Annotated in this window: 47 protein-coding genes and 2 tRNA genes (1 of these 49 running past the window's edge); 18 read left to right on the top strand and 31 right to left on the bottom strand. The window is 53.0% G+C overall.

Annotated features, from left to right (window positions below; all coding sequences use genetic code 11):
* On the top strand, positions 1-572 hold the 3' portion of the coding sequence (locus TALK_RS09955; RefSeq protein ID WP_085618384.1) for a D-glycero-alpha-D-manno-heptose-1,7-bisphosphate 7-phosphatase. It extends 73 nt beyond the left edge of the window; the window shows 572 of its 645 coding nt (coding positions 74-645); its start codon lies off the left edge, out of view; the stop codon is at positions 570-572.
* Between the two features lie 48 nt (positions 573-620).
* Here TALK_RS09955 and TALK_RS09950 read toward each other — a convergent pair whose 3' ends face one another.
* Entirely contained in the window at positions 621-2,684 is a 2,064-nt protein-coding gene (locus TALK_RS09950; RefSeq protein WP_085618382.1) for an O-linked N-acetylglucosamine transferase, SPINDLY family protein, read from the bottom strand.
* 498 nt (positions 2,685-3,182) lie between these two features.
* Between TALK_RS09950 and ilvD the strand changes: the two genes are divergently transcribed.
* Entirely contained in the window at positions 3,183-5,036 is a 1,854-nt protein-coding gene (gene ilvD / locus TALK_RS09945; protein ID WP_085618381.1) for a dihydroxy-acid dehydratase, read from the top strand.
* Positions 5,037-5,113: 77 nt separating this feature from the next.
* On the opposite strand, the gene TALK_RS09940 is transcribed toward ilvD, so the two are convergent.
* The 6 genes from TALK_RS09940 to TALK_RS09915 all read right to left on the bottom strand — a co-directional run bounded on the left by TALK_RS09940 (position 5,114) and on the right by TALK_RS09915 (position 10,891).
* Positions 5,114-5,779, bottom strand: coding sequence for a LysE family translocator (locus tag TALK_RS09940; protein WP_085618379.1), 666 nt, complete (start codon positions 5,777-5,779; stop codon positions 5,114-5,116).
* A gap of 206 nt (positions 5,780-5,985) precedes the next feature.
* The gene (locus tag TALK_RS09935) at positions 5,986-7,188 is read right to left on the bottom strand and encodes a M20 metallopeptidase family protein (protein ID WP_085618378.1); all 1,203 of its coding nucleotides are present in this window, start codon (positions 7,186-7,188) and stop codon (positions 5,986-5,988) included.
* Positions 7,189-7,245: 57 nt separating this feature from the next.
* Entirely contained in the window at positions 7,246-8,226 is a 981-nt protein-coding gene (locus TALK_RS09930) for a TRAP transporter substrate-binding protein (protein WP_085618376.1), read from the bottom strand.
* Positions 8,227-8,245: 19 nt separating this feature from the next.
* A complete protein-coding gene (locus tag TALK_RS09925; protein ID WP_085618374.1) occupies positions 8,246-9,061 on the bottom strand; it encodes a creatininase family protein in 816 nt (271 codons plus the stop codon).
* A gap of 21 nt (positions 9,062-9,082) precedes the next feature.
* A complete protein-coding gene (locus TALK_RS09920; RefSeq protein WP_085618372.1) occupies positions 9,083-10,360 on the bottom strand; it encodes a TRAP transporter large permease in 1,278 nt (425 codons plus the stop codon).
* Positions 10,361-10,369: 9 nt separating this feature from the next.
* Positions 10,370-10,891, bottom strand: a complete 522-nt coding sequence (locus tag TALK_RS09915; RefSeq protein ID WP_085618371.1) for a TRAP transporter small permease — start codon at positions 10,889-10,891, stop codon at positions 10,370-10,372.
* Positions 10,892-11,024: 133 nt separating this feature from the next.
* Between TALK_RS09915 and TALK_RS09910 the strand changes: the two genes are divergently transcribed.
* Complete coding sequence (locus TALK_RS09910; RefSeq protein ID WP_169714994.1) at positions 11,025-11,948, top strand: LysR family transcriptional regulator; 924 nt, start codon at positions 11,025-11,027, stop codon at positions 11,946-11,948.
* Positions 11,949-12,043: 95 nt separating this feature from the next.
* Here TALK_RS09910 and ald read toward each other — a convergent pair whose 3' ends face one another.
* The gene (gene ald, locus TALK_RS09905) at positions 12,044-13,159 is read right to left on the bottom strand and encodes an alanine dehydrogenase (RefSeq protein WP_085618367.1); all 1,116 of its coding nucleotides are present in this window, start codon (positions 13,157-13,159) and stop codon (positions 12,044-12,046) included.
* A gap of 170 nt (positions 13,160-13,329) precedes the next feature.
* On the opposite strand from ald, the gene TALK_RS09900 reads away from it, so the two are divergent.
* Positions 13,330-13,788: an Lrp/AsnC family transcriptional regulator gene (locus TALK_RS09900; RefSeq protein WP_085618365.1), complete on the top strand. Its 459-nt coding sequence runs from the start codon at positions 13,330-13,332 to the stop codon at positions 13,786-13,788.
* A gap of 23 nt (positions 13,789-13,811) precedes the next feature.
* Here the strand turns inward: TALK_RS09900 and TALK_RS09895 are convergent, their stop codons facing one another.
* Together TALK_RS09895 and TALK_RS09890 are read right to left on the bottom strand one after the other, a co-directional pair.
* Positions 13,812-14,915: a M48 family metallopeptidase gene (locus TALK_RS09895; protein WP_085618363.1), complete on the bottom strand. Its 1,104-nt coding sequence runs from the start codon at positions 14,913-14,915 to the stop codon at positions 13,812-13,814.
* 12 nt (positions 14,916-14,927) lie between these two features.
* On the bottom strand, positions 14,928-16,178 hold the full coding sequence (locus TALK_RS09890; protein WP_085618361.1) for a YjgN family protein: 1,251 nt from the start codon (positions 16,176-16,178) through the stop codon (positions 14,928-14,930).
* A 499-nt stretch (positions 16,179-16,677) separates the two neighbouring features.
* On the opposite strand from TALK_RS09890, the gene TALK_RS09885 reads away from it, so the two are divergent.
* Positions 16,678-17,391 carry a TetR/AcrR family transcriptional regulator gene (locus TALK_RS09885; RefSeq protein ID WP_085618359.1) on the top strand — a complete coding sequence of 238 codons (714 nt, stop codon included), beginning with the start codon at positions 16,678-16,680 and terminating at the stop codon, positions 17,389-17,391.
* A 137-nt stretch (positions 17,392-17,528) separates the two neighbouring features.
* On the opposite strand, the gene TALK_RS09880 is transcribed toward TALK_RS09885, so the two are convergent.
* From TALK_RS09880 to TALK_RS09855, 6 genes are all read right to left on the bottom strand, one after another.
* Entirely contained in the window at positions 17,529-18,368 is an 840-nt protein-coding gene (locus TALK_RS09880) for an ABC transporter permease subunit (protein WP_085618357.1), read from the bottom strand.
* Entirely contained in the window at positions 18,365-19,294 is a 930-nt protein-coding gene (locus tag TALK_RS09875; protein WP_085618355.1) for an ABC transporter permease subunit, read from the bottom strand. The genes TALK_RS09880 and TALK_RS09875 overlap by 4 nt, the downstream gene beginning before the upstream one ends.
* Entirely contained in the window at positions 19,291-20,451 is a 1,161-nt protein-coding gene (locus TALK_RS09870) for an ABC transporter ATP-binding protein (RefSeq protein ID WP_085618353.1), read from the bottom strand. Before TALK_RS09870 ends, TALK_RS09875 begins: the two co-directional genes overlap by 4 nt.
* 421 nt (positions 20,452-20,872) lie before the next feature.
* The gene (locus tag TALK_RS09865) at positions 20,873-21,976 is read right to left on the bottom strand and encodes a polyamine ABC transporter substrate-binding protein (protein ID WP_085618351.1); all 1,104 of its coding nucleotides are present in this window, start codon (positions 21,974-21,976) and stop codon (positions 20,873-20,875) included.
* Positions 21,977-22,295: 319 nt separating this feature from the next.
* Positions 22,296-23,369: an esterase-like activity of phytase family protein gene (locus TALK_RS09860; protein WP_085618349.1), complete on the bottom strand. Its 1,074-nt coding sequence runs from the start codon at positions 23,367-23,369 to the stop codon at positions 22,296-22,298.
* Between the two features lie 296 nt (positions 23,370-23,665).
* Positions 23,666-25,015 (bottom strand): glutamine synthetase family protein, encoded by a 1,350-nt coding sequence (locus TALK_RS09855; RefSeq protein ID WP_085618347.1) that lies wholly within the window; start codon positions 25,013-25,015, stop codon positions 23,666-23,668.
* 270 nt (positions 25,016-25,285) lie between these two features.
* Between TALK_RS09855 and dgcN the strand changes: the two genes are divergently transcribed.
* The 3 genes from dgcN (at position 25,286) to TALK_RS09840 (ending at position 29,119) form a co-directional block, all read left to right on the top strand.
* On the top strand, positions 25,286-26,290 hold the full coding sequence (gene dgcN, locus TALK_RS09850) for an N-acetyltransferase DgcN (RefSeq protein ID WP_085618345.1): 1,005 nt from the start codon (positions 25,286-25,288) through the stop codon (positions 26,288-26,290).
* 1 nt (position 26,291) lies between these two features.
* Positions 26,292-27,272, top strand: a complete 981-nt coding sequence (gene dgcA / locus TALK_RS09845) for an N-acetyl-D-Glu racemase DgcA (RefSeq protein WP_085618343.1) — start codon at positions 26,292-26,294, stop codon at positions 27,270-27,272.
* A 776-nt stretch (positions 27,273-28,048) separates the two neighbouring features.
* Positions 28,049-29,119 (top strand): GGDEF domain-containing protein, encoded by a 1,071-nt coding sequence (locus tag TALK_RS09840; RefSeq protein WP_245829824.1) that lies wholly within the window; start codon positions 28,049-28,051, stop codon positions 29,117-29,119.
* Positions 29,120-30,338: 1,219 nt separating this feature from the next.
* Here the strand turns inward: TALK_RS09840 and TALK_RS09835 are convergent.
* Together TALK_RS09835 and TALK_RS09830 are read right to left on the bottom strand one after the other, a co-directional pair.
* Positions 30,339-30,938: a GNAT family N-acetyltransferase gene (locus tag TALK_RS09835; protein ID WP_085618341.1), complete on the bottom strand. Its 600-nt coding sequence runs from the start codon at positions 30,936-30,938 to the stop codon at positions 30,339-30,341.
* Positions 30,938-31,804, bottom strand: coding sequence for an N-formylglutamate amidohydrolase (locus TALK_RS09830; protein ID WP_085618339.1), 867 nt, complete (start codon positions 31,802-31,804; stop codon positions 30,938-30,940). The genes TALK_RS09835 and TALK_RS09830 overlap by 1 nt, the downstream gene beginning before the upstream one ends.
* A 206-nt stretch (positions 31,805-32,010) precedes the next feature.
* Between TALK_RS09830 and TALK_RS09825 the strand changes: the two genes are divergently transcribed.
* Both TALK_RS09825 and TALK_RS09820 read left to right on the top strand, forming a co-directional pair.
* Positions 32,011-32,087, top strand: a tRNA-Val gene (locus TALK_RS09825).
* A 17-nt stretch (positions 32,088-32,104) separates the two neighbouring features.
* Positions 32,105-32,181: transfer RNA gene (locus TALK_RS09820), tRNA-Val, on the top strand.
* Positions 32,182-32,333: 152 nt separating this feature from the next.
* Here the strand turns inward: TALK_RS09820 and TALK_RS09815 are convergent.
* The 6 genes from TALK_RS09815 to TALK_RS09790 all read right to left on the bottom strand — a co-directional run bounded on the left by TALK_RS09815 (position 32,334) and on the right by TALK_RS09790 (position 38,797).
* Positions 32,334-33,719 (bottom strand): amidase, encoded by a 1,386-nt coding sequence (locus TALK_RS09815; RefSeq protein ID WP_085618337.1) that lies wholly within the window; start codon positions 33,717-33,719, stop codon positions 32,334-32,336.
* A gap of 70 nt (positions 33,720-33,789) precedes the next feature.
* The gene (locus tag TALK_RS09810) at positions 33,790-34,599 is read right to left on the bottom strand and encodes an ATP-binding cassette domain-containing protein (RefSeq protein ID WP_085618335.1); all 810 of its coding nucleotides are present in this window, start codon (positions 34,597-34,599) and stop codon (positions 33,790-33,792) included.
* Positions 34,592-35,428, bottom strand: a complete 837-nt coding sequence (locus TALK_RS09805; protein WP_085618333.1) for an ATP-binding cassette domain-containing protein — start codon at positions 35,426-35,428, stop codon at positions 34,592-34,594. The genes TALK_RS09810 and TALK_RS09805 overlap by 8 nt, the downstream gene beginning before the upstream one ends.
* Complete coding sequence (locus tag TALK_RS09800) at positions 35,425-36,243, bottom strand: ABC transporter permease (protein WP_085618331.1); 819 nt, start codon at positions 36,241-36,243, stop codon at positions 35,425-35,427. The genes TALK_RS09805 and TALK_RS09800 overlap by 4 nt, the downstream gene beginning before the upstream one ends.
* A complete protein-coding gene (locus TALK_RS09795) occupies positions 36,240-37,193 on the bottom strand; it encodes an ABC transporter permease (RefSeq protein WP_085618329.1) in 954 nt (317 codons plus the stop codon). Before TALK_RS09795 ends, TALK_RS09800 begins: the two co-directional genes overlap by 4 nt.
* A gap of 101 nt (positions 37,194-37,294) precedes the next feature.
* Positions 37,295-38,797 (bottom strand): ABC transporter substrate-binding protein, encoded by a 1,503-nt coding sequence (locus TALK_RS09790; RefSeq protein ID WP_085618327.1) that lies wholly within the window; start codon positions 38,795-38,797, stop codon positions 37,295-37,297.
* Between the two features lie 141 nt (positions 38,798-38,938).
* Between TALK_RS09790 and TALK_RS09785 the strand changes: the two genes are divergently transcribed.
* Positions 38,939-39,862: a LysR family transcriptional regulator gene (locus tag TALK_RS09785; protein WP_211274799.1), complete on the top strand. Its 924-nt coding sequence runs from the start codon at positions 38,939-38,941 to the stop codon at positions 39,860-39,862.
* A 169-nt stretch (positions 39,863-40,031) separates the two neighbouring features.
* Positions 40,032-40,295, top strand: a complete 264-nt coding sequence (locus tag TALK_RS09780; RefSeq protein WP_245829822.1) for a SemiSWEET transporter — start codon at positions 40,032-40,034, stop codon at positions 40,293-40,295.
* 32 nt (positions 40,296-40,327) lie between these two features.
* Here the strand turns inward: TALK_RS09780 and TALK_RS09775 are convergent, their stop codons facing one another.
* The gene (locus tag TALK_RS09775) at positions 40,328-41,017 is read right to left on the bottom strand and encodes a FadR/GntR family transcriptional regulator (protein ID WP_085618325.1); all 690 of its coding nucleotides are present in this window, start codon (positions 41,015-41,017) and stop codon (positions 40,328-40,330) included.
* Between the two features lie 186 nt (positions 41,018-41,203).
* Here TALK_RS09775 and TALK_RS09770 point away from each other — a divergent pair, with 186 nt between their 5' ends.
* The 5 genes from TALK_RS09770 to hydA all read left to right on the top strand — a co-directional run bounded on the left by TALK_RS09770 (position 41,204) and on the right by hydA (position 46,232).
* Positions 41,204-42,001 carry an ABC transporter substrate-binding protein gene (locus TALK_RS09770; RefSeq protein ID WP_085618323.1) on the top strand — a complete coding sequence of 266 codons (798 nt, stop codon included), beginning with the start codon at positions 41,204-41,206 and terminating at the stop codon, positions 41,999-42,001.
* Between the two features lie 68 nt (positions 42,002-42,069).
* On the top strand, positions 42,070-42,741 hold the full coding sequence (locus TALK_RS09765; protein WP_085618321.1) for an amino acid ABC transporter permease: 672 nt from the start codon (positions 42,070-42,072) through the stop codon (positions 42,739-42,741).
* Positions 42,741-43,478, top strand: a complete 738-nt coding sequence (locus TALK_RS09760; protein ID WP_139833780.1) for an amino acid ABC transporter ATP-binding protein — start codon at positions 42,741-42,743, stop codon at positions 43,476-43,478. The genes TALK_RS09765 and TALK_RS09760 overlap by 1 nt, the downstream gene beginning before the upstream one ends.
* A gap of 39 nt (positions 43,479-43,517) precedes the next feature.
* On the top strand, positions 43,518-44,783 hold the full coding sequence (locus TALK_RS09755; protein ID WP_085618320.1) for a cysteine desulfurase-like protein: 1,266 nt from the start codon (positions 43,518-43,520) through the stop codon (positions 44,781-44,783).
* Positions 44,784-44,810: 27 nt separating this feature from the next.
* The gene (gene hydA / locus TALK_RS09750) at positions 44,811-46,232 is read left to right on the top strand and encodes a dihydropyrimidinase (RefSeq protein ID WP_085618318.1); all 1,422 of its coding nucleotides are present in this window, start codon (positions 44,811-44,813) and stop codon (positions 46,230-46,232) included.
* A gap of 51 nt (positions 46,233-46,283) precedes the next feature.
* Here the strand turns inward: hydA and TALK_RS09745 are convergent, their stop codons facing one another.
* The 6 genes from TALK_RS09745 to TALK_RS09720 all read right to left on the bottom strand — a co-directional run bounded on the left by TALK_RS09745 (position 46,284) and on the right by TALK_RS09720 (position 56,595).
* Positions 46,284-47,414, bottom strand: a complete 1,131-nt coding sequence (locus TALK_RS09745; protein ID WP_085618316.1) for an ABC transporter permease — start codon at positions 47,412-47,414, stop codon at positions 46,284-46,286.
* A 1-nt stretch (position 47,415) separates the two neighbouring features.
* Positions 47,416-50,178, bottom strand: a complete 2,763-nt coding sequence (gene rbbA, locus TALK_RS09740; RefSeq protein WP_085618314.1) for a ribosome-associated ATPase/putative transporter RbbA — start codon at positions 50,176-50,178, stop codon at positions 47,416-47,418.
* A complete protein-coding gene (locus tag TALK_RS09735) occupies positions 50,175-51,170 on the bottom strand; it encodes an HlyD family secretion protein (RefSeq protein WP_085618312.1) in 996 nt (331 codons plus the stop codon). Before TALK_RS09735 ends, rbbA begins: the two co-directional genes overlap by 4 nt.
* A 292-nt stretch (positions 51,171-51,462) precedes the next feature.
* Positions 51,463-51,780 carry a Dabb family protein gene (locus TALK_RS09730; RefSeq protein ID WP_085618310.1) on the bottom strand — a complete coding sequence of 106 codons (318 nt, stop codon included), beginning with the start codon at positions 51,778-51,780 and terminating at the stop codon, positions 51,463-51,465.
* Positions 51,781-51,866: 86 nt separating this feature from the next.
* Positions 51,867-53,228, bottom strand: coding sequence for a mechanosensitive ion channel family protein (locus TALK_RS09725; RefSeq protein ID WP_085618308.1), 1,362 nt, complete (start codon positions 53,226-53,228; stop codon positions 51,867-51,869).
* Between the two features lie 265 nt (positions 53,229-53,493).
* A complete protein-coding gene (locus TALK_RS09720; protein WP_085618306.1) occupies positions 53,494-56,595 on the bottom strand; it encodes an FAD-binding and (Fe-S)-binding domain-containing protein in 3,102 nt (1,033 codons plus the stop codon).
* Between the two features lie 568 nt (positions 56,596-57,163).
* On the opposite strand from TALK_RS09720, the gene TALK_RS09715 reads away from it, so the two are divergent.
* A partial coding sequence (locus TALK_RS09715; protein ID WP_425444023.1) for a hypothetical protein occupies positions 57,164-57,671 on the top strand: 508 nt, incomplete at its 3' end.

Genomic DNA, 57,671 nt, shown 5'->3' with positions numbered 1-57,671 from the left:
ATCCGCGTGCGGCAGTCTTTTTGGATCGCGATGGGGTGGTGAATGAAGAAGTCCATTATTTGTCCAAGGTCGAAGATCTGGCATTGATCCCCGGGACGGCGGCGGCAATCAAACGGTTAAACAATGCCGGAGTTACCGTCATTGTCGTGACCAATCAATCGGCTGTGGCACGCGGGTACCTGTCCGAAGACGGTCTGCGTGACCTGCATGAAGCAATGATCAAAATGCTGGCGGATGATGGTGCATCGGTGCAGGGGATCTATTATTCGCCCTATCATCCAGAAGGTACTGGTGATTATCGCCGCGAAAGCCTGTGCCGCAAACCCGGACCGGCCATGATCTTTGCCGCGGCCGAAGATTTTGCAATTTCGCTGCCCAAAAGTGTTTTGATCGGGGACCGTATCAACGATATCCGAGCCGGGCGGGCGGGGGGAACCCATGCGGTGATGGTGCGTACCGGTCATGGCGCAAAGGAAACCACTTGGGCCGAAGCCGCAGAAGCCGATTTTATTGCTGATGACCTTTCCAAAGCCGTGGCCGAATTGTTTTCCAGAGGCATTCTGACGGATTAGGGCAGAATTCTTTGCGCGTTACTATGGCTTTGCGCATGGCGGTAAAGCTTAAAGCGCACACCAGGTTTTCCACATATCGCGACAGGCTTCTTCAATTTCGCGTGCGGCCGCCGGGGCGCTCATGGATTTGCTGTTTTTCATCCGCTCGCGCATACCGGCGCGAATTGTCGTCAGGGCACCGATATCCTGCGTTAACAGGATGGCCTTTTCGACATATCCCTTTTGTGTTTCTGCTGCCAGCGCATCCAGTCCGATATCGCCCAAAAGACAAAGCCCGGCGCGTGCCGCAGGCGTATCACCAGCCATGGTGACAAACGGTATTCCATGCCAGATCATATCAAAATATCGCGCAATATCGGTCATCGGGAATGGTGCGAGCCCAATATCGATCCGGGCATATAAATCCGCGCGATCTTCGTTGGCGACCAAACCAACCATCTTGACCCGGTCATTACGCAGTCCGGCCTGACGTAATCGGTCCAGCATGGTTTTCTTGGCAAACGGATCATCAAGAACATCATCCTGAAGAACAAGCCGACTGCCTTTGACCTTGTTTAAGATCCGCGCAAAACAATTCAGGCTGGCGTCACTGACATTTGAAAGTCGGTCAAAGCAGCCAAATGTGATGGCCTCGCCCAGTGCGGCTGGCAGCAATGTCAACGGGGCGGCGTCATCCCCTGCGTTAAAGGCGAAAGGCCCCGATCCCAGTTGTTGGACATTTTCGCAAAATAACTTGTTTTCGGCTGGTTTGGCCGGAATTGCCCGGTGATGGACAAGAATGTAATCCATCTGACTGATGCCCGTTGTCAGCGGCGAAATCGTTGCCTGTACCGGGGCGCCACGCAGGGCAAAAACTGTAATTGGCTGATCGGGAACCGGACCGGTTAGATCCATCAGAATATCGATGCGATCCTTGCGGATACGTTCGGTAATCTGAAGCGGACTTTGCCCGTAAACCTCGCGCCAGCCATCCGCCATAACCTGCCATGCGCGGGTTCTTTGATCCGGGCGCGGGGTGGCGGAATACAAAAACAGCTCGACCTCGTTGCGGTCCAGATGGCGGGCCACACCGGACAAAAGGGCAAAGGACGGATGATCACAGAAAAACGGTGACAGCCAGCCAATGCGAAGCCTTTTATCGAATTGCTTGCTGTTGGTGAATTTCGGTTCCGGGGTCGTAGGCATGTGGCCGCGCGCCCATTGGCGGGCCTGTTTCAAATATTCAGCCCCCCTCATTTCTGGCAATTTGGCAATCGCAGCCAAAAGGGCAGCATGGGCATCCGCCCGTGTTGGGTGTTTTTCGACCACTGCGGATAATTCCGCAACTGCGGTGGCAATATCACCGCATCGAAGCTCTATATCCGCGATTTCAAGGTCGATATCCACCGTATCGCTGGCAAGCCGATGTGCGGTTTTTTGAATGGCGATGGCTTTGGCGTAGTCGCCCTGCGATGCCAAGGCATGGCCCAGGCCACGCAGGGCCATGATATGGCGCGGATCAATGCTCAGCGCACGTTGATACAGGTTTTGCGCCATCCCCGGATAGCCTAGGCGCAACAAGACCTGACCGACCTTGCAAATCATATCGGGCGTAATTCCGGCCACATCCGCTGCTCGATCAAGCGATGTCAGCGCGGCTTCTTCCTGGCCCAGTGACAGCAGTGCCTCGCCAAATAAAAGCAAACCTTCGTAATGATCGGGTTTCAGGCCAAGCAACCGTCCCAAAAGGTCAACCGTCTGGCCAATATGGCCACGCGGCATTTCAAGGCGCGCCAGATGATAAAGGGCGGTGGGGAAATCCCCGTGATAGCTGATCGCCTGGCGGAATTCATCAATCGCTTTGTCGATTTCCCCGGCCCGTTCAAGCGCAATTGCGAAATTGCATCGCACTGCCGGGTTGGCCCCAAGGCGCGGCAGGCAGTTGTCAAACAGTTCAAGTGCCTCGCGGTGGCGATCAAGCCCGGTCAGAAGCGTTGCCAGCAGGTGTTCGGCTTCGGCGTTATTGGGTGAAAGCGACAATGCCCGCCGGTAAATCTTTTCGGCTTCGTCAGGACGGTTGCCTTCATGCGCGCTAAGTCCACGCCTGAGCAGAGTCTTGAGATCGGCCGACATCGATATGCATTACCTCGTATGATCGACAGTCCTGATCGCTGTCACGCCGATCAGCATGCCGAAAAAGGAACGTTCTGTCATTGCTTTAAAGCATTTTCGCAAAATACGCGGTATGATTGCCAGTTCGAAAAAAAAAAGCAAAAAAAACCCCGAGCCTGCAAGCAGGCCGGGGTGAGAATGGGAGTGGGAGAATCGCCTGGCGGCGATAATCAAACATAGAATATGTGTTATGGTCGAAGGGGTCACCTATCCAATGGAATAGTATTTTGGGTCTTATGGATAGGTCATTCGTAAAAAGGCGATGGAATTCCCGAAACTTAACCGTGGAATTGAAAGTTTCGTCTTGGGAAAAGCTGCTATCATTCGGGTAGTATTCGTTCTGTGCAGTGCAAAAATACGAAATTTTCAGGCAAAAAACTGTCATTAAGCGCCAAGACTGTGCTAGAACGCGTCAATATATGACAATAATAAATCCCTGCGAAGATAGAGAGGTTCACCATGCCGGAATATCGGTCCCGTACAACCACCCATGGCCGTAATATGGCCGGTGCGCGCGGCCTTTGGCGCGCCACGGGCATGACGGATGAAGACTTTGACAAGCCGATCATTGCGGTCGTCAACAGTTTCACCCAGTTCGTCCCGGGTCACGTTCACCTGAAAGACCTTGGTCAGATGGTGGCACGCGAAATCGAAGCCGCCGGTGGGGTTGCCAAGGAATTCAACACCATTGCGGTCGATGACGGCATCGCCATGGGCCATGACGGCATGCTCTATAGCTTGCCATCGCGTGAAATCATCGCCGATTCCGTTGAATATATGGTCAATGCCCATTGTGCCGATGCGATGGTGTGTATTTCCAACTGCGACAAAATCACGCCCGGTATGTTGATGGCTGCGATGCGCCTTAATGTCCCGGCGGTGTTCGTTTCCGGTGGCCCGATGGAGGCCGGTAAGGTCACGATTGATGGCAAGGAACGTCATCTTGACCTCGTTGATGCAATGGTAGAAGCCGCCGATCCGAAAATCTCGGACGAACAGGTCGCCATTGTTGAACGTTCGGCCTGTCCGACCTGTGGATCGTGTTCAGGCATGTTTACCGCCAATTCGATGAATTGCCTGGCCGAGGCGCTTGGTCTTGCGCTTCCGGGTAATGGTTCGGTTCTGGCCACACATGGTGCGCGCAAGGAATTGTTCCTTGAAGCCGCCCGGACGTCGGTCAAACTGGCACGCCGTTATTACGAAGAAGACGACGAAACCGCGACCCCGCGTGGTATTGCCACGTTTAAGGCCTTTGAAAATGCCATGGCGCTTGATATTGCCATGGGCGGTTCGACCAATACGGTTTTGCATTTGCTGGCCATCGCGCGTGAGGCCGAGGTTGATTTCACCATGGCCGACATGGATCGGCTGTCGCGTAAAGTCCCGCATCTGTCCAAGGTTGCCCCGTCGCATCCGCTTTATCACATGGAAGACGTCCATCGTGCTGGTGGCATTATGCGCATTTTGGGTGAACTTGAACGTGGCGGGTTGCTTCATACCGATGTGCCGACGGTTCATACCAAAACCATGGCCGATGCCCTTGAAAAATGGGACATCCGGCGCACGAAAGATGATGCGGTTCACAAATTCTTCCGTGCCATGCCGGGCGGGATCCCGACTCAGACAGCGTTCAGTCAGGAACGCTATTGGGACGACCTTGATAGCGACGAAAAGGGCGGCTGTATCCGCGACATTGAACATGCCTATAGCAAGGATGGCGGTCTGGCTGTTCTGTTTGGCAATATGGCGGTTAATGGCTGTATCGTGAAAACGGCCGGTGTGGATGCCAGCATCCTGAAATTCACCGGCCCGGCTGTGATTTGCGAAAGTCAGGACGAAGCCGTCGCCAAGGTTCTTGGTGGCGAGGTCAAGGAAGGCGACGTTGTCGTCATCCGCTACGAAGGGCCCAAAGGTGGTCCGGGTATGCAGGAAATGCTGTATCCGACCAGCTATCTGAAATCGATGGGGCTGGGCAAGGCCTGTGCGTTAATTACCGATGGTCGTTTCTCGGGCGGGACGTCGGGTCTTTCAATTGGTCACGTTTCACCCGAGGCTGCGGCTGGTGGTGATATCGCCCTTGTTGAACCGGGTGATAGCATCGAAATCGATATCCCGAATCGTACGATCAAAATAGCGGTCGATGATGCTGTTCTGGCTGCTCGTCGTACCGCGATGGACGCCAAGGGCAAGGATGGTTGGAAACCGGCTAAACCGCGCAAGCGTAAGGTGACAACCGCCCTTCGTGCCTATGCTGCCCTTGCGACCAGTGCCGATCAGGGCGCGATCCGCGATGTGACGCAGGTTGAATTCTAGGTCATTCGCAAGATAGACATTTAAAAAGCCGCCCGGTGGCAATACCGGGCGGCTTTTTGTTTGGGTGTTAACAACGATCAGAGTTTGCGCAAGGCACCAAAACTATGTGCAAGGCTGTGGCTCAGGCTTGGCAGGGCATTGGCTATCGCCTGAACGGCAAAGCCGATAAATAGAATCCCCGTGGCGCGCACGATCCATATTTCATGGCGGCGATACAATCGGCGCAGAACGCCCAAACCAACCAGCCAGATCAGGATCATATCGGCGATCAAAAAACCAATGGCCGATGCCAGCAACAGGCCGCTCATGCTGTTCCAGTCAAGCGACGCGGCATCCTGTGCCAAAAGGGCGGTAAACATCGCGACCGCCACCGGATAACCCTTTGGGTTGGTGATCCCGAAAATAAAGCCGCGCCGCAAGGGACGGCGGACCACGATATTTACCGCACCATCGGGTTTGCGTTTGGCCATCACCGCCCGAATACCCAGCCAGAACAGGTAAATCCCGCAAATCATCGCCAGAATATTAAACACCATCGGATCAAGCACACGCGATCCGATGATTGCGACCAATGCCAGACTGGCCCACATCATATCACCGGCAAAATGCCCAATCAGGAAATTGGCACTGGCACGTCGGCCTTGTGCGGCCCCAATGCCGAGCATCGCCAAAAAGGCAGGGCCCGGAGTCAGCGTGTAAATGGCGGCTGCGACCATTGCCCCGATCAGCATCGATATTTCCATAGTCGCCCTCATGTGAATCTATTGCGTGCGAAGCTAACGTGAAATTATGATTTTCGGCAAACCGATTTTACTGCGCGGTTTGGACAAAAAAAGACCGGCTCTTGCGAGCCGGTCGAGGAACAAGACGGTTGGTGCTTTGAAACCGTCTTTTATTGTCTGGGAAATAGGGAGATCGCCAGACGGGGAGGCAAAATAACAAGAGGCAATTAAACTTGTTTGGATAGATGAACAACCGCATTCGCGATGACGCGAACGGCTGTGGCGATACAGGTTTCATCCAGATCAAAATTACTGCGATGAAGCATGGTGTTGCGGTCCGTTGCTTTTGAACCGATCCGCAAATGTGCGCTTGGAATAAGAGACGAAAACTCTGCAAAATCCTCGCTGCCCATCGATCCCTGTGGCAGGCAGATAACCTTGTTTTCACCTAGCAAATCACGCGATAGATTGACGACCTCATTCAAGATCACGGGGTCGCTTTTGACAACGCCAACACCCTGAAGAAATTCCACGTTAATTTCGGTTTTGGTCGCTGTGCCGACGCCTTGTGCGATACGCAAAATGGCATCTTTTGTTGCTGTTCGGATATCTTCGGAATGGGTGCGGATCGCACCTTGCAGGGTCACGCGATCGGGGATTTGATTGCGGGCGGTGCCGCCTTCGATTTTGCCGATGGTTACGACTGCGGAACTTAAGGGGGCCACTTCACGCGATACGATGGCTTGGATCTGGCTGATGAAATTTGCGGCCGCCACGATCGGGTCAATCGCTAGATGCGGATGGGCACCATGTCCGGAAAGTCCTTTGATATGGACATCAAACGGATCTGACGATGCAAAAGAAACCTCGGGATGCCAACCGATTGATCCGCCCGGAATCAACGGCCAATTATGATACCCCAGCATCACATCGGGTTTGTTTTCATCAAAAACGCCATCAGAAATCATCGAACGCGCCCCGCCAAGACCTTCTTCTGCCGGTTGGAAGATAACCATGGCACGTCCGGTGAAGCCGTCGCCAAGCTTGGCCAGAACCGTCGCAACGCCAAGGGCAATGGCCGTATGGGCATCATGACCACACGCATGCATTACGCCCGGGGTTTCAGATGCAAATGGTAAACCTGATTCTTCAGTGATTGGCAACGCGTCAATATCGCCGCGAACACCAATAAGGCGGCCCGCCCCATCAGGGTTGATCATGGTCGACACGCCGGTCTTGCCGTATCCTGTACGATACGACAAACCAAGTTCGTCAAGGTGGTTCTGAATTTTTCCCGATGTTCGGGTTTCTTCGAAACCAAGTTCTGGATGACGGTGCAAATCACGTCGGATATCGATCAGTTTATCTGTGATTTCGTCAATGATGACATCGATTTTTGTTGCAATATCGCTGGTGGCGCGAGAGGGCATGATTGATCAATTCCTGTTATGGGGCGGGCCGAATAGGTCGGAGAAAAACAAGCGAGATTAGTCGAGGTCTTTCCGACCGATCTCGGCGATTTTTTTATAGGTTTCTTCGCCCCACATCTTGGTGCCGAGCGTGTCGCGAACCGACTGCGTTGCTTCCATGAACGGCTTGGTGTCGGGATGTGTGAATGCAATCCCGGCAGCCTTCATTTCCTCGATCATTTTGGAAGTTTGTTCTGGCAGCATTTTCCCGATGACGGCGTTTGATGCATCGTTGGCCTTCTTCATCAGGGCTTGATCCTCGGCTGAAAGCCCTTCCCAGAAGGTATTGCTGACCATTACATAGGCCGGTTTTTTGATGTAATCGACCATGGCAATCGATTTTTGGACTTCATAGAACTTGGCCGCATAGATGGTTTCGATTGGGTTTTCCTGACCGTCAACCACACCGGCTTGAAGGCCGGTATATACCTCGGCAAAGGCCATCGGGGTTGGGTTGGCACCCAGCGCGCTAAGGGACTCAACATAGTAATCGCGTTCCGGCGAACGCAGTTTAAGCCCCTTTAGATCGTCAATGCTGTTGATTTCGGAATTGGCACTGATCTGGCGGGGATTGCGCGGCATGAAACCCAAAAGGCGGATTTCGCGTTCTTCCACCAGTTTCCTGTTCCATTCCGCACCAAAATCGGTGTCGAGCACCGCACCATAGTTTTTAATGCCCTTCATCAAATACGGAATGGCAAGGTATTCGATTTCCTTGATGCCCGGATCGCCACTTGCATTCATCTGTGTGACACCAAGTGCCATTTGGGTAAACAGTTCCCGCGGGGTGCCAAGCTGATCACCGCCGTAAACGGTTACATTGAAACGGCCATTGGATTCTTCTTCCATGACGCGCTTGAATTCCATGGCACCTTCATATTGGGCTTCGCCCTGATTGGCCCAAAGACCATAGCGAATTTCCGTTGCCGCGTTGGCCTGATTAAAGGCCAGAACGGATAGGCAAGTGGCAAAGAGTGCCGTTTTGACTGTCTTACGCATGCTAAAGCTCCCTGATTGGTTAGGCTGCGATTTTTGGGTTTTGTTTCGAGAAATGAGAGACAAAGTCGGCGCAATAGCCGACGAGGTAATCAACGATTTTCTCGCCCTTTTCGGCGCTTGATTGCGCCGGTTCACCACCGGCAACGCCATTGGCGCACCGATCAGTAACATCAACCGCTAGGGCAACTTCGTTGCCCTGGAAGCGGATACCGGCAAGGCCTGCTGTCGGAAGGCCAAGCATCTCGCCTTTTTTGTCTTCGGATGACAGCAACTCCATGCGCATTAATTCCGGGAATAAATGCAGATAAACTGACGTCAAAGGATCGCCGCCGTGGCCGAATGCCTTCATGCCCAGTTCGGGATGAAGTTCCTGCCACATATCTGCGGGGATAAGACGCCAAAGGTTCAGGCAAGGGATCAATAGTCCCTTTTCACGTTTCATTTTGCGGATGACCTGATCGATCAGGGGGTAATTGCCGCTATGTCCGTTCAGCACGATGATTTTGCTGATGCCGTGATCGGTGAAGTTTTCGATCATGTCAGTCAGGATCGAGCAGAAGGTTTCTGGACGAAGTTGCATGCCACCCGGCACTGTGCGGAAATAATCAGCATAGCCGAACGGCATGATCGGGGCTGCTATTGCACCGGACTTTTCGGCAATACGCCCTGACAGAACATCGGTCAGCATATAGTCGCCCATGGGGGCCGCTGGGCCTTGCTCTTCCTGAGAGCCAAGCGAGATGATGATCACAGGGTCTTCCTCAAGACGATCTTTGAACTCAATGAAAGTCATGTCTTTGAGCAAGTGTTTACGTGCAGCATTTTCAGCCGTCATTTTGGTCTCCGGTAACAGGGATCAGGAGCCGAATATGAAATTCGGCAGGAATAAAGTGATTTGTGGAAAAACAGCAAGCAGGACCACGGCCGCAAAAAGCGGGATGTAAAACGGGATCATGGCCCGGACCATTTGTGCATGGGAAATTTTGGCGATGTCCTGGGCGATGAACATCAGGATGCCAACGGGGGGCGTTGCCCCACCGATGATCAGCGTGAACACCATCAGAACGCCAAAGTGAACGGGGTCGATGCCGAACTGCATCACGACCGGGACAAGGATCGGTGTCAGCACGATCTCGGCTGAGGACGCGACCATAAACAACCCAACCAAAATCAGGACAATCAGAATGATCCCAAGAACGATCAGAGGTTCACTTGATATGGTTGAAATGGCGTCGCCGATGCTTTGCGGCACGTTTTCGCGCACCATTACCCAGCTAAAAGCAGCGGATGCCGCGACGATCAAAAGAATACGACAACTTCCAAGGCCAACATCGACCAGAACCTTACCAAGCTGTTTAAGGTTCATATGTCGATACAACAAACCAAGAACCAGTCCGTAAAGGACGGCAACCGCAGCCGCTTCAGTTGGAGAAAACACGCCAAGAAGGATACCGCCGACAATGATGACCGGAAATAGCAGGGCCGGGCCGCCTTGCGAGATGGATTTTCCAACTTCGCGCAGGGAAGCTCGTTCATAGCGCGGATAGCCACGTTTGCGCGCGATGAAATAGGTGAAAATCATCTGGCTTGCGATGATGACGACACCGGGAATAACCCCTGCAATCAGCAAGCGCCCGATGGATACATTCGCCAGTGTGCCATAAATCACCAATGCCACGCTGGGTGGGATCATCGGGCCGACCAATGCGGATGCAACGGTCACGGCGGCTGAAAATGGTGCGGGATAGCCTTCCTTTTTCATCGCCGGGATCAGAACCGAGCCAAGAGCGGTCGTGTCGGCGGTTGCAGACCCGGACATGCCGGAAAAAATCATGCTGGCAAAAATGTTTACCTGTGCCAGACCACCATGGATGTGTCCGACAAGGGCACGGGACATATTGATGATCCTTTCCGTCAGGCGGCAGGCATTCATCAACTCACCTGCCAGATAGAAAAACGGAATGGCCAGGATCAGGAAGCTGTCAATTGATGCGGTCATGCGCTGTGCAAGCATACCGGCGTCAATACCCGTGACATAAAGATAGACTGTGGTGGTGACACCCATTGCAAAGGCAAGGGGCATCCCCGTTAAAAGCAATACAATCAATAGAAGCAGAATAATCGCGACGGTCATGGTGTGCCTCTACATCATCGAATGTTCGTTATTGTCGGGCTGTGTGTCACGAAACCGACGCGAAGCAAAAAGACGGGCAAGGATTGCGATAATCATCAGGATACCGCCTATTGTTGCCGCTAGGCGAACTGTGCCAGCCGGAAGGGGCAAGATGCTCATGTCCTGAAAGTTCTCGAATTTTACAACTCTGAAGCTTTTCCAAGTCATGACGCCAAGAAAACCAATGGCGAGCAATTGATTGAAAATTCGCAGGACTTTGCTGACTTTTTCGGGAAGTAGAACTGCAAATACATCGACCGAAAGGTGTTTGCCTTGCCAGCAGACCACGGCTGCCCCGATGAAAGTCATCCAGACGACCATCAAGCGGCTGAGTTCGTCACTCCACAAAAGCGGGCTGTCAAAGAAATAGCGAAAAACGACTTGTGCCAAGGTCAGGCTGACGATAATTGCCAGCGCTGCGGCAACTATGACCTTAAGCGGAAGCGCAAGGTCGAAGCCGCGTTTTGGCGGCATCGATTCTTTTGATTGCATTATCTGTCTCTCCATCATGATGGTCCGGCTGATTATTGTTTTTTTACCGCTGGACCGCCTCTGTGCATCATAAGACCAGCCGGACATTAATCTTGTCAAATATATAAATTTGATCTATTTATATCTGATGGGTATGAATAATCGCGTTGAATTGCGTCATTTGCGTTACTTTATTTCTGTCGCCGACGAGATGCATTTCGGGCGGGCGGCTGAACGTTTGGGGATTGCTCAGGCGCCGCTAAGCCAACAGATAAAGCAGTTGGAGGAACGTATTGGCGTACAGCTTCTGGAAAGGACAACACGCAGTGTCCGTCTGACCCAGGCCGGCGAAGTTTTTCGGGAAAAGGCTTTGGCTGCACTTGCTAATGTCGAAGCTGGGATTGAGGCCGCTCGCTTTGTCGTGGGGGAGGTCAACCGAAAATTGACCATCGGCTGTGTCTCGCCAGTGATCTATAGTTGCTTGCCGCAAATTCTTCGGGAATTTCGCAAAAGATGCCCCAATACCAGGATTGATATCAAAATATTGACGACCGATGAATTGTTGGATGCCATGGTTGATGACAGGGTTGATGTTGCTTTTATTCGGCCGCCGCGCGCCAAGGCTAACCTTAATATCGAGCATCTTTTCAGTGAGGCATTTGTCGGGCTCGTCCCGGCGGACCATGCTTTGGCGGCAAAGCCGACATTGTCATTGCGTGATTTTGCGGGGTTGCCTTATATCGCCTACGCGCCGACTTTGGGGATCAGTTATCAGAATGTCGTCATGCAACATGCTCGTAAACTGAATGTCTCAATCGATATTGTTGAAGAAGTAAGTCATACCTTTGGAATTGTGGCGCTTGTCGCTGCGGGCTTGGGAGTTGGTGTCGCGCCCAGTTGGGTTACCCATATGCCCCATCCTGGTGTGTCATATATCCCGATGCCCGAGCTTCCAGGTGATGCGGTTAATATGGCTCTTGCCTGGCCGGTTGACAGCATTTCGCCGGTTATCGGTGAATTTGTGCGTTGTGCGCGGCAGTTTGCATCCGAAATGCCAATTCAGGAATTTGGCGGATAGAATTTCGTCGGCAGAAACCGTTTTTATTGAAACAAAGGCAGGCCAATATCGTTGACCCGCCTTTGTTTATCTATTGTTACCTGATTTGCCAGATACTACGCCAGAATACGATCCAGCGGCATATGGTCATATCCAAGTGCGCTGGCGACCGCTTCATAGGTGACGCGACCTTTATGAATGTTAAGGCCTGCTGCCAGATGCGGGTCATCCTGACACGCCTTTTTCCAGCCCTTGTCCGCAAGGGCCAGGGTAAAGGGCAGGGTGGCATTGTTCAGCGCAAAGGTCGATGTGCGGGCAACGGCACCGGGCATATTGGCAACGCAGTAATGCACAACATCATCAACGATATAGGTCGGATCGGCGTGGGTGGTGGCCTTTGATGTTTCAAAACAACCACCCTGATCAATGGCAACGTCGACAAGAACCGAGCCCGGCTTCATCCGGGAAAGCTGGTTTTTGTGGATCAATTTTGGGGCCGCAGCCCCGGGGATCAGGACCGCCCCAACGACCATATCGGCGTCATAAACCAGGGCTTCTGTGTCATCAATTGTTGCATATTGTGTTTTAACGCGCGGGCCAAAGGCATCATCAATCCAGGTCAGGCGCTTTACATTTTTGTCCAAAATGATGACATCTGCCCCCATACCTGCGGCAATGCGCGCGGCATTGGTGCCGACAACACCCCCGCCAATCACAACAACCTTGGCCGGGGCGACGCCGGGCACACCGCCCAGTAACATCCCGCGTCCGCCATTGGCCTTTTGAAGGGCTGCGGCGCCAACTTGTGGGGCCATACGTCCGGCAACTTCCGACATCGGGGCCAGCAACGGCAGACCGCCATTTTTATCGGTGACGGTTTCATAGGCAATCGCCGTGACGCCTGATGTGATTAGGCCTGTGGTCTGATCCGGATCGGGGGCCAGATGCAAATAGGTAAATAAAAGCTGCCCTTCGCGAAGTTGCTCATATTCGACTTTTTGTGGTTCCTTGACCTTCACGATCATCTCGGCCTTGGCAAAGATTTCGGCGGCGGTATCAATAATTTTTGCGCCGGCTGCGATATAATCATCGTTGCTGCAACCAATACCCGCACCGGCATTGGTTTCAATGATTACATCATGGCCATGTGCGGTTGCTTCGCGAACCGAACTTGGCGTCATGCCGACGCGGTATTCATGGTTTTTGATTTCTTTCGGAATGCCAATAAGCATTATATCTCTCCCGGATAAACATGATGGCGAGAATGGGTTTTTCCCATCTTTAATTGTTTCTGCAGGATACTCGAAAAATGTGGCGATTTCTCTTCAATCATTGGTGAGTTTGGTGGTATTAACGCTATATAATTTTAATAAACCGGCTTTGGGCAGGGAGAATATTCGAAATGCAGATGGACGAACGTGATCGGATGATCCTGCGGCTGCTTCAGCGCGATGGCCGTATCAGCAATGCCGAACTGGCCGAAAAGGTCAATTTGTCAGCATCGGCCTGTTTGCGCCGGGTCCGGTTGCTTGAAGAAGCCGGTTTGATTGATCGTTATACCATGCTGCTTAATCCGGCGCGGATCGGTAAATCGGGCAATGCCTTTGTCAATATTTCAATCGCCCGCCAAACCCGCGAGGCCCTTGAAACCTTTGAAAAGGAAATCCAGTCGGTTCCCGAGGTGGTTGAATGTTATCTGTTGGCCGGGCAAAGCGACTATTTGGTACATGTGGTCTATAGCAACACCGCTGACTACGAACGTATTCACAGCGAAGTTCTAACCCAGCTTCCCGGTGTCGAACGCGTTCAGACCATCATCACACTGCGCGAAGTCAAACGGACAACCGAATTACCGGTATAGGGACAGGGGCTTAGTCCAGCCCCCTAGTCCGGGCCTTCGTCGTCACATGCATTGCGAAGGGCGCGCCAATTGGCGGCGGCAATGTCAAGATTTCCGGTGATGTTTGCATTTCCAAACTGGGCGATGCGGTGTTCCATTTCGGGATGAGAGCTAAAAATCTCGGGTAAAATCTTTGAGTATTTTGCGTATCTGCTTTCGCTGGACAGCCGTTTGAACAGGGCCGCGGTATCATTTGTATTGATCGAGGCCGCTCGCATCAGATTGATGGCAAACTGATCGGCTTCTGTTTCCATGCCACGTGAATAGCTTTGTTCCAGCAAGAATCCGACCGGTACTTGGGCCCCACCGGTAATCAGGCGCGCAAGCTGACTAAGGGCCGCCCCCGAGAACAGCTTGTTCAGGCTGTGATGTTTTTCATTGTGGCCGATTTCATGGGCCATAACCCCGGCCAATGCATCGGGGCTGTTCATGTTTTTCAAAAGCCCCGAAAACACAAGAACCTGCCCGCCGGGCAAGGAAAGCGCATTTTCAATGTCGCTGCGGATAATGGTTGTTTCATAGTGATATGAAAGTGCGCCTGTCGCCTTAAATCGGTCAAAAATTGCGTCAATGGCTTTTTGCCCTCTGTCACCTGGGGCGCAGGTTAGTTTGCCAGTATCGCCATCGTCTTCACCAAAAAGAGCAACAACCTGTTCCCTGACGGATCGTCCCAGTTCGATTTCCTGAGATTTCGGATAAATGGCAACAAGCATGTTCACAACGACGGGCAATCCTAACCAGATCAGTAGCACGACAAGGATACTAAACCCGGTAATGCCCAAGGTCAGACCGAACCGGGCATGGGTTGATCCCTCTGCGACGGAAAGTGAGGGCAGGGCATTGGTCACGGCTTGTTTGGCGGCGTTATCGTCAAAGACAAGCCTAAGCCCATTGTCGGTTTTGTTGCGCAGACGTAGCGGTTTGCCCGGATTTGGTTTTTCACATAATAATATTTCAGTCAGGGACAGGTTGGTTTCTTTGCCATCTGAATGATAAACCGCGATGTAACGGTCGAAAATTTCGACCGTTACATCGCGGGCAGCAGACGTTTTTCCGTCAAAAAGGCGTGCGTTCAACAAGTTGGTCATTTGATACCACTGTTAAATCCCGCCAAGATCAAATGCCTCGGCAAGACCCTCGCCGGTACGCGGAACCGTATTGGCATCGGGATTGGCGTGGAGTTCGGATACATCTCCGTCGTGACAAAGCGACGCGACCTGTACAGCCAGCATTGGATGGGTCATGGCGACAAAGGATGCAATCTTAAACACCGGTGATGCGATCAGAACCAGAATAATGAGCGGTATCGCAACGGTTGCAACCTGACCCGGCGCCATTTGACCAATCGATCCACTTTTCAACAGCGAGAAAAATGTCAGACCGCCGGTTAGGGCCAGCAAGGCAAAGAACACTGCCCCTATCACAACAGTCACCAGCAAAAAGCGCAGCAGGATTTTGACATATTGTGCGGTGGTTAATGTGCTGGCAAAACGAAGTCCGCCCATTTCGGTGTTTTCAGCCTGATAGCGGAAAAGCCAGACCCGGTAACGGATCATGATGGCAATGATTGCAAGATAGGGGAGGATGCCTAACAATATCATCCAACGGGACTGCGAAACAACGGCGATTGCCGTGGTAATGGCCAAGACCGCCAGACACAGGAACCAGGACAAAAGCCATTTCCGAAGAACAGGCCCTAAACGCCCTGTAAATCGGGCTTTGGTGTCGCCAATCCATGTGTTTTCCGTCTCGTAACGCGTTGTCACGACAAAGTTGTATGGTATCAATATGCCAAATGTCACAAGTCCAAGGACCGAACTGCCAAAGCCGATCAGGCCATATTTGAGCGCAGATCCGTCAAGGCGTGCGCGAATACCGCGCCAGAACGTCCGGCTATAGCGATACCGTGTCGCCCGGTAGATGGCGACAAATACCAAAAAGAAGATGGCCAGATAGAGCACCAGCTCTGGAATGAACATCAAATGCGGTGGCAGTTGTGTTGAAACAAAGGTTGCCGCCGCGATCACCGGAATGAATATCACTGATACGATGACAAAGCCCAAAAACAGTTCAAGCCCACGGCCGGTATATTCCAGAGCATCTCCGTCAACGACGATGTTGCTCCAGATATAACGGCGCATCCGGGTCTTGGCCCAGAAACGGAATATGCCCAAAGTCAGTATCGTCCACAGGGCGTTCCAGCAACTAAGCTTCAGCACATCTTGCCAGCGACCATGATATTGAATCTGGTCATTTTCTGGCCCTGTGGTTTCCAGATTCTCGGAAATATCGGTGTTCGCCTGATCGCCTTGCTCGGCGTCAGGAAGTTCATGCTCGTTATGTGTTGTCATATGCCCCTCGGCTCAAAGACCACATTGTGGTCATTGATCAGAAAACGACACCTGTTTGTTGATCACAGGTTGTCGATCTCCCCCATAATGGATTTAGCCTGCTTTGTGATCGAGATCACTCACTCAAAAGGTTAGGCGAGGGAACTCATAAGAGGGGGAGGGATTGCAACCGGTCTTATTTGGGGCTTGTCACGAATGGTGTGGCTGTTTTGGGCGGTGCTATTTTTTTGCCGGACAAGGATCGTTTGCGGCGATCTAATTCTTAATTGCAACGAATCAAATCTGTACAAATTTACCGGATATGTTCGGAAATACGTTTTTAGATTGATACTAGTTGACTATTGTTCACCTAGCGCGCGCGTAAAAATAACAGGCGAACTGCCTGTTTCATCGAAGTTTCTTTGGTTTTATCTATTAAAAGCGGCCGCACGGTTTGACTTTGGAATGAATTAAGATGCATTAATATAGTTCAGGGAGAATGTTGGGGGAATATTTCTCTATGGAAAACGAATGTCTTGTTCGTGCGCGTAGCCACGAGCAAAAACTGAAACGTAGAAACGATATACTTGTCGCAGCCGAGGCTCTCTACCTTGAGGGGGACGGTCGTTTGCCGTCTGCAGCCGAAGTTGCGAAAAAGGCCAGCCTCGCCAAAGGCACGCTTTACCTGTATTTTTCAAGCAAGGAAGCGTTGTTCTTGGAAGTCCTGCGTGGCTTCCTTAAGGGCTGGTTTGAAAATAATCTTGAGGTGATAGAACAGGAAGCACTGTTGCGTCCCGAAGAACGGGACTCAGCGCGTGTGGCACAGAAATTTGTGCAATATCTCGTCAAGAACAAGCAATTCCTGTATCTTGCCTCCCTGTCACAAGGGGTGCTTGAGCAAGGAACGGATGACGAAGCCGTCCTGAGCCATCGAAGGTTTGTATCTTCAATGGTCAAACGTACGGCTGATGCATTGTCTGAGCTTTATGCAATTACACCTGAAGACGCCAACAAGCTGATGCGGACATCCTATGCATTGGTGATCGGTATGTGGCAAATGTCACAGATCCCCGATCGCGTGGTGGAACTGATGCGTCAGAATGCGCTCGATAATCTGATTGTCGACTTTGGTGCCTCGGCAGAAGAAGCGGTGGTATCTTATTGGCGTGTTCTTGCACCGGGGATGAAATGCCGTGAATTCCTGCGTCAATTGGCGGAACAGAACTGTTCTTGATCAAGGATTTGATGTGGGTTGATACGGCTCGGGTCATGAAAAAAGCAGCCTCTTTTGGGGGCTGCTTTTTTGTGGGATCAGGCGTTTGGGATTGGCAGGGCGTTGGTCGTCGCCGCCCGCGGTTTTGATGTTAATGGTTAATCGTCAATTGTTGCCGGATCGATAGTCCGGCTGCGCATCTTTTCAGATCGCAGGATCAATAAGCTGGAAATCAGGATCAGGATCGTGACAGCCAGAATGATCAGGGTCGCAAGGGCGTTGATTTCCGGCGAAACCCCAAGCCGCACCGACGAGAACACCTTCATCGGAAGGGTCGTCGAACCAGGACCCGCGACAAAGCTTGCAATCACCAGATCGTCCAATGACAGGGTAAACGATAACAGCCACCCGGCCATCAGAGCCGGCAGGATCATCGGCAATGTAATGACAAAGAATATCTTTGCCGGTTTGGCACCAAGGTCCATGGCGGCTTCTTCGACCGAGGTATCCATGCCAGTCAGGCGCGATTGGACCACAACCGCAACATAGGCGGCACAGAAGGTCGTATGGGCAATCACAATCGTGGTCACGCCACGTCCCGCGGGCCAGCCAACCAGTTGTTCAAGTGTCACAAACAGCAACAATAACGACAGGCCGGTAATGACTTCGGGCATGACCAGTGGTGCCGCGACCATGCCGGAAAAAAGTGTGCGGCTTTTGAACCGGCCAAAGCGCGACATGACAAGCCCGGCCGGTGTCCCAATGGCAAGTGCCAGTGTCGCCGACATCACCCCGATACGCAGGCTGTTCCATGCGGCATCAATCATACCGTCATTGGAAAACAGCGACACATACCATTTGAACGAAAAGCCCGACCACACCGTGACCAGTTTGCCTTCGTTAAACGAGTAAATGATCACCAAAAGGATCGGCACGTAAAGAAACGCAAAGCCGAAAACCAGCATGGTTAACAGGAAAGTGGACCGTTTGCCGCTCATTGTCCATTCTCCGCCTGTTTGGCTTGGATATGCTGGAACCACATGATCGGCACCACAAGGAACACCAGCATCGCAATCGCGACCGAGGATGCAATCGGCCAGTCACGATTGGCAAAGAATTCGTTCCAAAGCGTGCGACCGATCATCAATGTATTTGGTCCTCCCAAAAGTTCCGGGATGACGAATTCACCGACGGACGGGATGAACACCAGCAACGATCCGGCAAGAATACCGGGCATCGACAGCGGCAAGGTCACCCGGACAAAGGCTTTCCAAGGTTTGCAGCCAAGGTCGAGTGCGGCCTCGATCAGGCTGACATCCATCTTTTCCAGTGTCGAATAAAGCGGCAGGATCATGAAGGGCAGATAGGTGTAAACAATGCCGATATAGACCGCGAATTCGGTCTGGCGCATGATCAGTGGTTCGGAAATTATGCCAAGATTAAGCAACAAGGCGTTGATCAATCCCTCGCGGTCAAGAATGCCGATCCAGGCATAAACACGGATCAGGAAACTGGTCCAGAATGGCAGGATCACCAGCATCAGCAAAACACTGCGCAGCGACCCTTGCGCACGCGCAATGCCATAGGCCATCGGATACCCGATCAAAAGCGTGATCACGGTTGAAATCGCCGCAATCCGGATCGAGTTGATATAGGCCGAGATGTAAAGGCTGTCGCTGAGCAGGAACAGGTAATTGCCAAAGTTGATCGTGATATTGACGCCTTCGTCAATCCACGTGAACAGCGAGCTATAGGGCGGTTGAGCATATTCAGCGGTGGCAAAGCTGATTTTTAAAACGATCAGGAACGGGATCAGAAAGAACAGCATCAGCCAAAGATAAGGAATGCCGATCACAAGAACCCGGCCATGCTTGATCATCCAGCGATCATAACGTTGCTTGAGGGTTAACTTGTCACTGCTCATTGGCTTAATACCGAAGCTGCGCCGGACTCCCAAGTGGCCCAGACGCGATCATCCCACGTATAGCGTGGTTCAATCTGGCGGGTGGAGTTGGGTTCGGTTACCTTGATGCGGATACCGCTATCAAGGCGGACGTGATAGGTTGAAAGTCCGCCAAGATAGCCGATTTCTTCGACCTTTCCCGACAGGCAGTTATATTTCGTGTCTTCGGGTTTTTCCGTGATCAGGCGGACACGTTCCGGGCGGATTGCAATCCAAAAGGTCATGCCTTGGTGGCCCTGAACCGCGTGATCAATATAGATATCGCAATCTGCATCGTCGCTGCGGATGATCGCATATTTTTCATCATCATCAACCAGAACGCCTTCGATCAGATTGACCTGACCGACAAAGTTGGCGGTAAAGCGGCTGTTGGGATATTCGTAAAGTTCAAACGGTGTGCCGGTTTGCTTGATCACACCATCATTCATGACTGAAATCCGCGATGCCATGGTCATGGCTTCTTCCTGATCATGAGTGACCATGACAAAGGTCGTGCCGACTTTTTCCTGAATGTTGACCAGTTCGAACTGGGTCTGTTCGCGCAGTTTCTTGTCAAGCGCGCCCAGCGGTTCGTCAAGCAACAGCACCTTGGGGTTTTTAACCAGCGACCGGGCTAGTGCGACGCGCTGGCGCTGTCCGCCTGAAAGCTGATGGGGTTTGCGGGTGGCAAATTTGCTCATTTGAACAAGGGCCAGCATGTCGGAAACCAGAGTACGGATTTCCGATTTTGGCAATCCGTCCTGATGCAGGCCAAAGGCCACATTCTGTTCGACCGACATGTGCGGGAACAGGGCATAGGACTGGAACATCATGTTGGTCGGGCGTTCATAAGGCGGAACCCCCGCCATATCGACACCATCAATAAAGATTTTGCCTGATGTCGGTTCCTCGAACCCGGCCAGCATGCGCAAAAGCGTTGTTTTGCCGCAACCCGATCCACCCAAAAGGGCAAATAATTCATGCCGGTAAATATCAAGCGAAACATCGTCAACGGCATAAAAGTCGCCAAATTTCTTGGTCACATTCTCGAAACGGATAAAAGGGACCGTGTCAGGATTGTTCCAAGGTTGCGTCTTGTGCACATCCTCGTGTGCTTGCTGCAAAGCCCCCTGCGACACCAAGATTCTCCCCTTGTTTGTTGTCGAGATATTTCCAAAACATCGGGCGACAAGTCCGGTTGTGCTTTTGCACTTGGTCGTGGTGACTTGCGGGCCGATATTTTGAATTTGTCTGATTAACAGGATGACGCAATTCCACAATCTGTAAAGAGGGGTGTGCGATATTTCGAACATTTTGTGGGTCGCGATGGAAAAAATGGCGGAAAAGTTAGCAGGGGTGTTCAGAAAATAAGCATTGCCGAGCGTTTTCTTTAACCGGTTTTGATGATGTCGATCACTGCTTATTGATACGTCGCACTGCGAGTCCAGACCCTGGGTCTTCGCTCGTTTTGTTCTGCTGGACGTAAACCGAATACGCGAAAGGGGCGCGCCATAATGGCGCGCCCCTTGTCTTGTTCCGGTTGCCTTTTGGCGGTGCCGATTATTGACCGGTTTTAAGTTTGGTCCACAGACGGGTACGGGTGCGCAGCTCGCGTGATCCCGGTTCGATCTTGGAGCGAAGACGTTCTTTTACTTCCTGGGTCGGATAGACGCCCGGATCGGATTTCAGGCCCTCGTCGATGAATTCCATGGCCGCTTCGTTCGGGCTGGCATATTCGACATAGTTTGCCAGATCCGCACCGACATCAGCGCGCAGGATGTAATCGATGAATTTATGCGCCAGATCCGGGTTTGGGGCATCCGCCGGGATCATCATCACATCAAACCAGATCAGGGTGCCTTCTTTCGGGATCACATATTTGATCTCATTGCCGTTGCCGGCTTCATCCGCACGAAGGGCTGCCTGACCGACATCACCCGACCAGCCGATAGAAACGCAGACATTCCCATTGGCAAGATCGTTGATGTACTGCGAGCTGTGGAAATAGGTGATGTAGGGGCGGATTTTGTCGAGTTCGGCCATCGCGGCTTCGATGTCTTCGCTCGATTGTTTGGAATCCGGTTTGCCAAGATAGAAGTTCACCAGTGGCACGATCTCGCCCGGATCATCAAGCATGGTCATTCCGCATTTCGACAGTTTTTCGGCATATTGCGGATCAAAGACCAGCGCCCAGCTATCAACCGGTGCATCGTCACCAAGCACTTCCTTGACCTTGGCCACGTTATAGCCAATCCCGTTGGTGCCCCAAAGATAGGGAACGGCAAATTCGTTGTTCGGATCGTATTTTGCTGTCTGGTTCAGGATGACCTTGTCAAGGTTGCCAAAGTTTTCCAGTTTCGATTTGTCGATTTTCTGGAAAATACCGGCCTGAACAAGTCGCTGGGCATCGGCCAGGGTCGGAACGACAAGATCGTAACCGGAATTGCCCGCCAAAAGCTTGGCTTCAACCACCTGATTGCTGTCATAGACATCGTAATTGACCTTGACGCCATATTCCTTTTCGAAATTGGCAACGGTTTCTTCGCCGATATAATCCGACCAGTTATAGACGTTCAGAACGTCTTCAGCAGATGCGCTTACGGCAACACCGGAAAGGGCTGCGGCAAGCACAACTAGGCTGGAAGATTTAAGAAGATATTTCATTTCGCTGAGCCTCCCATGTGGCAGCGTTTGAAAATTCAAAGGTCCTGTTTTTAAATTTCAGGCCCTTTGATATATCCTTCGAATGCCTTGGGCTTTGTCAAACACAAGATGGATTATTATGCATTTTTCGCATCAAGTGAAAAATTAGGCACCCGTCGTGCAACAATCTTGCGTTTAAGACCGTAGAAGTCGAAAGGCAACGAAATGCGGTGGCGCTATAAAGCAGCAAAGCCGACCGGCTTTCATCGCATTTATGGCGACCAAAGCGGATCGACTTTGCAAAACGACGTTTGCTTGGCAGGGTAATATCCGCAATATGCTATTTGAAATCTATCGGCAGTGAAAACGCATAAAACTGCGTTTCTTCTTTGATGTTGAAATTGTTGTCCGTTGCAAGGATCAGGGTCTGATACCCGTCGATTTCCGGTCCAAAGCTGATGGCTTCGATATTGTCTGTGTGACTGAAACCGAAATCACCATCCTTGATGGTCAGGATTTCTTCTTTGGAAACCGGCTGGACATCCATGCCTTTGATGCTTTTTGCACCGGCGATGTTGGTCGCCTGTTTCAGGCTGACGCGGTAAAGGCGGATATTAAAGCCAATCCCCTCGGCATAAGAGCGTTCCGTCACCAGAAAATCACCGCTCGCAAGGGCGCGGATCTCGCTAAGCCCATTGTCATTCCAGCCGTTATTCACGGCCTTGACCGGGATCTTGTCGGTTTCATAGATATATTCGGCGATGGTTTCACCGGTTACGGCATCAAGTTGCAGTATCCGTGACGGGCTGACAGCATCAAGGGATGCTTTGGGGCCATCCTGGATCAGGGCATTTTCGGTGGCGACGTAAATATGCTTGCCATCATTTGACACTGTCAGGCCTTCAAATGCCTGATTGTTATAGATGCCCCTGGTGCCATCGGAATTGGGTATATAGGCGTCCGGCAGTACAAATTCCTGCAAAAGCTTGCCATTCAAATCCGCCTTGTACAGGGCAGGGCCAACTTCGCTGGACCAGAAAATCGATTGGTAGGCATGATCAAAGGCAATGCCTTCGGGGTCGGTTGTTTTTTCGGCCCATGCCTGTCCCTGTGCGTTTTCCAGGCTGTGCATGGCGGCGATATTGATACCGGTAATGCCGTCTTTCGACAGATTGATATCGATATCATAGAATCGGGCCGGGGCTTTTTGCGAACGGTCATCGGAAATCGCGATGAATTTTCCTGTTTCCGGCTGGTAATCCAGTCCTGATATGCCACCGAACTCGACGTCGTCTATTTGCAAACCACTTGGAATCACATAGGTGCCCAGTATCGTCAGGTTATGGTCATTATCGGCAAAAGCAGGTGCCGAAAGGAAAATGAAAACCGATGTAAGGGCAAGGGCGCGCTGCATTCGAAAACCTTTTGGGCCGTTGAACGGAATTGCATCTGAAAGGATTGCGTTATGTTCAACGTTGTATGGTTGCCGAAAACTGTTTCACGGTGATGATTGTTTGGTGACGTTGGGGTGAATTGTGAGCCGCAGCCAAAAGGCATATGCCCAAATCCAGCAGGTTCGACTCGTATGTTTTTGCGTGCGCTTGGCATAAAAAGACAACAACCGGGCGCAAGGGATTACCTCGCGCCCGGTTGAATGGTTTTGTGTAATTGTCACGTTGGTTTTGCAACAATTAGCCGTAAGGCACGTTCCTAGACATTCAGAAGCAGATGTTCACGCTCCCACGCGCTGATCACGGTCTGATAGGCATCCCACTCGGCTTCTTTAACGGCCAGAACGGCTGCCGAAAATTCTTCGCCCAGCAGGTCTTTCAGCGGTTTGCACCGCTGGAATTTGGCCAGTGCTTCGTGAATATGACGCGGCAGGGAATGTGCCCGGTCATAACCTGAGCCTACGATTGGGGCCGTCGGTTCGATTTCTTCGATAATGCCAAGCAGACCACACGCAAGCGATGCGGCAATCGACAGATACGGATTGGCATCGGCACCCGGAATGCGGTTTTCGATACGACGTGCACTGGGTGGGCCGTTCGGCTGGCGCAGGCCAACTGTCCGGTTATCAAGCGACCAATGCATGTTGATCGGTGCATCCGACCAAGGCTGTAAACGGCGATAGCTGTTCATGTTTGGTGCCAAAAGCGGCATCGCAGCCGGAAGATAACGCTGCAAACCACCAATATAGTTCAGAAACATCTTGGAGTTTTCGCCATCAGGATCGGCAAACAGGTTCTCACCTGTTTTGATGTCGATGATGCTTTGATGGATATGCATGGCACTGCCCGGATGATTGCCCATCGGTTTGGCCATGAAGGTGCCGTATACGCCGTGCTTAAGCGCGGTTTCACGCAATGTCCGTTTGAACAGGAATGCCTGATCGGCCAGTTCCAGGGGATAGCCGTGATTAAAGTTCATTTCAAGCTGGGCGGGACCCGATTCGTGACTCATGGTATCAGCATCGATATCCATGGCCTCGCAATAATCATACAGGTCTTCAATCAGCGGATCGAACTCGTTGATTGCATCAATACCAAAGGCATTCGATGCCCGTTCAGGGCGTCCCGAACGGCCAATCGGCGGCTCAAGCGGGTTGTCCGGATCGGTGTTTTTGGCCACCAGATAAAATTCAAGTTCCGGAGCAATAATTGGTTTCATGCCACGTTCTTCAAACGCTTTAAGCACACGCTTAAGAACATAGCGCGGCGAGATCGAAACCTCGTCGCCATAGAAATGATAACAGTCGCAAATAATCTGTGCGGTGGGTTCTTCGTACCACGGCACGACGCGGATGGTTTCCGGATCAGGAACCATCACCACATCCTTTTCCGCCGGGTCAAGAAACGCGTCGGTTTCTTCGGGGTATCCCCCGGTGACCGTCATGGAAAAAATTGCTTCGGGGATGGCAAGGCTTTTGGCTTCAAGCCCGCGCAGAAACTTCTGCGTTGGCAAAACTTTGCCGCGCGCCACCCCGGACATGTCAGGGACAATACATTCGACTTCGTCAATTTTGCGGTCAGAAAGCCACTTTTTGAGATCGGTGCTCATGTGTAGTCGGGCGCTTTCACGCCAGTCCTTCAAAATTGCATTTTCTTGCGTTTTCCGGGCGTTTCCCGGTCAAATTCACAAGAAACAAGGGTTGTCTGATACGAGTTTAGAATATTTTTTTGTTGTTTCTTCAGTTAATAGAATTTTATGCGAACATTTTGGTGGATAGTCGAAGATATCGGTTCATATATCTGGATGGCTCCCACCAAGTTGCGCTATAGTCGATCCAGATTATAAGGGCAGCGGCTGGACGCTGGTCAAGGAGGTAAAATGAAAATCGAACATCCGTATCTTATGTTTCTTGGTGACGCGCCGGACGAACTGGCGGCAAAAACCGCAATTGGCATCAAGCAATGGCGCCCGGAATGGTGTGTTGCCCAGCTAAGCCTTCCGGGGTGCCAGGCCGATCTTGGCCTGCCGGAAAAATCAATCGCCGAAGCCCGTGCTGCTGGCGTTAAAACCCTTGTGCTTGGCGTTGCCAACCGTGGTGGTGTTATTGGACCGGCATGGATGGAAACCCTGTTGGCGGCGATTGATGCCGGCATGGATATCGCCAATGGTTTGCACACCCGTCTGTCGACGATTCCCGAACTGGTCGATGCGGCCAAGGCAAAGGGCGTAAAACTTTTCGACGTCCGTCATTTCGATGGCAAATTGCCGATCGGGAATGGTGAAAAACGTCCAGGCAAACGTGTTTTGGCCGTCGGTACCGATTGTTCGGTCGGTAAAATGTACACCGCCCTGGCCCTTGATGCCGAAATGAAAAAACGCGGTATGAAATCGACCTTCCGTGCGACCGGTCAGACCGGCATCTTTATCGCAGGCGAAGGCATTTCGGTTGATGCGGTGATTTCCGATTTTATTTCCGGTGCGGTTGAAACTATTGCACCTGCCAATGAACCCGATCACTGGGACGTTGTCGAAGGGCAGGGCAGCCTGTTCCATGCGTCCTTTGCCGGTGTGTCCATGGGCCTGATCCATGGTTCGCAACCTGATGCGATCATTGTGTGTCACGAACCGACTCGTACTCATATGCGCGGTCTGCCGGGCTATAAGCTTCCCGATCTTAAAACGACGCTGGAAGTTAACCTGATGCATGCGCGTCTGACCAACCCGGCGTGTGTGGTGGCCGGGTTTGCTATTAATACCAAGTCGCTTGATGATGCTGCCGCCAGCAAATTGTTTGCCGAAGTCGAAGCCGAATTTGGCCTGCCATGTGTTGATCCGGTCCGTACCGGCGTTGCAGCCCTCGTCGACAAATTACAGGAGATCTGATGTGCCGCACGTAAGTGTCACATCCGAAGTCTTTCCCCTGCGCGGGGCGTTCAAAATCTCGCGCGGGGCCAAGACCGAGGCCCATGTCGTCAAGGTCACCCTGACCGATGGTGATCATACGGGTTACGGGGAATGCGTTCCCTATGCCCGATATGGGGAAACTGTCGAACAGGTGATTGCCGATATCGAGGCCCAGAAAGATGCCCTTGCGCGTGGCATGACGCGCAAGGAACTGCAAAGCGCGATGAAGGCCGGTGCGGCGCGGAATGCCGTCGACTGTGCCTATTGGGATCTCGAAGCCAAACGGTTTGGCCGCCGCGCCTGGGAACTTGCCGAACGCAAGGCCCCCGAAGGTTTGGTAACGGCTGAAACGCTAAGCCTTGATACCCCCGATGCGATGCGCGAAGCCGCCCGCAAGGCGGCATCCGCACCGTTGCTCAAGCTTAAGCTGAACGGTGAAAACGTGCTGGAATCGGTGCGTGCCGTACGCGAAGGCGCGCCGACCGCGCGCCTGATTGTCGATGCGAACGAGGCATGGACGATTGCCTTGCTCGAAGATATCGGTGCGGAGCTTGATGCACTTGGCGTTGAAATGATCGAACAGCCGCTGCCCGCCGGGCAGGATGACGGTTTGATCGATATTGATTGTCCGGTGTTGCTGTGTGCCGATGAATCGGTTCATACCGTTGCGGATATTCCGCGCCTTGCCCAGCTTTACGACATGATCAATATCAAGCTCGACAAGGCCGGTGGCCTGACCGGGGCGCTTGAACTTGCCGATGCTGCGTCAAAAGTCGGCATGCAGGTTATGGTTGGCTGCATGGTTGGAACCTCGCTTGCGATGGCGCCAGCGATGATTGTCGCGGCCGGGGCCCGGATCGTTGATCTTGACGGACCGCTTTGGATGGCAAAAGACCGTGAAAACGGTCTGGTGTTTGACAAAGGTGTGATGGGGCTTCCTGATCCGGCGCTTTGGGGCTGATATCGGTTCTGTCGGTCCGGCGGATCATCTGAGCTTCAGAGCTGCTTTGTGGCATCACGTAAAATTTCCGCCACATCGGTTTCCGGTGTGGCGGTTTTATTTTTGTCATTCGCAATGGGGTTGCGAATCGTACGCAATTTTGGGTGCGCGCTATGGTTTTACTGGCATCGGGGGTGCGAAAAACAACCTAAAGAGGTTGGTTTTCGGGATCGTCTTGTGAAAACAGGCACTTATTTCTGCTATTTCGCCTCGATTTAGTTAAAAATTAACCCAAAACCACCTAGCCACCTCTTCTGGATAGTTGAATTAGCGGTTAAATCAGGGAACGATCATTCACGGGTCGGAACTTGATCGTTAAATGTGTTCTGCATTCGTCAGTTTATTTGCAGGTAGAATTTTTCCGCCGGAAGCCGAAACTTTTCCGGGGGTTCGTAATGTCTTCTATGCATAAACAAGCGAATGTTCGGTGGTTTGGAACGATAAAACCACCAAATCCGGTAGCAGTTTGAAATGGCTTTTGTCTTTCTGCGTTGCTATCGAACCTGTTTGAGCGATTTTATTCAATCAGAACACATTGAATGAACAGGTTCCGGGATTTGTTTTCGGGGCTGCTGTGGCTCCTTCGTATCGATGAGTTGGAGCTGTTCCGCGTGCTGTCTGGTTCTGAAAAAGATAGTGGGCGCTTCGCAGGCATACTGCGTTGCCGCTATCGAGACTTTCTTTATACACCACGACATGCGGAACTTTTGCATCTGCGGCGCAAGGAGTCGGTCCAGTTGACCGCACGCTTTGCTGCTCTGTTTACCATTGTATTGCTGCTGGTGGTTCCGCTTTGGGACGGGGCCTATGGGACTGGTCTTTGGCAATCGCAAACCGTGATTATGCGGTTTCTTGTGATGGCAGTTGCCACCGCGGTTTTGCTAAACCGTGCGGTCAGTTCAAAATGGCGTCGGCGCTTGCCGTATTTGCCGATGCTGCTTGTGGTTATTGCCGCGACGCTGCTTTGCGGTTTTTCCGGTAGCGACCTTAACGCCAATACCAGGATGTTAACGGCGCATAGTTTCCTGTTGATGGGGATTGTTGTGCTGGTGGCGATCATGCCGCTGACCCTGGTCGAGGCCGGGGTGATGGTGTCCCCCATTCTTATGCTGTTGGTTCTTGGCGCACGGGGGCCGGTGGCAAGTGGCTATGTGCCCCTTGAAATGGTTCTGTTTGTGTTGCTGCCGCTTTCGGTGATGGCTGCTTTGGTGCAACTTTACCGAACAATTGTTGCGGCTCAGGAAATTGCCATTGATCCGCTGACCGGGGTTTATACCCGCGCCTTTGGCATGGAAATGCTCAGTCTGAATTTCGAAACGGCCTATCGCAAACGCAGTCCGTTGACGGTGGCTTTTATCGATCTGGATGACTTCAAAAAGATCAATGACAAGTTCGGTCATGATTACGGTGATCGGATTTTGCGCGAAGTCGGTATCAATCTTTCGCAACGGTTCCGTCGCTCTGATTTGGTGATCCGCTGGGGTGGCGAGGAATTCCTTGTTATCTTGCCGGACCTGACACTTGAACGGGCCGATGAAGTCATACAGCGCGTTATGTCCCCCGGTCTTGCTGAACTGGCAAACGGTCGCGGACAGCAGGCCAGCTGTGGTCTGGCGGAACGGGTCGAAGATGCCATTTCTCAGCCCCATAACCTGATTGATCTGGCGGATCAGCGTATGTATGACGCCAAAAAACGCCGTGACCGCGAACAGATCGTCGCCGAAGGCCTGTCGGGCCGCAGAACATCCTCGGCCTCCAAGGCAAAGGCACGTCCCGACAGTGCGGCGCTTAATCAGTCGCTTAATTAGGCCCTGACCATAGGTTTCGGCCAGCCTCGTGCGCAAGATTGTCGTAAATGGCGGTCAGCACAGTGTCGCAATTTTGGTCAAACCCTGTCGTTTATGACGATCCCGATCATGGACCCGCACGCGTAAGATGGATGCTTAATCTGATTGTCTTTTCGTGTCGGTGTTGCGTGGAATGATTGATCGTTGAAACTTGCGAATAACATCATTCTCCGGCGCGGTGGCTTTGTATATCTATGCAAGCCATGAAGCCGTTCCCTGATTATCCGATCTATTATTCTCTCGTCCGGTTCTCTTTCGGTTCTCCTCCTTGTTCGCCCAGACCACCATAACGGCCATCGCCGTCATCAGCTTCCGTGAATGATCGACGTTCCTTGATCCAGTTGGGGGTATCCTTTGGATAGTCCTCTGGGGCTGTTTTGTGGCGATTCCATTGCTTCGGGCAATGGTTGTTCCGTCATGTATTCGTTGTGAAATCCATATTCATAATGGTGTCGTCCGGCGCAGACCTGTGCGGTTGGGGGATGGCAAAGTGATTTCTCATGATGGGAATCGAAGTATAAATTTTCGAATCTTGCATTGGAATCGCAGTGTTTCCGCCAATATTTTGCTGGAGTCTGTGTTGCTATTTGCCAATAGTTCATAAGTGAACCTGGGGCGGGGATGGGAAGAGTGATGAAAAAGTGACCTTAGGTGGGCGGGATTCAGTTCGAAAAAGTGTCAGTTCGATGAAATTTTGATCAAAAAAGGAGCATTTATTTTTTTGATAAAAAAACAGTCAAAAACGTGTTGCGTCCGCCTGAACTTATGGGTAATCTCCATTTGTGCGCTGCGGTAGGACGTAGCGCATTCCGGCGAGCGACTTGTCGCTCGTTTCTTGGACGTTTCCTCCCTAGACTTGGGCCGCTGTCATAGGCGGCCTTTTTTTTGTCTAAAATCAGGGATTTATGGCGTTTTGGGGTGGTGGGTGTGTTTTTCGGATCATGCTTTTCTGCTGTCCGCGCGATATTGTGCAGTGCAAATCGCCTTTCGGTTAAGTCGGTTCTGATCGCTGCTTTCCCTTTCAGGAATGAAACCTCTTAACTGTTCTTTTTGTGATGTGGTTTTCAACGGCATTGTTCTTGCCAGAGCATCCGGTGGTCTTGGCATCGATCCGGCACAATAGAAAAAGGCGCCATCATGAAAATGGCGCCTTTGAGGGATGCGATGCAGGGGGGGGGGGCTATTTTTCCCGCTTCGGATCGGTTTCCGGGAAATTGCCATCCCCGTCACCCAGCCCGCGCTGCATGATTACGCTATCGACCCAGCGGCCCAGTTTAAAGCCCGCTGATTGCAATGTCCCGGCCACCCGGAAGCCAAGCCGGGCATGCAGCCCGATAGAGGCGACATTCGCACTGTCGCCAATCACGGCCACCATCTGGCGATAGCCAAGTGCCGTGCAGCGTTTGATCAGTTCCGATAGCAATGCCCGCCCGGCACCCTTGCCGACCACATCAGGCGCGATATAGATCGTATCCTCGACCGTAAAGCGATAGGCAGGTCGCGTGCGATAGGCCCCGGCATAGGCAAAGCCTTCGACCCGGTCATTGATCTCGGCGACAAGATAGGGCAGGCCGCGTTCGCGGACATGTTGCCAACGCGATGTCAGTTCGGCGATTTCAGGCGCACGTTCTTCAAACGATGCCAGCCCATGCAAAACATGGTGGCCATAAATTTCAGTAATGCGGCCGAAATCCTCGGGCTCTGCATCGCGGATGACAAGATTGCCAAGCGCATCGTCATTGTTGCGGGGCGCAGCGCCGGAAACGGGGTGGCTGGTCATCAAAAAGAATTCCCGTCAAGATCATGGAAGCACGAAATCAGATGCGTCATCTGGTCGCGCAGGGTGTCAAAGCCGCGATGGGGAGTGATCGTGTTTTCGTCCATATACAGGGCTCGTGAAAGCTCTATCTGCAGGCTGTGCACATGGTCTTGCGGTTGCCCGTAATGACGTGTGCAGAACCCGCCAGCATATGGATCATTATGCGCCGGAGTGAAACCCAGATCGCGGACACGATCTTCGACAAAGCGCGTCAAAGACGGATGGCAGGAACTTCCATAGCAATCCCCCAGAACCAGATCAACGCGGTTTTTATTACTGTCAACAGAATCGCCGGGCATTGAATGGCAATCAATCAGGATGCAGTAACCAAATTCCTCGCGTGTTGCATCAATCAGTTTGCGCAAGGCGGCGTGATAGGGCTGATAATAAACCTCGATCCGGCGCAATGCCTCGGCCACGGGCAGGCGGGATTTATAAATCTCGATCCCGCCACTGACAACACGCGGGATCGATCCCAATCCCGATAACGCGCGCATCGAATGCACATCGGCATCCGAGGGCAGGGGGCCATCAAACATGCGCGGGTCAAGTTCAAGTGCGCCGCGATTGACATCAACAAAGGCGCGCGGAAAAGTCGCGCATAGCATCGGCGCGCCAAGCTTGGGCGCGCTGGCAAACAGTTGATCGACAAAGGCATCTTCGGAGGCACGCAACGCAAAAGAGTCAATGCGCGCGCTTTCAACAAGATCCTGCGGGTACTGGCGCCCGGAATGGGGTGATGCAAAGACCACAGGCAAGGTTTGCCTGAGTGGCAGGATCACGGTTGCCGGTCCACTGCCGGTAAGGTCCGATGGCAACTGGTTCATTGTCGTTTGTTACGTCTTCCCTAAACTGGACGGTGATCATAGCAACAGCGATCCTTCCCGTCCCCCATAGATGAAGATTTTTTGTCAAAAATCCAATTGAGGGGTTGCACCTTTTACGGCCTTGGGCTAAATACCGCCTCGCCGTTACAAACGGTGCTGGCCAAGCTTTCTGTCACGAAAGCCGGTCAGATGAAAGATGGATAAGAGGGCCTATAGCTCAGTTGGTTAGAGCGTTCGCTTGACATGCGAGAGGTCACAAGTTCGAGTCTTGTTAGGCCCACCATCTTTCCGCACATTTAGGGGCCTATAGCTCAGTTGGTTAGAGCGTTCGCTTGACATGCGAGAGGTCACAAGTTCGAGTCTTGTTAGGCCCACCATTCCCGCCCCGCCGGTTTGCCGCGCGGGGTTTTGTGTGTCTTCACGTCATTAAATTCATCTGAAACAAAAAACACGGCGCCATGTGGCAACCGTGTTGTTGTGGTGTGTTGTGCTGTTGTTATACGGCGAATGATGCGCCCTGATCGGGAATTCAGATGTCCGGCCAGTTGGTGATTGGCCCGCGCCATGCCTCATAGGCACGGGCGATCTGAAACAGTTTCAAATCTTCAAACCGCGGTGCGACGATTTGAAGCCCGATGGGAATGCCGGTTTGTGAATAGCCACAATTAATCGAACAGGCCGGTTGTTCACCCATATTCCACGGTACGGTAAAACAGATATGCTCAAACGGTTTTGCCGGGTCATTGGTCGGCGATGCCCAATCGGCCGGATAGCTGACATTGGGGTTCACCGGCGACAGGATGAAATCAACCTTGTCAAAGGCATCCGCACAAGTTTTGCGCATGGCAAAGGTCTGATCGAACCCGCTTGCGATTTCGGTCGGGTTGGCGGATGCACCGGCTTCGGCCCATTCATGGATATAGGGCAGGATTTTTGAACGGTTGGCTGGGCTTAGTTTGCGCATCATACCCCAGAACCGTGCCCGCCATGCGATATCAAGTCCATCTAACATCTCGCGGGTCAGGACCGGTTCGATCTCGATAATTTCGGCCCCGTGCACTTCGAATTCTTTGGCGGCGGCCAGGATAGCGGCCTTAACGTCCGGCTCGGCGTCAATGCCGCATCCAGCATCCATCATCAAACCGATCTTAACACCCCTTACATCCATCGCGGGCGCGTCCCAGTCGATATCCTGATAGGGAAGCGACGTCGCATCGCGCGTATCGGGGCGCGTCACACAGGCCATTAAAAGGGCGGCATCATCAACACGTGGTGTCATCGGCCCGGCACAGCGGCCAGTGTAATACGGATCAATCGGAATGCGGCCCAGCGATGGTTTAAAGCCAAACAGGCCCGTCCACCCTGCTGGAAGCCGGACAGAGCCGCCAATATCGGTTCCGATATGCAACGGCCCATATCCGGCGGCCCCGGCGGCGGCGGCCCCCGCGCTGGACCCGCCGGGGTTCTGGCTTAAATCCCATGGATTGCGGCTAAGCGGGTGAAAGGTCGAAAGACCGGAGCTAAGCATGCCGTAATCCGGGCAGGTGGTCTTGGCAAAGATAATCGCCCCGTCTTCGTTAAGGCGGGCGGCTGTTGGGGCATCTTCGGCGGCGGGGACCAAATCAATTGCCGCCGTTCCCATCGGGACCGGTTCGTCCTTGGTTGCAATCAGTTCCTTGACCGTGACCGGCATGCCATCAAGTGGTCCAACCGGTTCGCCCTTTACCCAACGGCTTTCCGATGCGCGGGCCTTGGCCATCGCGTCGTCGGGCTTATAGGCATAAAGTGCACAGACTTTTGGTTCACAGGTTTCCACCCGGTCACAAAGGGCCGCCATATAATCGACCGGCGAAATGGTTTTATCCTGAAATCCTTTCAGGACGTCACGGGCAGAAAGATCAAGCAATTCAGACATTGGTGGCACCTTTGGGCAGGATTTGAACAGGCGGGGTAAGGGGCGGTTTTCTGTCGGTATTCATTTGGTTTTATGGCGCACGCGCCGCACGCCATGCCTTGCGCCCGATATGTTCAAGGGTCGGTTCGGCATTCATCAAGCGCCGGGTATAGGCTTCTTGTGGGGCATTCAATACCGCATCGGTCGGGCCGGTTTCGACCAGCTTGCCATGTTCCAGAACGACAACATCGTCACATATTTCTTCGACCACACTGATATTGTGGGTGATGAACAGAACCGAAATGCCGTGTTCGGCGCGCAGTTTAAGGATCAGCTCAAGGATTTGTTTTTGCACTGTCAGGTCAAGGGCCGATGTCGCCTCGTCGGCGACCACCAGCTTGGGCTTGGTGATCAGGGCGCGGGCAATGGCAATGCGCTGGCGCTGGCCACCGGAAAATTCATGCGGGAAACGGTTCATGTCATCGGCGCGAAGCCCGACATCTTCAAGCAATGCGGCAATGCGATCGCGCTTTGCCGTGCCACTTGGTGCGTTTTGTTCAAGATAAAGCGGTTCGGCAATCAGCCGTCCGACATTATGGCGCGGGTCCAGTGATCCATACGGGTCCTGAAAGATCATCTGAAAATCCCGCCGTGCGGTGCGAAGGGCCGCAGGCGATAAATCAAAAAGGCTTTGCCCATTGATATGGACCGTGCCCGATGTCGGGTGATCAAGCGCCATGACAATACGCGCCAGTGTCGATTTCCCCGATCCGCTTTCCCCGACAACGCCAAGGATTTTTCCCGCGTCAAGCGACAGGGATACATTGTCCAATGCGGTAAGTTCCCCATCACACAGATCAAATTTCCGGGTCAGGTTGCTGATGTCCAGAAGTTTAGTCATGATTTGCCTCCGATCCGGTCATGGCCCCGGTTTGATCAAGGCTTTTACGCGCCCGGCTTGGCATCGCATTCAGGAGTTTGCGGGTATAATCATGTGTCGGGGATCGCAGGACGCGTTCTGTGTCGCCCTGTTCCATTTCATCGCCGCGATACATCACCAATGTGCGATCAGCAATCCGGGCAATCACGCCCAAATCATGCGAAATCAGGATCAGTGAAATCCCCAAATCCGTGACAAGGTCATCAAGGATATCAAGGATTTCGGCCTGTACCGTGACATCAAGCGCGGTGGTCGGTTCATCCGCAATCAACAAATCGGGTTTGAGCGCAATCGCAATTGCAATGCCGACGCGCTGGCGCTGCCCGCCCGACATTTCATGCGGATAGCTGTCAATGCGCGTTGCGGCCTGCGGGATTTGCACCATTTCAAGCAACCGAAGCGCCTCGTTGCGGGCATCGTGTTTGGACATGCCTTTGTGCAGGCGAAGCCCCTCGGCGATTTGGTTGCCAACAGTCATTGCCGGGTTAAGGGCCGACATCGGTTCCTGAAAAATCATGCCGATCTTGCGGCCGCGCAAGTCACACAGGCGGCGTTCCGGCACGGCAAGAAGGTCTTCGCCTTCAAACCGGATCTGCCCGCTGGTGTGTGCGCTGCCGGGCAATAATCCCATGATCGCCAGCGACAGGACTGATTTCCCCGATCCGCTTTCCCCGACAATGCCAAGGGTTTCGCCGCGATCAAGGTCAAGATTGATGCCGTGCACGACTTCGGTGCGCGCACCGGTGCTGTGGTCAAATGATACCCGAAGGTCTTTGATCGAAAGCATCATGATGCCTGTTTCCTTCGTGGGTCGGTAAGATCACGCAGGCCATCGCCCAAAAGGTTCAATCCAAGCACGGCAAGCGCAATCGCAATGCCGGGCGCCATCACCAGATGCGGTGCGCTGCTGATATAGGTCTGCGCATCGGCAAGCATGCGGCCCCAGCTTGGCGTTGGCGGGGCGATGCCCATGCCAAGGAAGCTAAGCCCCGCCTCGGCAAGGATGCCAAGACCTGTCTGGATGGCAAACTGCACCAAAAGCTGGGCGGAAATATTTGGCAAAACATGTTCGATGGTGATCAGGGCTTGGCCTTTGCCGGCCATCCGGGCGGCTTTGATATAATCACGCGACCAGATTTGCAGTGCCGCCCCGCGTGATACCCGGGCAAAGACCGGGATCATGAAAACGCCAATCGCAATGATCGATGTCATGCCGCCGGGGCCCAGCAACGCGCCCAAAAGAATGGCGGATAAAATCGGTGGAAAGGCAAACAGCACGCTGTTGATCCAGCCCGTTGCCTTTTCAAAAAGGCCGCGCCGTGCGGCCGCACTGACCCCGATCAGGGTGCCGATGGATCCGCCAATTACGGTGGCCGTCACCGCAATGCCAAGCGACGTCCATCCTCCGGCCATGATCAGTGAAAATACATCGCGCCCAATCTGATCCGCGCCCAAAATCCCGGCATCCCCCGGACCTTTAAGACGGTTCAGAATATTCATTTTTACCGGGTCGTGCGGTGTCCAGAAACGGCTGAGAATTGCCGAACCGACCAGCAGCAATGAAATGGCACCACCCAGCCAAAGATTAAGGGGAATCCGTTTCATTTGTGCGTCCGTAATCTGGGATCAAGGACGGCGTAAAGGCCATCCACAATCAGGTTCACAATGATCACGATGATCGCAAACATCAGGACCACGTTTTGAATGACAATCAGGTCGCGCTGCGACAAGGCCTGATAGGCAAGGGTGCCGATCCCGGGCAGGGTAAAGACGTTTTCAACCAGAACCGCGCCGGAAATCAGAAACGGAATTTGAAGCCCCAGCATGGTGACCACCGGCAACATCGCATTGGGCACGGTATGAAGCCAAAGTGCCCGATTGCGGCCAAGCCCCTTGGCGCGTGCGGTGCGGACGAAATCTTCGTGGGTGACTTCAATCACGGCGGCACGGGTCACACGGGTCAGGACGGCGGCCTGTGGGATGGCAAGTGAAATAGCGGGCAGGATCAGGGCCGAAAACGCCTTGCCAAAATCATCACCCCATCCGGGGAACCCCCCGGCCGGAAACCAACCCAGCCCCAGCGAGACAAACAGGATTAATAACAACCCGATCCAGAAATTCGGCACCGCAATCCCGAATTGCGAAAAGATTGTCGCAACCCCGTCGGTCACCGCTCCGGGGCGGGCAGCCGCCCAAACGCCAAGCGGCAATGAAATGCCAATCGCCAGCAAGGTCGCCAGCAGGGTCAATGGCACGGTCACCGCCAGCCGATCACCGATCAATTCGGCAACCGGGGTGCCATAGGTATATGAATTGCCAAGATCACCCGTGATCACACCGCCAAGCCAACTGGCATAGCGAACCATCATTGGCCGATCCAGGCCAAGCTCGGCCCGAAGGGCGGCCACGGTATCGGGCTGGGCCGATGTACCCAACATGATTTCGGCGGGGTCACCCGGGGCCGCTTCGATCAACACAAAGATCAGAAACGAGGTGACAAGAAGGACAAAAAGATATCCTGCTGCCCGGCGCATATATTTGCTTGCTGCGTTCATGGGCTTTCACGACTTGCAGAAAAAATGAAAAGCGCGGGCGACCGGGCTGGCAATTATGGTCATGTCAAACCGGCCGTGGGTGGTGGCGCGCGGGGTGGCTTTTATTCTGACCAGCTTACATCGGTCATATCATTGGATGGCACCGGCCCATTTTCCCAGATACCGGTCAGCTTGGCATCCCAAACACCCAGTTTTGGTGCGGAATACAGGAATAGTGCCGGAACATCATGACCGATGATTTCCTGTGCCTTTTTAAATCCGGCAGCGCGTGCATCGGGCGTGGTTGCAGCGGCGATATCATCCATCACCGCGTCAAATGCCGGATTGTTGTAATTAAAATAATACGGGTGGCGCGCATAAATCCCGATATCAAGCGGTTCGGCATGGCCGATGATGGTCATGTCGTAATTGGTGTCTTTGAACACATCCTTAATCCAGCCTGCCGGGAAATCGGAACTTTCGATCTTGGCCATCACCCCGATCTGGGTAAACAGGGCTTGCAGGATTTCAGCCGACCGCGTCGCATAGCTGCGCGTCGGGACTTTCATGGTGAATTCGAACCCGTTTGGATATCCGGCCTCGGCCAAAAGGGCCTTGGCGGCATCAATGTCAAAGCCGTACTCGCCGGTCAGATCAACATAATACGGGCTGGCCGGGGAAAAATGGCTGCCAATCGGGTTGCCAAATCCGCTTTCGACACCCTGGATCAGGATGTTGCGATCCACCGCCATCATTAATGCCTGCCGCACGCGAATGTCATCAAACGGCGGGCGGGTGTTATTCATCCCGGCGACGATTTCCATCTCGCCGACACCGACATGGGTTGAAAGGCTGTCATCGCCCTTGAACTGGCTGAAAAGTTCCGGGGCTTCGAATTTACCAAATACATCAACATCATGCGACAGGATGGCGGCGGCCTGTGCCTGTGGATCGGAAATGAACCGGGCGGTAATCGCATCAAGCGACGGCTTTTCGCCCCAATACCCATCATAGGCCGACATCAAAACCCGGTCGCCCTTGCGCCATTCATCAAATTTGAACGGGCCGGTACCGGTTGGCGTGGTTTTATTGCTGTCTGCGGTGGATGGTTCAACCATGACAGCTGATGGGAAACCAAGCCAGTAAATCAGGTTCGATGACGGCTTTGACAAATGCAGAACAAGGGTTGCGGTATCCGGGGCATCGACACTGTCGATCACGCTATAAAGCGCCTTTTGCCCATTGGTGCTGTCTTTGGACAGGATGCGATCAAGGGTGAATTTCGCCGTCGTACTGTCAAACGTCACGCCGTTATGGAATGTCACATCGGGGCGTAGCGTAAAGGTATATGTCAGACCATCATCGGAAAGCGTCCATGCGCTTGCCAGTTGCGGCGTGATATTGCCATCGCGATCAACGGCCACCAGACCTTCGAAAACGTTTTGCCATGTGACTTCACCCGATGCGACCGGGGCGCCAACGGTCGGGTCAAGTCCTGCCGGTTCAACGGGCTGGCCAAATGTGACATTGCCCGCCGCAAGGGACAGCGACGGTGCAAGCGCAATCAGTGCTGCTGTTGATACGGCGCAGGCCATGTTTCGGATCGATTTGTAACGGTACGGCATGGTGGTCCCCCTGATGTGACCTGTTTTGTTTTTTTGAAAATGTCGCTGTTGCTGTAACAGAGACTATTTTTCAGTGAATTTGAAGTCGATAATTTGATGTCGGGGTGCTACGGTTTTCGTTGCACTAAATGGTTCTGATCGATGGCGGTGGTTATGGTCGAAATTCAATCCCTGACGGTTTTTAACGAATTAATGCGCTGTGGCTCGATCCGTCAAACGGCTGATGCGCTTAATGTCTCTCCAACCGCTATTGCCCGTCAACTCGACAAACTGGAACATCTGTTTGGAACCGCGTTGGTAGAACGCAACCCCCGCGGGATCAGGTTAACTGCTGCGGGTGAAGTTCTGGCGGAACGGTCGCTTCATATTGCCCGTGAATTATCCGAAGTCGAACAGATCATTGACGATTTGCGGGGTCTGCAACGCGGTTCGGTATCGCTTTACGTCAATGGTGCGGCATCCAGTGCCATTCTGGCCCCGGCACTGGCGGAATTTTCCGAACGTTACCCCGCAATTACCATCGAAGTTACCGTTACCTCGGCGCAGGCCGCCCTTGATGCGGTGGCAACCGGATTGACTGATTTGTCGGTGACGATGTTTTCGACTGCCGACAGCCGGATTGAAACCCGGTTTCGCGCCCCGATCCGTCACGAAGCCATCCTGTCGCCGGATCATCCGCTGGCACGGCTTGATGAAATTCCGTTGTCGGAACTTGTTCATTATGCGCTGGCCTTGCCGGATCGTACATTCGGGGTGCGGCGTGCCTTTGACGCGCGTCTGCGTGATGCGGGAATTGTCCTTGGTGAAAGCACCTTCACAACATCGTCGCTGGAACTGCAAAAGGAACTTGCCCGGCGCGGCACGGCGGTGCTGATCCTGCCGGAAATGACGGTAAAGCGCGAAATCGGATCGGGCAGCCTTGTCATGCGGCCATTGGCCAAATCATCGCGGATTGAAACCCATCTGGAAATGAACCGCATTGCCACCGGTCAGCGCAGTTATGCTGTGCGCCGGATGTCCGATTTCCTTGAAGGATTCCTGCGCGCCGAATTCGAAAATCGTTAAGCGAAGACACCGTAAACATGACTTCGGTATTTGTACTTATGTGCGCATAAATATCTGATTTATATCGATATTTTATGCCTGAAAAAGCGCGGTTCTTTTTCCCACTTGCAGTTGTGCATAATGTGTGTTGAATGCATTCAATCGGTGTGATCGCAACAGGGCGAGGGTTATGATGGTTCTGACATTTGAAACCGTTCTTGGGCTTGTTGCCGGATCGCTGACCACGCTTGCCTTTTTGCCCCAAGTCGTCCGCACATGGCGGACCCGATCCACGGCTGATATCTCGCTTGTGATGTTTTTGGTGTTGTGTTCGGGGATCGCGCTTTGGCTGGTTTATGGCTTGGTCCGGGGCGATTGGCCGGTGATCATCGCCAATGGCCTGACCCTTGTTCTGGCCTCGACCATCCTGTTCTTTAAAATCCGCCACGGTTAGCCCGATAAAATCGGATCTTTATCGGGCGCAGGTCACGGGGTAAGCCCCGCGCAACGCGCCGTGTTACGGATGTGAGTTTCCATTTCAAGACGGGATGTTGCGCTGTCATTTGCGCGCAGGGCGGCAATGATGCGGCGGTGTTCGGCAATGGATGCGCGCATGCGTTCAGGATCGGTAATCGGGATCGGTTGACGCTGGGTTTCGGTCAGTTGATCGCGCACAATTTGATAAAGCGACCGCATCATTGCATTGCTGCATGCTTCAACAATGATCCCATGAAACGTTAAGTCTGCCTCGACATTGGCGATCAAATCCTGCCGTGCCCAGCATTCTTCCATCTGGCTGGTGGCCTGTTCCATTTGATCAAGCTGGTTTGCTGTCAGGCGTCCGGCGGCAAGGCCCGCTATTTGACCTTCCAGCATCACGCGGGTTTGAAACACATCAAATACCGAATAGCTGTCGGAATATCGCCAGGGGGCCATATCGCCCGGAGAACTGCTTGCGGGATCAACGACAAAGGTACCGCGACCGGCTTCTGTTTTCAAAAGACCCAATGTTTCAAGTGTTAGCAGGGCTTCGCGCAAAGATGCACGGCTAATGCCGAGTTTTTGTGAAAAATCGCGCTGCGACGGGATTTTGTCACCCGGCTTCAGGTCGCCACGGTGAATCATGTCCTGAATTTCGCGCGCTACTGACTGCGGCAAGAAAGTCTTGTTCAGCATCCCGGCAACCCTTGCATCTTATTCTTCTGATCTTAGTCGCGCAGAGATAGCGCAGATGTTTAATTTTTGCACCAACCGTCTTGCAAACGCCATTGAAACGTGTTTCCTTGGTCCGACTGGTCAGACCAGTTAGACCGGTCTGGTCAAAGTATTCAGGGATGGCTCTAAAAAAACAAGGGAAACCTCATGACGTTTAAATCTTTCATTATATCATCGATTGTTGGGGGCATGGTTGCTGTGTCCGCGTTGAGCGCTGCCAATGCTGCCGACCTGACCGTTGGTGCCAATATCGGTAACGTTCCTTGGGAATTTCAGGATGCCGACGGCAAGACAGTTGGCTTTGAAGTTGATCTGGTAACCGAAGTCGCCAAGCGTCTTGGCAAAAGCGTTGAATTCGTCAACATTCCGTTTAACGGTCTGTTCCCGGCGGTTCAGTCGGGCCGCATCGATATGGCGGTATCGTCGATCACAATCACCGATAAACGTCTGGAATCCGTCACCTTTGCACAGCCTTACTACGACAGTGATCAGTCACTGACCGTCACGGCTGACAGCGGCATCGACGGCATGAAGGGCATGACCGATAAAGTTGTTGGCGTGGATACCGGATCGACCGGCGATATGTGGGTCAATGCGCATGGCGCAGAATACAAACTGGCCGATACCCGCCGTTACGAAGGCCTGTCGCCGGCAATGCTTGATCTGGCTGCCGGTCGTATTGACGGCTATATCAGCGACATTCCGGCACTGCAGTATTACGTCAAGGACAAGCCGAACCTTAAAGTCGTTGAACGTATTGCTACCGGTGAAAAATACTCGATCATGTTCAACAAAGACGCGTCGCTTGCCACCGAAGTCAATGGCATCCTGACCGAGTTGAAAAAAGAAGGCTTCATCGCAGGTCTGCATGAAACCTGGTTTGGCGCAAAGCCCGAAGACACCACCTCGACTGTTTCCGTCATGGATATGCCGACTGTTAAATAAGGCGTCTCTGATTTTGTCTGGCGGCGGGTTTTGGCCTGCCGCCGACATCTTGTCGAACTGGTGGTATTATGGATCTTTATTCGACCTTCTTTAATGTTCCGGTGTTGCTTGCCAGCCTGCCACAGCTTCTTTCAGGGTTGCTGGTGACGCTTCAGATTGGCATTACCAGTATTATTTGTGGCCTGATTGGCGGGCTTTTTCTGGCTGTGACGCGGCTTTATGCACCGGTTTTTGTGTGTGCGATCGTCCGGCTTTATATTGATATTTTTCGATCAATCCCGCTGTTGGTCTTGTTGATTGTTGTTTATTACGCACTGCCATTTGTCGGCATTCGGTTGTCACCGTTTTTGTCGGCGGTGGCGGCACTGACACTGGTGTCATCGGCTTATACCGCCGAAATTTTCCGCGCCGGGATCGAAGCCATCCCGCATGGTCAGTTCGAAGCATCGGCCGCCCTTGGTCTTTCCAACCGTCATACGATGATGGATGTGATCCTGCCCCAGGCCATCCGCATCGTCATCCCGCCGCTGACCAATAATTGCATCAATGTCATGAAAGATACGGCCTTGGCATCTGTCGTTGCCATGCCCGATTTGCTGAAACAGGCAACCCAGGCACAGGCATTGTCGGCAAACCCGACGCCGTTGATTGGTGCGGCACTGATTTATCTTATTTTGCTTTGGCCGATGGTGGTTGTCGTTGCCCGACTTGAAAAACGTTACAGCAAGGGGAAACGATAATGTCGGCTTTGATCACGATCAGTAACCTTAAAAAAGCCTATGGTTCGTTTACCGTCTTGCATGGCATTGACCTTGATATCGCACAGGGCGAAGTCGTCTGTGTGATCGGTCCGTCCGGCTCGGGTAAGTCGACCCTGATCCGCTGCATCAATCATCTCGAGGCCTTTGACGCCGACAGCGAGATCACGGTTGATGGTATTGCGGTCAAGCCGGGCCGGGCCTTGGCCAAGGTCCGGGCCGAAGTCGGGATGGTGTTTCAATCGTTCAATCTGTTTCCGCATATGACGGTGTTGCGCAACGTTATGCTGGCACCGATGCGCGTCCGCCACACCAAAACAAGCGATGCGGAAAAATACGCCCGTGCGTTGTTGCAACGTGTCGGCATTTCTGAACAGGCGGATAAATATCCCGGCCAGCTTTCGGGGGGGCAGCAACAGCGTGTTGCGATTGCGCGTGCGTTGGCGATGGAACCCAAGGTGCTTTTGTTTGATGAGCCCACCTCGGCCCTTGATCCCGAAATGGTCGGTGAAGTTCTTGATGTCATGAAAAAGCTGGCCGGGACGGGGGTGACGATGGTGATCGTGACCCACGAAATGGGCTTTGCCCGCCAAGTCGCGGATCGCGTCATTTTTATGGATGACGGCAATATCATCGAAGCCGGTCCCCCGGCGCAAATTTTTGATCAGCCGGTTGAAGCACGAACAAAAAGTTTCCTGCACGCCGTTTTAGATCACTGAAAAACAAACAATAAACCGAACCTTCCGGAGGATATTTCTATGAAAACCAACAACCCGCTCGACATGGATTATGTTCGCAGCCAGTTTCCCGGCCTCGCAAAAGGCTGGACTCTGTTTGATAATGCAGGCGGCTCGCAAATCCTTAAATCTGCCGTGGAACGGATCAATACGTTCCTGTTTGACAAAAACGTTCAGATTGGCGGTTCCTATGACATTTCGCTAAAAGCGGCCGAGGCCTTGCTTGAGGCCCGCACCAGTGCCATGCATCTGGTCAATGCCAACCGGCCCGAAGAAATCGTTTTTGGAAGCTCGACCACCGCCCTTTTGCAAAACCTTGCCAAGGCGATGCAAAGCCAGTTGTCCAAAGGCGATGAAATCATTGTCACAATTGCCGATCATGAATCAAACATTGGCCCGTGGGACAGATTGCAAGATGCCGGGATCAAGGTGAAGTTTTGGCCGTTGGACCGGGAAAAGCTTCGGCTTGATCTGGCCGATCTTGAACCGTTGATGACCGACCGTACCAAGCTGGTTTGTGTGACCCATGCGTCAAACATCCTTGGTGAAATCAATCCGATCCGCGAAATCGCCGATTTTGTTCATGCCCATGGGGCGCAGATTTGCGTTGATGCGGTGGCCTATGCGCCGCATCGTGCGGTGGATGTGCAGGCGTTCGACGTCGATTACTATGTCTTTAGTCTGTATAAAACATACGGTCCGCATTACGCGCTGATGTATGGCAAATACGATAACCTTCTCGAACTTGATCCGCTTTATCATTACTTTTACGGCAAGGATAAAGTGCCGGGCAAACTGGAACCGGGCAATCCGAATTACGAACTGGCCTATGCCACGTGCGGCATTGTTGACTATCTTGCCAAACTTGGCGAAATGGCCGGTGAAACCGGTTCGGTCCGGCAAAAAATCGTCGCCGCCTATGATGCCATTGCCATTCAGGAAAACGCACTTGTTGACCGTTTGCTGGGCTATTTGCGCAGTCGCAATGATTGCACGATCATTGGCCAGTCGGACAATCGCGATGGGACCCGCATTCCAACCATCAGTTTCCGTTTTGATGGGCTGGATGCGGGCGAGGTCTGCAAAATTATTGACCGTGAAAAAATCGCCATCCGCTTTGGTGATTTCCATTCGCGTCGTTTGGCGGAATATCTTGAAGTCACCGATCACGGCGGCATGGTGCGCGTTTCAATGGTTCATTACAACACGCTCGACGAAGTTGACCGGTTGACAGCGGCCTTTGACCGCATGCTCAATGATGAAAATTCCAAGGCCGTCAAACCCTAAGCCGAACCCGAAAAGGAACCGATCCATATGCAGTTCGATCGCATCATCAAAAACGGAACCATCGTTACCGCCAGTGACGTTTACCGTGCCGATATCGGTATTGTGGATGGTCGTATCACGGCCCTTGCCGGTGATCTGAACGACAGTGACGATATCGTTGATGCGACCGGGCTGTATGTGATGCCGGGGGGCATCGACAGCCACGTCCATATCGCACAGCCATCGGGCGACGGGATCGTCATGGCCGATGATTTTGAAACCGGGACCCGGTCGGCTGCGATGGGGGGGAATACCTCGATCATCAGTTTTTGCATGCAGGAAAAGGGCGATAGCCTGCGGGAATCGTTAAAAGTTTATCACGCCAAGGCGGATGGGGAATGCCACATTGATGTGGCGTTTCACCTGATTATCACCGATCCGACCCCGGCGGTTTTGGGTCAGGAACTTCCGGCGCTGGTCGAAGATGGCTATACCTCGATCAAGGTTTTCATGACCTATGATGGTCTGCGTCTGCGCGATGATGAAATTCTTGATACGCTTGAAAGTGCCCGGCGCACCGGTGCGCTTGTCATGGTGCATTGTGAAAACGAAGACGCCATTCGTTTTCTGATCGGCCAACACGAAGCCAATGGCGATCTGGCCGCGAAATATCATGCCACAACCCGCCCGATTGCCGCCGAACGCGAAGCCACCCATCGCGCGCTGTCGCTGGCCGAAATCGTCGATACGCCGATTGTGATCGTCCATGTGTCCAATCGTGAAGCCATGGAAGAAATCGAACGCGCACGCATGCGTGGCAGCAAGGTTGTCGGCGAAACCTGTCCGCAATATCTGATGCTGACCGCTGATGATCTGGATCAGACCGAGATGGAAGGTGCCAAATTCGTCTGTTCACCGCCGCCGCGTGACAAGGCCAGTCAGGATGCCTGTTGGGACGGGATTGAACGCGGGGTGTTTGATCTGTTTTCATCGGATCATTGCCCGTTCCGCTTTGATGATCCGGCGGGCAAGCTTAATGAAAAGGGCAATAAAAGTTTCCGCTGGATTCCAAATGGCATCCCCGGCGTTGCAACCCGTTTGCCGATCCTGTTTTCCGAAGGCGTGCAGAAGGGCCGTATTGATCTGTGCCGCTTTGTCGCGATCACTGCGACCAATCACGCCAAACTTTATGGCATGTACCCGCAAAAGGGCACGATTGCGATTGGATCGGATGCCGATCTTGCCCTTTGGGATCCCGCCAAAACCGTGACCATTACCAATGATTTGCTGGCGCAAGGCGCGGATTATACCCCGTATGAAGGGCTCAAGGTTTCCGGCTGGCCGGTGCATGTCATGGTGCGCGGTAAAACCATTGTCGATGAGGGCAAATTAACCGGTGAAAAGGGCTTTGGCGCTTATGTGCCGCGCAATCGGTCTTCGATGATGGCATCCCATAAACCGGCGGATTGATCTGGTTTTAATGGTCTGGACGGTTTGAGTGATGATTTCGGCGATGTGTTTTTAATGCATCGCCGAAATGCTTTTGCGGAACCGCATGGCTGCAAAGGCAAAGAACGCCAATGCAATACCAAACACCACGGCAAATTGCGGCCAGACAATATCCAGCCCCGCCCCGCGATACAGGATCGCCTGCGCATAGGATACAAAATGGACCGAGGGCGAAAACTGCATGATGTTTTGCAAAAGTGCGGGCTGGCTTTCAATCGGTGTTTCCCCGCCCGATAGCAACATCAGCGGCAAGGCCACCAGTATGAACAGCAACCCGAATTGCGGCATGGATCGCGCCAGCGTGGCCAGGAAAATGCCAAGTGCGGTCGAAAAGAACAGATAAAGGGCTGTGCCAAACAAGAACAGCATCTTGGACCCGGCAAGCGGCACATCCAGCATCATTTCCACCACCAGCGCCAACGATAATCCGACTGATACAAGGATCACCAGACCATTGGCCCAGACCTTGGCCATCATGATTTCAATCGGGGTCAACGGCATCACCAAAAGATGTTCAATCGTGCCATGTTCGCGTTCCCGGATCAGGGCGGCCCCGGTCAAAACAATCGACAACATCGTGATGTTGTTGATGATTTCCATGACACTGGTGAACCATGAACTGGTCACATTGGGGTTAAAGGCATACCGGATTTGCAGATTGATTGTGTCGTCACTTTCAACCGGCACATCGTCATTGATGTATTTGACGATTTCTTCACTGATGATGCTGCTGATATAGGTGGCTCCGATCCCGGCCTGCATCATTGCCGTAGCATCAATATTAACCTGAAGATCGGGCTGGTTTCCGGCAATTACATCGGCCTCGAACCGGGGCGGGATCACCACGACAAAGGTGTAAAGCCCGGTATCCATCGTTTGATCAATCTCGTCAAAACCAATCTGGACCGGTTTGTGGAAATAGGGCGGTAAAAACGCATCGCCGATCCGGGCCGAAAGCTGTGAATTGTCTTCATCGACAATGGCAATCGCGGCATTGTTCAAATCGTGGCTCATGCCGGTGGCAGCGGTATAGATCGATGCGGTAAACGCCCAGACAATCAACGCAATCAGCACCGGATCATGACGCAGGCTGAACAGTTCCTTGACGCCAAGCCGATAGATATTTTCAAGCCGTTCAAGCATGTCAGCTATCCTGTTTTTTCAGAAGCAACACACTGGCCCCGGTCAGCACCAGAATGGTCAGGGAAAGGATCAGGTATTCCGGTATCAATGCCGAAAACCCAAGTGCCTTGGTAATGACGCCGACGGCAATGTTGATGAATTGCCCGGTCGGGAAGACGGCGCCAATCACCGCAGCCCCGCCTTCAAGTGACGCCACCGGTTGCATCATCCCCGAAAACAGGACCGACGGCACCATGGTGCCAATCGCGGTGCCAAACAGGGCGGCAATCTGGGTCGATACAAAGGATGAAATCAGCAATCCGAACCCGGTCGTGGTGATGACATATAAAAACGCGCCAAACACAAGGGCGGCAAAATTACCTTTGATCGGGATGCCAAATACCGTCAGGGCAAGGATCACCAGAAAGGCAAAGTTGACCATCGCCAGCACGACATAGGGCACTTGCTTGCCCAACAGGAATTCAAGCCGGTTGACCGGGGTAACATGCAGATTGGTAATTGATCCCAATTCCTTTTCACGCACCACGCCAAGGGCGACCAGAACCGATGGAATAAAGATCAGCAGCAGGGCCATGACCGATGGAACCATGGCAAAAATGCTTTTGAAATCCTGATTGTAACGATAGCGGATTTCAATATCGGCGGGCAGGGTAGAGGGCACCGTGCCAAGGTTGCGGCGCGCCAGATCGGTCAAATAGGATTGTCCGATGCCTTGAACATAACCATGAATGGTTTCGGCGCGAAATGGCATCGATGCATCGATCCATGCCGCAATTTCGGGGCTGCGCTCTTGCAAAAGTTCGCGGCCAAAACCGGATGGAATTTCAAGTGCCAGGGTGATGTCGCCACTGGCCATCCGGCGTTCCATATCGGCAACGCTTACGATTGGGGCCTGTTCCTCGAAATAGCGCGACCCGGCCAGACCTTCTAAAAAGGTGCGGCTTTCCGGGGTTTGGTCGCGATCAAGGCTGGCATATTTCAAATCCTCGACATCGAATGTAATGCCAAAACCAAATACCAGCATCAGCAACGCCGTACCCAGCAGGGCAAAGGTCAATCGCACCGGATCACGGATCAATTCCATGGTTTCACGTAGCGAATAGGCATAGGCACGGCGCATGCTAAACAGGCTATGGCGCCCGTCATGGTTGCTTTCCAGTGACGTCACGGGGCCGTTATCGGTTTTGTCAGTTTCGCCAGCAGTTGCCGAATTGCCCTTATCCTCATCGGCATGGGCTTGTTCCAGACAGGTGATAAACGCCTGTTCAAGGGTTTCTGCGCCATGCTGTGTGACAAGGGCCGCCGGGGTGTCGCTGGCCAAAACCCGGCCCGCATGCATAAGCGAAATTCGGTCGCACCGCGCGGCTTCGTTCATGAAATGGGTGGAAATAAAGATCGTCACCCCGTCGTTGCGTGACAGATCAATCAGCAATTCCCAAAACCGGTCACGCGCTACCGGATCAACACCCGATGTTGGTTCATCCAAAATCAGCATTTCCGGCCGGTGAATGATCGCAACTGCAAGCGACAATCGCTGACGCACGCCAAGCGGCAAATCGCGGGTTGAATGATCGGCGACGTGATCAAGCCCGAACTTACCCAGCAATTCTGTGATGCGCGCGGCAATTGTCGGCGGTGGCAGGTGAAACAGCCGCGCATGAAGATCAAGGTTCTGGCGCACGGTTAATTCGGTATAAAGCGAAAATGCCTGCGACATATAGCCAACCCGCTTGCGCATCGACAGGCCGCTGGTTTCGGCCGGTTGGCCAAATAACCATGCCTGGCCATCGGATGCGGGCAAAAGCCCGGTCAGCATCTTCATGGTTGTGGTTTTGCCACAGCCGTTTGACCCCAGAAATCCGAAAATCTCGCCTTTGCTGATTTCAAAACTGACATGATCAACGGCGGTAAAATCGCCAAACCGTCGGGTCAGGTTCTTGGCGACAATCGCCGGTTCCGAACCGTCCTTGGCAAGGGGCGGAATTTCAAGTGCGTGATGGCCGCGTTTCATTTCTTCGGGCAGCAAATTGACAAACGCATCTTCAAGCGTTTTTGCCCCGGCGTCATGGCGCACGCTGGCTGGGGTTCCCGATGCCAGGATTTTACCGGCATTGACCATGACAAGCCGGTCAAAATTTTCGGCCTCGTCCATATAGGCGGTGGCAACGATTACGGTCATGCCGGGGCGCTCGGCGCGGATATTGTCGATCAATTGCCAGAATTGCCGCCGTGATAACGGATCAACCCCGGTGGTTGGTTCATCCAAAATCAAAAGATCCGGGTCATGAATAAGCGCGCAGCACAGGCCAAGCTTTTGCTTCATCCCACCCGAAAGCTTGCCCGCCGGGCGATCAATAAACGGTGCAAGCCCGGTTGCCTTGACCAGCCGATCAATCCGTTCGCGCCGTTCCCGGGCGGGCTGACCAAACAGGCGGCCGAAAAAATGCAGGTTTTCGGCAATCGTCAAATCCATATACAGGTTCTTGCCAAGCCCCTGTGGCATATAGGCAATACGCGGTGAAACCCGGTTGCGGTGGGCGTCGCTTCGCATGTCACCGCCAAGGGTTTCCACCGTTCCGGCCTGAATTTTCCGTGCGCCAGCAATCAGGCCGAGCAAGGTGGATTTTCCCACCCCGTCGGGGCCGATAAAGGCCATGCTGTGTCCGGCTTCGATGTTCAGGTCAACCGTGTCAAAGGCGATGGTCTTGCCGTAACGATGCGATACCCCGTTAAGCCGGACGGCAAAATCGGGCTGCGTGGTCATTTTGAGGCCTCCGGCGGCAAGGCCACCGACAGGCTTTCAGGCCACTGCGTTGACCCGCCCTGCATGACATAGGCAACACCGGGAAGGCCGGTTTTGACCTTTTCAATATGCTGGGTCAGAAGCTTATGATCGATGCGGATTTTGGCCCGGAACATAAGTTTTTCACGTTCGCTTCGGGTTTCGACCTCGCGCGGGGTGAATTGTGCATCGGCCGATACAAACGATACACTTGCCGGAATGACAAATTCGGGTGCCGCGTCAAGCACGATCCGCGCTTCATTGCCGACAAAGGTGGCCCCGGCGGCATTGGTTGGCAGGAAGATCGTCATATAAACATCGGTCAGATCAATCAGTGTTACCACCCGTCCGCCACTTGCCAAAACCTCGCCCGGTTCGGCAAGGCGGTATTGCACGCGGCCACTGCGCGGTGCGGTCAGGGCGGAATCGTCAATCTGGATTTGCAGGCGCGATACCTCGGCATCGGCGGCTTCAACCCCGCGCTCGGCGGCGGTCAGTCCGGCCTTTGATGCCACAAGGGCGGACTCGGCAATGTCGCGCTCGGACCGGCGCTGATCAACGGCCTCACGCGATATATTGTTGTTTTTCACAAGCGTATTGGCGCGTTCAAGCTGGCTTTGGGCGAATTTCAATTGGCTTTCGCGCTGAACGATTTCGGCCTTGGCCTGGGCGACTTTCTGATAGGCTTGGGCCACATCGGCGCGGGCCTTGGCCTGTGTGGCTTCAAGTTCGGCGGTATCCATACGGGCAAGAACTTGCCCTTTGGTAACGAAATCGCCTTCTTCAACGTCAACCTGCGCAACGCGACCGGCATATTTGGTGGCAACGTGGACTTCCTCGGCCTCGATCCGGCCATTGCCCGATGTGATGTAATCGGGAAGGGTATCCTGATTTTGCTGCCAGTAATAATAACCGCCACTGGCAACGGCCAATGCCGCTACAAGGATCACCAAAGGCGCACGCAGATTGCTCATGTTCTTCTCCCAAAGACGATCACCAGCCGCCATGATGACCGGTATTCATTTGATTGTCACGGTGCATCGCAGCAAGATTTGGAATGATCCTATTTTGTCAGGGGGATGCAATCATTGATCTTGCGCAAACCGGGGGGAGAAGACCAGATATTACCAACAAAACCAAGCCAATCGATGGGCCATAGGGGGGCTAAATATCAATATCGGCCCAGATCAGATGATGATCCGATGCCGCTTGGTGCTTTTTGGTGAAGCTATCAATTATCTGAAAGGGGGATTTATTTTTCCTGATTTAAGGCCCCGACATCTCCAAATCAAACACAATCAGGCCTGAAATCTCGCCATCGGCGGCTTTGACAAGTTCTGCACCCAGCGCCTGATGTTTGGGATGCACAAGATAGGCATCACGGGATTTAGCGTCGTCGAAATCGATGCAGAAGCCGTGGGTGAAGCCTTGTTCCAGTTTTTCCGGGCTGACGGAAACGCCGCCGTCAAAGCCGCGCATTCCGGCGATTTGATCGCCAAGATCGGCGAGTGCGTTAAACAGGCTGTTGATCACGGTCTCTTCGATGCCGGGTTTGAATTTGATCAGGACGATATGGCGGATCATGGCGAGCCTTTCGGGGGCTGAATTTCCGTGGGATCGGTTTTGTTCCGATGTGTTTGGTCTGGGTCACCCATGCATCATTGTTGATATTAAACGCCCTGGTCGCTGGCGTGCGCAACGTGTTTCGATGTTTCTGGCCCGGCGGTACCAGTTGTGTGTTGGGGGCGGGCATTGTCATCGGGGGCGGATATTTGCGCGATACCCGGCGTTGTTGTGCCGATCAGGGCGCGCATGTCATACCCGGTTGGGGTTTGGTGGATGCGCAGGCCAAATTCAGGCAAAACCGCCAGAGTATGGTCAAAGATATCGGATTGGATGGCCTCGTATTCCAGCCAGTTGACCGTCTTGGTAAAGGCATAGATTTCAAGCGGCACCCCATTCGGGCCGGGTTGAAGCTGTCGGACCATCAGGGTCATGTCTTGATGGATCATCGGGTGATTGCGCAAATACGCCGTAAGATAGGCCCGCAACGTTCCCAGATTGGTCATGCGTCGCCCGTTGATGGGCATCGAAAGGTCCAGTTTCTTTTCCGTATTGAATGTTTCGATTTCGCGGTTTTTCTCGTCAAGATAGGGGGCCAAAAGATGTGATTTGTGCAGTTTTTTAAATTCTTGCGGGGATAGGAATGTAATGCAACTGGCGTCAATATTGATGCTGCGCTTGATCCGGCGTCCGCCGGATTGGCTCATATTGCGCCAGTTTTTAAAGGAATCTGATATCAGCGCATAGGTCGGAATTGTTGTGATCGTCATGTCCCAGTTACAGACCTTAACCGTGGTCAATCCGATATCAATCACATCGCCATCCGCGCCATATTTCGGCATTTCAAGCCAATCGCCCACCGATAGCATATCATTGGCCGAAAGCTGTATTCCCGCGACAAGGCCAAGAATGGGGTCCTTGAAAACCAGCATCAGGACGGCGGTCATCGCCCCCAAACCGCTGAGCAAAATGATCGGGGATTCACCGATCAGAATGGAAATGCACAGCAAGCCAGCAAGGATTGAGGCCGTCAGTTTGACACCCTGAAAAATCCCGCGGAGCGGCAGGGTTCGGGCCCTTTGGCTGCGCCGTGATATCAGCAACACCGCATCCAGCAGTGAAAACAGTGTCAGCGTCACATAATAAATGATCCACAATCTTGCCGCGATATGAAGGAAATTATGTGTGGTGGTTTCAGGCGAAAGCCAGACCCCGGCCTGAATATAGACGACCACTCCCTGCACGATAAAGGCCAGGCGCGGGAACAGATTTTTCGCGGTCAGGATTTTTTGCCAGGTATGAATGCGCTTGCCGCCGATCCGTTCCAATGCAGGCAGAAGTATACGATGCAGCAAGCCATGAAGGATGATCGCCATCAGGGCAATCAGCGCCAGCACCACCCCGAAAGAGATGACATTGGCATATTCAATGTTTTGACTGATCAGCCAGTCGGCAACTTCGTCTTGCATCGGGGCTCCGTCGGTTGATGTGGTATATAGGGGCCAGTTTGTTGTGCCGTGCGGGTCCCCGAACTGCAAGTGATTTGGGGGCTGCACAAGGAAAAATACCCCCGTAATTCCCGCCCGGACAAGGGGTGTTTGGCCTGTTTCGGCTAGTGCGCTTTATGTCGTCAGCCTTGGCACAGCCCCGTTTTTCCACATGGCGCAGATCATCACATCATCACGTATGAATGCAATGATCTGCTTCACAATGTGCGGTGTTTTGCTCCGAAATTTATTGGGTGATCATGGATAATAGATGCTGCACCGGATGTTTTGGTTTTGCGCCTTCAAACCGGGCGACCTGACACCGGCAGGAATAGCCGGTGACGAGCATGTTCTCTAGCCCGGTTTGATCGACTTTGTTTTTCCAGCTCATATCATAGAGTTCACGTGATGTTGCCTGATGGCGGGTTTCGTGGCCGTAAACCCCCGCCATGCCACAGCAACCGGTTTTTTCGGTGGCGAGTTTCATGCCGAAGGCTTCGAATATCTTTTGCCATTTGACGCCAACATCTGGGATCGATGTTTTTTCTGTGCAATGGGGGAACAGGGTTGCCGGTGTTGCCGTCGCCGCGCCGTTTGTGCCGGTTTCGGGCAGGGTGACGCGGTTTGCCGCAATCTCGCCCGCCAGCCATTCATGGAACAGATGCACACGGTAATCAGGGCGGTTGGTACCAAGGCGCTGGGCGTATTCTTGGCGATAGGTCAGGGTCACGCTGGCTTCGATCCCGATCAGGGGGATGTTTGAGATTGCCAGACGGGCATGGAAAATGTCGTTTTGATTGGCCTGATAATCAAAGCGTTTCAAAAAGCCTTTTACGTGCAATGCCTTGCCATTTGGGCGATAGGGCGGCACGAAAACGCGGAACCCAAGTTTTTGCAACAGATCGATATGGGCAAGGAACACATCGGCGTCATAATGGGTTGTGAAGCAATCTTGCAGCACGATCACGGATTTGGCGCGTTCGGCATCTGAAAGCGCGTTAACTTCCGCCCATTTGAACCGGCCAATGCCGCGTTGGCGCAACGCCTTGGTGACGTTTTGTGGGCTGAGTTTCGGCAAATCGGTCAGGCCGATCAGGCTTTTGAATATCCATGGCAGCGGCGGGATGGACTGCAAGGTATTGAAAAGCCTTGGGGCGCGGGCCATCAGGGGCGCGATGGTTTCCAACTGCGCAATTACGTAGTCCTTGACCGGGCGTTTGTAGCGCGTGTGATAGCTTTCCAAAAACCGTGATTTCAGTTCGGGGATGTCGACCTTGACCGGGCATTGCCCCGCACAGGCCTTGCACGACAGGCATCCGGCCATGGCGTCATAGACATCGTGGGAGAAATCGCGCGCATTGATCACTGCCAAATCCTGATTGCGCGGATCGGTGCCGACCGATAACTGCCGGATCCATTCGCGGATCATCCCGGCCCGGCCCTTGGGCGAATGCACGCGGTCGCGGGTGACCTTATAGGACGGGCACATGGCGTCCGATTGGTCCCAGTTGAAACACGCACCATTGCCGTTGCAGCGGGTGGCGTTCAGGTATTCATCGCGCAGGTTATCATTGATCTGGCGGTCAATCTGGCCGCGCATCGGGGCTTGGTCAATCGCGGTTATCGGCGTGTTTTTTGAGTACGGTGACGCGATCTTGCCGGGGTTTAATTGTCCTTCCGGATCAAAGGCTTCCTTGATGCGACGCAGGACGTCGTAAAGCTCTGGCCCGAAATAGGTTGGGGAATATTCACCGCGAAACCCCTTGCCATGTTCGCCCCAGATCAGGCCGTTGTATTTCTTGGTTAGCGTCACGACACCATCTGAAATCCGGCGCAGGCGGGCTTCGTCTTCTTCGTCGCAGATGTCAAGCAATGGCCGGACATGCAAACAGCCAACATCGACATGGCCGAACATGCCATAATCAAGGCCCTCGGCGTCTAATAAAGCGCGGAATTCTGCGATAAAATCGGCAAGGTTTTCCGGCGGCACGGCGGTGTCTTCGACAAAGGGGGTGGCGCGGCGTTTGCCTTCGATATTGCCCAGCAGGCCAACGGATTTGGCGCGGATCGACCAAATGGCGGCGATTTGGCCGGGATCACTGGCCTGAACAAAGCCGATGGGGGCGTATTGGGCGTCAGTGTTGGCATTAAGATATGCGCGGAGTTCGTCTTGTTTGGCGGCAACCTCTTGGGCGGTTTCGCCAATGAATTCAACAACATTGAAGCCGCGCGTCGGGATGGTGCTGGTGTCTGTGCCAAGCAATTTTCCCAGCAAATGCCAGCTTTCATCCTGCTTTGCCAGTTCCATGACCTTGTCATCGATGCTTTCAATCGCCACCGGATCAAATTGCAACAAGGTGCTGACATGGCGAAGGGCAGAGTCAAAACTGTCATAGCGGACCACCGTTACCGCCTTATGCTTGGGCAAGGGCACCACGCGCAGTGTGATGTCTTTGACCATGCCAAGGCTGCCTTCAGAGCCAGCGATCAGGAAGCTTAAGTTCATATCTCCTTGATCTGAAACAGCTTCTTTAAGGTTATAGCCGGTAAGCCCGCGGTTCATTTCCGGGAAGATTGCATTGATCTTATCGCGACGCGGCAGGATTTCATCGCGGATGTGGCGGTAAAGTTTGCCCGTGCGATCCTCGCGGGTGATGATTTCATCGGCCTCTTTGGCGCTTATGGCATGGGTGCGGAAATCGGTACCGTCAATCAAAACGGTCGTCATGTCATTGATGTAATGGCTTGTTTTACCATAAATCCGCGATCCCTTGCCCGAACTATCGGACCCGATCATGCCGCCAATGGTGGCCCGGCTGGCGGTGGAAACGGCGGGCGGAAAGAAAACGCCATGCGGTTTAAGCCAGGCGTTGAGTTGATCCAGCACCACGCCGGGTTCGACATGGACCAGATTTTTCTCGGCGTCAAAACCCAGTATGTGATTGAGATGCTTGGACGTATCGAGGATGACGGTGTTATTCAGCGACTGGCCATTGGTGCCGGTGCCGCCGCCGCGCGGGGTGATTTTGACTTCGCGATATTCTTCGCGCCCGGCCAATTCCATTACCACGTTGATATCATTGGCGGTTTTTGGCTGTAACACCGCACGCGGCATCACCTGATAAACGCTGTTATCGGTGGCATTGATCAGGCGGGCCGGGTAATCGGCGTGGATTTCACCGGTAAAATTACCCTCTGATTCCAGTACCTTAAGGAAACCCAGCGTCAGGTGATCCAGTGATCTGTCCGGGGTCAGAACCGGCAGGCGGTTAAAGCGCGAAAAGCGGCGATTGGCGGCTTTTGCTGCGGCTTTCGGGGCGGTGGCGGCTTTGGCGACTGCGGCGGTCATTGTCTCTCTCTGATCGGGATGTGCGGGCCTGTTTTTTTACAGGAGGGCCAGCAGGACTTGACGCCATTTGACCCGAGGATGATTAAATACACAAATTGAAAATTCTGAATGATTATTCATTTTTAGTGAATAATCGATCGCTTCGCCGACCGACAAAACCCGACGAAAAGAAATTCCCGCCGGATGCGGGTGAAACTAATTGTATGAGGATTGTGAAATAGTGAAAATTGTTTCACAGCCCCAATTGAACCTGCCGGGCACAATTGCCGAAAATTGTCGACAAGATCGGTCCCGACATCGGATCAAAAATCAGGTGAAAAACGATCTGGCAGATCATCAAGAATTCCCCGTGAAATAACTGTAGATTATGCCCTGAAATTTAGCTGCGTGCCGCGCCCTAAAATGAGTTGCCGGGACAATTTGCAAAAAGGGATTTTCTTCTTTTTGGGAAAGATGCATTTTGCATTGTTAAAAACACGCAAAAGTTGAAATTAATTGCAGGCCTTGGTTGAATGACATAGGATGAATTCTCCTAAAATGTAAGGCGCATTGAAATGTGCAAAGGGCGATGATGACGTCTGTTTCCAGTCTTTTGGCAAATACATATTCCTATGCCTCGGCAAATGCGGGGCATAAACAATCTGCATCGTCAAAATCGGAAAGTGTCCCCACCCCGGCAGAGAGCGCGACACCGGAAACGGTGACACCGGCAAAGGCAGCGTCCGGGTCCCTTGCCAGTGCCGCGGTAGCAGCAAGAGAAAAGATTGATGCCGGATATGCCAAGCTCGGAACGACCGGCACGACACGCACGACGGCGGATGAATGGGATGAAATCGGCTTTCCGGATTTCGACCGGCAGATGCTTTATGCGGTGACGAGCAATGAAGGCGGTATTTTTACGGATGTGGAAGTCAATGCCGCCAAAAATGAAATTGCGAACAGAATTTCGGACATCATCAATTCAAACGACCCCGTCCATAATCCGACAAAAGTGTTTCGTGAAATCGTGAATTTCTATGATGCGGCTAGTGACGATGAAAAAGCATCTTTTGACTGGGCGGTTACGCGTGCTTCGG

The organism is Thalassospira alkalitolerans, assembly GCF_002115745.1.
Taxonomy (GTDB): Bacteria; Pseudomonadota; Alphaproteobacteria; order Rhodospirillales; family Thalassospiraceae; genus Thalassospira; species Thalassospira alkalitolerans.
Note: the sequence above shows the minus strand (reverse complement) of the source record. Positions and strands in the feature narration are given on the sequence as shown.

What these genes read in the sequence shown, in the direction of transcription:
- TALK_RS09950 (WP_085618382.1), bottom strand. Translation starts at nt 2,684, where the DNA reads ATGTCGGCCGATCTCAAGACTCTGCTCAGGCGTGGACTTAGCGCGCAT.
- ilvD (WP_085618381.1), top strand. Translation starts at nt 3,183, where the DNA reads ATGCCGGAATATCGGTCCCGTACAACCACCCATGGCCGTAATATGGCC.
- TALK_RS09940 (WP_085618379.1), bottom strand. Translation starts at nt 5,779, where the DNA reads ATGGAAATATCGATGCTGATCGGGGCAATGGTCGCAGCCGCCATTTAC.
- TALK_RS09935 (WP_085618378.1), bottom strand. Translation starts at nt 7,188, where the DNA reads ATGCCCTCTCGCGCCACCAGCGATATTGCAACAAAAATCGATGTCATC.
- TALK_RS09930 (WP_085618376.1), bottom strand. Translation starts at nt 8,226, where the DNA reads ATGCGTAAGACAGTCAAAACGGCACTCTTTGCCACTTGCCTATCCGTT.
- TALK_RS09925 (WP_085618374.1), bottom strand. Translation starts at nt 9,061, where the DNA reads ATGACGGCTGAAAATGCTGCACGTAAACACTTGCTCAAAGACATGACT.
- TALK_RS09920 (WP_085618372.1), bottom strand. Translation starts at nt 10,360, where the DNA reads ATGACCGTCGCGATTATTCTGCTTCTATTGATTGTATTGCTTTTAACG.
- TALK_RS09915 (WP_085618371.1), bottom strand. Translation starts at nt 10,891, where the DNA reads ATGCAATCAAAAGAATCGATGCCGCCAAAACGCGGCTTCGACCTTGCG.
- TALK_RS09910 (WP_169714994.1), top strand. Translation starts at nt 11,025, where the DNA reads ATGAATAATCGCGTTGAATTGCGTCATTTGCGTTACTTTATTTCTGTC.
- ald (WP_085618367.1), bottom strand. Translation starts at nt 13,159, where the DNA reads ATGCTTATTGGCATTCCGAAAGAAATCAAAAACCATGAATACCGCGTC.
- TALK_RS09900 (WP_085618365.1), top strand. Translation starts at nt 13,330, where the DNA reads ATGCAGATGGACGAACGTGATCGGATGATCCTGCGGCTGCTTCAGCGC.
- TALK_RS09895 (WP_085618363.1), bottom strand. Translation starts at nt 14,915, where the DNA reads ATGACCAACTTGTTGAACGCACGCCTTTTTGACGGAAAAACGTCTGCT.
- TALK_RS09890 (WP_085618361.1), bottom strand. Translation starts at nt 16,178, where the DNA reads ATGACAACACATAACGAGCATGAACTTCCTGACGCCGAGCAAGGCGAT.
- TALK_RS09885 (WP_085618359.1), top strand. Translation starts at nt 16,678, where the DNA reads ATGGAAAACGAATGTCTTGTTCGTGCGCGTAGCCACGAGCAAAAACTG.
- TALK_RS09880 (WP_085618357.1), bottom strand. Translation starts at nt 18,368, where the DNA reads ATGAGCGGCAAACGGTCCACTTTCCTGTTAACCATGCTGGTTTTCGGC.
- TALK_RS09875 (WP_085618355.1), bottom strand. Translation starts at nt 19,294, where the DNA reads ATGAGCAGTGACAAGTTAACCCTCAAGCAACGTTATGATCGCTGGATG.
- TALK_RS09865 (WP_085618351.1), bottom strand. Translation starts at nt 21,976, where the DNA reads ATGAAATATCTTCTTAAATCTTCCAGCCTAGTTGTGCTTGCCGCAGCC.
- TALK_RS09860 (WP_085618349.1), bottom strand. Translation starts at nt 23,369, where the DNA reads ATGCAGCGCGCCCTTGCCCTTACATCGGTTTTCATTTTCCTTTCGGCA.
- TALK_RS09855 (WP_085618347.1), bottom strand. Translation starts at nt 25,015, where the DNA reads ATGAGCACCGATCTCAAAAAGTGGCTTTCTGACCGCAAAATTGACGAA.
- dgcN (WP_085618345.1), top strand. Translation starts at nt 25,286, where the DNA reads ATGAAAATCGAACATCCGTATCTTATGTTTCTTGGTGACGCGCCGGAC.
- TALK_RS09835 (WP_085618341.1), bottom strand. Translation starts at nt 30,938, where the DNA reads ATGACCAGCCACCCCGTTTCCGGCGCTGCGCCCCGCAACAATGACGAT.
- TALK_RS09830 (WP_085618339.1), bottom strand. Translation starts at nt 31,804, where the DNA reads ATGAACCAGTTGCCATCGGACCTTACCGGCAGTGGACCGGCAACCGTG.
- TALK_RS09815 (WP_085618337.1), bottom strand. Translation starts at nt 33,719, where the DNA reads ATGTCTGAATTGCTTGATCTTTCTGCCCGTGACGTCCTGAAAGGATTT.
- TALK_RS09810 (WP_085618335.1), bottom strand. Translation starts at nt 34,599, where the DNA reads ATGACTAAACTTCTGGACATCAGCAACCTGACCCGGAAATTTGATCTG.
- TALK_RS09805 (WP_085618333.1), bottom strand. Translation starts at nt 35,428, where the DNA reads ATGATGCTTTCGATCAAAGACCTTCGGGTATCATTTGACCACAGCACC.
- TALK_RS09800 (WP_085618331.1), bottom strand. Translation starts at nt 36,243, where the DNA reads ATGAAACGGATTCCCCTTAATCTTTGGCTGGGTGGTGCCATTTCATTG.
- TALK_RS09795 (WP_085618329.1), bottom strand. Translation starts at nt 37,193, where the DNA reads ATGAACGCAGCAAGCAAATATATGCGCCGGGCAGCAGGATATCTTTTT.
- TALK_RS09790 (WP_085618327.1), bottom strand. Translation starts at nt 38,797, where the DNA reads ATGCCGTACCGTTACAAATCGATCCGAAACATGGCCTGCGCCGTATCA.
- TALK_RS09785 (WP_211274799.1), top strand. Translation starts at nt 38,939, where the DNA reads ATGGCGGTGGTTATGGTCGAAATTCAATCCCTGACGGTTTTTAACGAA.
- TALK_RS09780 (WP_245829822.1), top strand. Translation starts at nt 40,032, where the DNA reads ATGATGGTTCTGACATTTGAAACCGTTCTTGGGCTTGTTGCCGGATCG.
- TALK_RS09775 (WP_085618325.1), bottom strand. Translation starts at nt 41,017, where the DNA reads ATGCTGAACAAGACTTTCTTGCCGCAGTCAGTAGCGCGCGAAATTCAG.
- TALK_RS09770 (WP_085618323.1), top strand. Translation starts at nt 41,204, where the DNA reads ATGACGTTTAAATCTTTCATTATATCATCGATTGTTGGGGGCATGGTT.
- TALK_RS09765 (WP_085618321.1), top strand. Translation starts at nt 42,070, where the DNA reads ATGGATCTTTATTCGACCTTCTTTAATGTTCCGGTGTTGCTTGCCAGC.
- TALK_RS09760 (WP_139833780.1), top strand. Translation starts at nt 42,741, where the DNA reads ATGTCGGCTTTGATCACGATCAGTAACCTTAAAAAAGCCTATGGTTCG.
- TALK_RS09755 (WP_085618320.1), top strand. Translation starts at nt 43,518, where the DNA reads ATGAAAACCAACAACCCGCTCGACATGGATTATGTTCGCAGCCAGTTT.
- hydA (WP_085618318.1), top strand. Translation starts at nt 44,811, where the DNA reads ATGCAGTTCGATCGCATCATCAAAAACGGAACCATCGTTACCGCCAGT.
- TALK_RS09745 (WP_085618316.1), bottom strand. Translation starts at nt 47,414, where the DNA reads ATGCTTGAACGGCTTGAAAATATCTATCGGCTTGGCGTCAAGGAACTG.
- rbbA (WP_085618314.1), bottom strand. Translation starts at nt 50,178, where the DNA reads ATGACCACGCAGCCCGATTTTGCCGTCCGGCTTAACGGGGTATCGCAT.
- TALK_RS09735 (WP_085618312.1), bottom strand. Translation starts at nt 51,170, where the DNA reads ATGAGCAATCTGCGTGCGCCTTTGGTGATCCTTGTAGCGGCATTGGCC.
- TALK_RS09730 (WP_085618310.1), bottom strand. Translation starts at nt 51,780, where the DNA reads ATGATCCGCCATATCGTCCTGATCAAATTCAAACCCGGCATCGAAGAG.
- TALK_RS09725 (WP_085618308.1), bottom strand. Translation starts at nt 53,228, where the DNA reads ATGCAAGACGAAGTTGCCGACTGGCTGATCAGTCAAAACATTGAATAT.
- TALK_RS09720 (WP_085618306.1), bottom strand. Translation starts at nt 56,595, where the DNA reads ATGACCGCCGCAGTCGCCAAAGCCGCCACCGCCCCGAAAGCCGCAGCA.